The sequence below is a fragment of the Rhodococcus sp. ARC_M12 genome, assembly GCF_022810385.1.
Taxonomy (GTDB): domain Bacteria; phylum Actinomycetota; class Actinomycetes; order Mycobacteriales; family Mycobacteriaceae; genus Rhodococcoides; species Rhodococcoides navarretei.
This window is the reverse complement of sequence record NZ_JALGQI010000004.1, coordinates 114253-169124: the sequence shown is the minus strand read 5'-3', so window position 1 is coordinate 169124 and position 54872 is coordinate 114253. Positions and strand designations below refer to the sequence as shown.

60 protein-coding genes and 1 tRNA gene (2 of these 61 only partly in view) are annotated in these 54872 nt (G+C 64.8%); 25 read left to right on the top strand and 36 right to left on the bottom strand.

All coding sequences use genetic code 11. The features are described from left to right. The 10 genes from paaK to MTX35_RS07420 all read right to left on the bottom strand — a co-directional run. A protein-coding gene (gene paaK / locus MTX35_RS07465) for a phenylacetate--CoA ligase PaaK (RefSeq protein ID WP_243594358.1) crosses the window boundary here: on the bottom strand, positions 1-539 show its beginning. Its footprint begins 769 nt before the window's first position; only the first 539 of its 1308 coding nucleotides appear in the window; it begins with the start codon at positions 537-539; its stop codon lies off the left edge, out of view. A gap of 18 nt (positions 540-557) precedes the next feature. After that, positions 558-1652, bottom strand: a complete 1095-nt coding sequence (paaE, locus tag MTX35_RS07460; RefSeq protein ID WP_243594357.1) for a 1,2-phenylacetyl-CoA epoxidase subunit PaaE — start codon at positions 1650-1652, stop codon at positions 558-560. Further along, the gene (paaD, locus tag MTX35_RS07455; RefSeq protein ID WP_243594443.1) at positions 1652-2113 is read right to left on the bottom strand and encodes a 1,2-phenylacetyl-CoA epoxidase subunit PaaD; all 462 of its coding nucleotides are present in this window, start codon (positions 2111-2113) and stop codon (positions 1652-1654) included. The genes paaE and paaD overlap by 1 nt, the downstream gene beginning before the upstream one ends. Positions 2114-2154: 41 nt before the next feature. After that, positions 2155-3072, bottom strand: coding sequence for a 1,2-phenylacetyl-CoA epoxidase subunit PaaC (gene paaC / locus MTX35_RS07450; protein ID WP_243594356.1), 918 nt, complete (start codon positions 3070-3072; stop codon positions 2155-2157). Positions 3073-3100: 28 nt separating this feature from the next. Beyond that, positions 3101-3463: a 1,2-phenylacetyl-CoA epoxidase subunit PaaB gene (gene paaB / locus MTX35_RS07445; protein ID WP_032379886.1), complete on the bottom strand. Its 363-nt coding sequence runs from the start codon at positions 3461-3463 to the stop codon at positions 3101-3103. Next, on the bottom strand, positions 3460-4407 hold the full coding sequence (gene paaA / locus MTX35_RS07440; protein ID WP_243594355.1) for a 1,2-phenylacetyl-CoA epoxidase subunit PaaA: 948 nt from the start codon (positions 4405-4407) through the stop codon (positions 3460-3462). The genes paaB and paaA overlap by 4 nt, the downstream gene beginning before the upstream one ends. Positions 4408-4527: 120 nt before the next feature. Then, positions 4528-5298: an enoyl-CoA hydratase/isomerase family protein gene (locus tag MTX35_RS07435; RefSeq protein WP_243594354.1), complete on the bottom strand. Its 771-nt coding sequence runs from the start codon at positions 5296-5298 to the stop codon at positions 4528-4530. After that, positions 5295-6146 (bottom strand): 3-hydroxyacyl-CoA dehydrogenase family protein, encoded by an 852-nt coding sequence (locus MTX35_RS07430; protein ID WP_243594353.1) that lies wholly within the window; start codon positions 6144-6146, stop codon positions 5295-5297. Before MTX35_RS07430 ends, MTX35_RS07435 begins: the two co-directional genes overlap by 4 nt. Continuing rightward, positions 6143-6862, bottom strand: a complete 720-nt coding sequence (locus MTX35_RS07425) for an enoyl-CoA hydratase/isomerase family protein (protein WP_243594352.1) — start codon at positions 6860-6862, stop codon at positions 6143-6145. The genes MTX35_RS07430 and MTX35_RS07425 overlap by 4 nt, the downstream gene beginning before the upstream one ends. Further along, positions 6859-8058 (bottom strand): thiolase family protein, encoded by a 1200-nt coding sequence (locus tag MTX35_RS07420; RefSeq protein WP_243594351.1) that lies wholly within the window; start codon positions 8056-8058, stop codon positions 6859-6861. The genes MTX35_RS07425 and MTX35_RS07420 overlap by 4 nt, the downstream gene beginning before the upstream one ends. Before the next feature lie 110 nt (positions 8059-8168). On the opposite strand from MTX35_RS07420, the gene MTX35_RS07415 reads away from it, so the two are divergent. The 5 genes from MTX35_RS07415 to MTX35_RS07395 all read left to right on the top strand — a co-directional run bounded on the left by MTX35_RS07415 (position 8169) and on the right by MTX35_RS07395 (position 12824). Further along, complete coding sequence (locus MTX35_RS07415; protein ID WP_032380646.1) at positions 8169-8780, top strand: TetR/AcrR family transcriptional regulator; 612 nt, start codon at positions 8169-8171, stop codon at positions 8778-8780. 171 nt (positions 8781-8951) lie between these two features. Further along, positions 8952-10979, top strand: coding sequence for a phenylacetic acid degradation bifunctional protein PaaZ (gene paaZ / locus MTX35_RS07410; protein ID WP_243594350.1), 2028 nt, complete (start codon positions 8952-8954; stop codon positions 10977-10979). After that, positions 10976-11293: an EthD family reductase gene (locus tag MTX35_RS07405; protein ID WP_243594349.1), complete on the top strand. Its 318-nt coding sequence runs from the start codon at positions 10976-10978 to the stop codon at positions 11291-11293. Before paaZ ends, MTX35_RS07405 begins: the two co-directional genes overlap by 4 nt. A 23-nt stretch (positions 11294-11316) precedes the next feature. Then, positions 11317-11685 (top strand): hydroxyphenylacetyl-CoA thioesterase PaaI, encoded by a 369-nt coding sequence (paaI, locus tag MTX35_RS07400; RefSeq protein WP_243594442.1) that lies wholly within the window; start codon positions 11317-11319, stop codon positions 11683-11685. A 29-nt stretch (positions 11686-11714) separates the two neighbouring features. Continuing rightward, positions 11715-12824 (top strand): CdaR family transcriptional regulator, encoded by a 1110-nt coding sequence (locus tag MTX35_RS07395; RefSeq protein WP_243594348.1) that lies wholly within the window; start codon positions 11715-11717, stop codon positions 12822-12824. Here MTX35_RS07395 and MTX35_RS07390 read toward each other — a convergent pair. Beyond that, a complete protein-coding gene (locus tag MTX35_RS07390; protein WP_243594347.1) occupies positions 12808-14217 on the bottom strand; it encodes an FAD-binding oxidoreductase in 1410 nt (469 codons plus the stop codon). The two genes, MTX35_RS07395 and MTX35_RS07390, sit on opposite strands and share 17 nt — an antisense overlap. A 282-nt stretch (positions 14218-14499) precedes the next feature. On the opposite strand from MTX35_RS07390, the gene MTX35_RS07385 reads away from it, so the two are divergent. After that, complete coding sequence (locus tag MTX35_RS07385; RefSeq protein ID WP_243594346.1) at positions 14500-15801, top strand: MFS transporter; 1302 nt, start codon at positions 14500-14502, stop codon at positions 15799-15801. Between the two features lie 87 nt (positions 15802-15888). On the opposite strand, the gene MTX35_RS07380 is transcribed toward MTX35_RS07385, so the two are convergent. The 6 genes from MTX35_RS07380 to pdhA are packed head-to-tail and all read right to left on the bottom strand — an operon-like array spanning position 15889 to position 21379. Further along, positions 15889-16182, bottom strand: coding sequence for a helix-turn-helix domain-containing protein (locus MTX35_RS07380; RefSeq protein WP_094703684.1), 294 nt, complete (start codon positions 16180-16182; stop codon positions 15889-15891). Further along, entirely contained in the window at positions 16179-16583 is a 405-nt protein-coding gene (locus tag MTX35_RS07375) for a VOC family protein (RefSeq protein WP_032384163.1), read from the bottom strand. Before MTX35_RS07375 ends, MTX35_RS07380 begins: the two co-directional genes overlap by 4 nt. Positions 16584-16636: 53 nt before the next feature. Next, positions 16637-18004, bottom strand: a complete 1368-nt coding sequence (gene lpdA, locus MTX35_RS07370) for a dihydrolipoyl dehydrogenase (protein ID WP_243594345.1) — start codon at positions 18002-18004, stop codon at positions 16637-16639. Further along, positions 18001-19266, bottom strand: coding sequence for a dihydrolipoamide acetyltransferase family protein (locus tag MTX35_RS07365; RefSeq protein WP_243594344.1), 1266 nt, complete (start codon positions 19264-19266; stop codon positions 18001-18003). The genes lpdA and MTX35_RS07365 overlap by 4 nt, the downstream gene beginning before the upstream one ends. Further along, positions 19263-20267 carry an alpha-ketoacid dehydrogenase subunit beta gene (locus MTX35_RS07360; protein ID WP_243594343.1) on the bottom strand — a complete coding sequence of 335 codons (1005 nt, stop codon included), beginning with the start codon at positions 20265-20267 and terminating at the stop codon, positions 19263-19265. The genes MTX35_RS07365 and MTX35_RS07360 overlap by 4 nt, the downstream gene beginning before the upstream one ends. Further along, on the bottom strand, positions 20264-21379 hold the full coding sequence (gene pdhA / locus MTX35_RS07355; protein ID WP_243594342.1) for a pyruvate dehydrogenase (acetyl-transferring) E1 component subunit alpha: 1116 nt from the start codon (positions 21377-21379) through the stop codon (positions 20264-20266). Before pdhA ends, MTX35_RS07360 begins: the two co-directional genes overlap by 4 nt. Positions 21380-21537: 158 nt before the next feature. Between pdhA and MTX35_RS07350 the strand changes: the two genes are divergently transcribed. After that, the gene (locus MTX35_RS07350; protein WP_243594341.1) at positions 21538-22023 is read left to right on the top strand and encodes an Lrp/AsnC family transcriptional regulator; all 486 of its coding nucleotides are present in this window, start codon (positions 21538-21540) and stop codon (positions 22021-22023) included. A 28-nt stretch (positions 22024-22051) separates the two neighbouring features. Here the strand turns inward: MTX35_RS07350 and hppD are convergent, their stop codons facing one another. Next, positions 22052-23257: a 4-hydroxyphenylpyruvate dioxygenase gene (gene hppD / locus MTX35_RS07345; RefSeq protein ID WP_243594340.1), complete on the bottom strand. Its 1206-nt coding sequence runs from the start codon at positions 23255-23257 to the stop codon at positions 22052-22054. A gap of 180 nt (positions 23258-23437) precedes the next feature. Here hppD and MTX35_RS07340 point away from each other — a divergent pair, with 180 nt between their 5' ends. Further along, a complete protein-coding gene (locus MTX35_RS07340) occupies positions 23438-23950 on the top strand; it encodes an Lrp/AsnC family transcriptional regulator (RefSeq protein WP_243594339.1) in 513 nt (170 codons plus the stop codon). A gap of 32 nt (positions 23951-23982) precedes the next feature. On the opposite strand, the gene MTX35_RS07335 is transcribed toward MTX35_RS07340, so the two are convergent. Next, positions 23983-24666, bottom strand: a complete 684-nt coding sequence (locus tag MTX35_RS07335; RefSeq protein ID WP_243594338.1) for an ABC transporter ATP-binding protein — start codon at positions 24664-24666, stop codon at positions 23983-23985. Further along, positions 24663-25745 (bottom strand): ABC transporter permease, encoded by a 1083-nt coding sequence (locus tag MTX35_RS07330; RefSeq protein WP_243594337.1) that lies wholly within the window; start codon positions 25743-25745, stop codon positions 24663-24665. The genes MTX35_RS07335 and MTX35_RS07330 overlap by 4 nt, the downstream gene beginning before the upstream one ends. 182 nt (positions 25746-25927) lie before the next feature. Here MTX35_RS07330 and MTX35_RS07325 point away from each other — a divergent pair, with 182 nt between their 5' ends. From MTX35_RS07325 to MTX35_RS07310, 4 genes are read left to right on the top strand one after another with little or no spacing between them, the layout of a single operon-like run. Then, entirely contained in the window at positions 25928-27109 is a 1182-nt protein-coding gene (locus MTX35_RS07325; protein WP_243594336.1) for a sensor histidine kinase, read from the top strand. After that, positions 27106-27738, top strand: a complete 633-nt coding sequence (locus MTX35_RS07320; RefSeq protein WP_243594335.1) for a response regulator transcription factor — start codon at positions 27106-27108, stop codon at positions 27736-27738. The genes MTX35_RS07325 and MTX35_RS07320 overlap by 4 nt, the downstream gene beginning before the upstream one ends. Continuing rightward, positions 27725-28942: a sensor histidine kinase gene (locus MTX35_RS07315; RefSeq protein ID WP_243594334.1), complete on the top strand. Its 1218-nt coding sequence runs from the start codon at positions 27725-27727 to the stop codon at positions 28940-28942. The genes MTX35_RS07320 and MTX35_RS07315 overlap by 14 nt, the downstream gene beginning before the upstream one ends. Beyond that, positions 28939-29571: a response regulator transcription factor gene (locus tag MTX35_RS07310; RefSeq protein WP_243594333.1), complete on the top strand. Its 633-nt coding sequence runs from the start codon at positions 28939-28941 to the stop codon at positions 29569-29571. The genes MTX35_RS07315 and MTX35_RS07310 overlap by 4 nt, the downstream gene beginning before the upstream one ends. Before the next feature lie 30 nt (positions 29572-29601). Here MTX35_RS07310 and MTX35_RS07305 read toward each other — a convergent pair whose 3' ends face one another. The 5 genes from MTX35_RS07305 to MTX35_RS07285 all read right to left on the bottom strand — a co-directional run bounded on the left by MTX35_RS07305 (position 29602) and on the right by MTX35_RS07285 (position 35084). Further along, entirely contained in the window at positions 29602-31146 is a 1545-nt protein-coding gene (locus MTX35_RS07305; protein WP_243594441.1) for a multicopper oxidase family protein, read from the bottom strand. 174 nt (positions 31147-31320) lie between these two features. Next, positions 31321-32487, bottom strand: a complete 1167-nt coding sequence (fahA, locus tag MTX35_RS07300; protein ID WP_243594332.1) for a fumarylacetoacetase — start codon at positions 32485-32487, stop codon at positions 31321-31323. Positions 32488-32506: 19 nt separating this feature from the next. Further along, positions 32507-33295, bottom strand: coding sequence for a hypothetical protein (locus tag MTX35_RS07295; protein ID WP_243594331.1), 789 nt, complete (start codon positions 33293-33295; stop codon positions 32507-32509). After that, positions 33292-34485 (bottom strand): homogentisate 1,2-dioxygenase, encoded by a 1194-nt coding sequence (locus tag MTX35_RS07290; RefSeq protein WP_243594330.1) that lies wholly within the window; start codon positions 34483-34485, stop codon positions 33292-33294. The genes MTX35_RS07295 and MTX35_RS07290 overlap by 4 nt, the downstream gene beginning before the upstream one ends. 71 nt (positions 34486-34556) lie before the next feature. Beyond that, positions 34557-35084, bottom strand: a complete 528-nt coding sequence (locus tag MTX35_RS07285) for a MarR family winged helix-turn-helix transcriptional regulator (RefSeq protein ID WP_243594329.1) — start codon at positions 35082-35084, stop codon at positions 34557-34559. A 94-nt stretch (positions 35085-35178) separates the two neighbouring features. Between MTX35_RS07285 and MTX35_RS07280 the strand changes: the two genes are divergently transcribed. Then, the gene (locus MTX35_RS07280) at positions 35179-35388 is read left to right on the top strand and encodes a hypothetical protein (RefSeq protein ID WP_243594328.1); all 210 of its coding nucleotides are present in this window, start codon (positions 35179-35181) and stop codon (positions 35386-35388) included. On the opposite strand, the gene MTX35_RS07275 is transcribed toward MTX35_RS07280, so the two are convergent. Then, positions 35360-35761, bottom strand: a complete 402-nt coding sequence (locus tag MTX35_RS07275; RefSeq protein ID WP_243594327.1) for a GAF domain-containing protein — start codon at positions 35759-35761, stop codon at positions 35360-35362. The two genes, MTX35_RS07280 and MTX35_RS07275, sit on opposite strands and share 29 nt — an antisense overlap. Before the next feature lie 83 nt (positions 35762-35844). On the opposite strand from MTX35_RS07275, the gene MTX35_RS07270 reads away from it, so the two are divergent. From MTX35_RS07270 to MTX35_RS07255, 4 genes are all read left to right on the top strand, one after another. After that, complete coding sequence (locus MTX35_RS07270) at positions 35845-36726, top strand: dioxygenase (protein WP_243594326.1); 882 nt, start codon at positions 35845-35847, stop codon at positions 36724-36726. 272 nt (positions 36727-36998) lie between these two features. Next, positions 36999-38348: a lipase family protein gene (locus MTX35_RS07265; protein WP_243594440.1), complete on the top strand. Its 1350-nt coding sequence runs from the start codon at positions 36999-37001 to the stop codon at positions 38346-38348. Positions 38349-38402: 54 nt separating this feature from the next. Continuing rightward, positions 38403-39044, top strand: coding sequence for a TetR/AcrR family transcriptional regulator (locus MTX35_RS07260; protein ID WP_243594325.1), 642 nt, complete (start codon positions 38403-38405; stop codon positions 39042-39044). A gap of 36 nt (positions 39045-39080) precedes the next feature. Next, the gene (locus MTX35_RS07255; RefSeq protein WP_243594324.1) at positions 39081-40190 is read left to right on the top strand and encodes a CaiB/BaiF CoA-transferase family protein; all 1110 of its coding nucleotides are present in this window, start codon (positions 39081-39083) and stop codon (positions 40188-40190) included. A 101-nt stretch (positions 40191-40291) separates the two neighbouring features. Here MTX35_RS07255 and MTX35_RS07250 read toward each other — a convergent pair whose 3' ends face one another. Together MTX35_RS07250 and MTX35_RS07245 are read right to left on the bottom strand one after the other, a co-directional pair. Next, positions 40292-41026, bottom strand: a complete 735-nt coding sequence (locus MTX35_RS07250) for an SIMPL domain-containing protein (RefSeq protein ID WP_243594323.1) — start codon at positions 41024-41026, stop codon at positions 40292-40294. A gap of 38 nt (positions 41027-41064) precedes the next feature. Beyond that, positions 41065-41616 carry a YceI family protein gene (locus MTX35_RS07245; RefSeq protein ID WP_243594322.1) on the bottom strand — a complete coding sequence of 184 codons (552 nt, stop codon included), beginning with the start codon at positions 41614-41616 and terminating at the stop codon, positions 41065-41067. 65 nt (positions 41617-41681) lie between these two features. Between MTX35_RS07245 and MTX35_RS07240 the strand changes: the two genes are divergently transcribed. Beyond that, positions 41682-43331 carry a dihydroxyacetone kinase family protein gene (locus MTX35_RS07240; protein WP_243594321.1) on the top strand — a complete coding sequence of 550 codons (1650 nt, stop codon included), beginning with the start codon at positions 41682-41684 and terminating at the stop codon, positions 43329-43331. On the opposite strand, the gene MTX35_RS07235 is transcribed toward MTX35_RS07240, so the two are convergent. From MTX35_RS07235 to MTX35_RS07215, 5 genes are all read right to left on the bottom strand, one after another. After that, positions 43328-43813, bottom strand: coding sequence for a GAF domain-containing protein (locus MTX35_RS07235; protein WP_243594320.1), 486 nt, complete (start codon positions 43811-43813; stop codon positions 43328-43330). The genes MTX35_RS07240 and MTX35_RS07235 overlap by 4 nt on opposite strands. Continuing rightward, the gene (locus MTX35_RS07230) at positions 43789-44478 is read right to left on the bottom strand and encodes a DUF998 domain-containing protein (protein ID WP_243594319.1); all 690 of its coding nucleotides are present in this window, start codon (positions 44476-44478) and stop codon (positions 43789-43791) included. The genes MTX35_RS07235 and MTX35_RS07230 overlap by 25 nt, the downstream gene beginning before the upstream one ends. A 9-nt stretch (positions 44479-44487) precedes the next feature. Next, positions 44488-45516, bottom strand: a complete 1029-nt coding sequence (locus MTX35_RS07225) for a hypothetical protein (RefSeq protein WP_243594318.1) — start codon at positions 45514-45516, stop codon at positions 44488-44490. A gap of 63 nt (positions 45517-45579) precedes the next feature. After that, positions 45580-45996 carry a very short patch repair endonuclease gene (locus MTX35_RS07220; RefSeq protein WP_243594317.1) on the bottom strand — a complete coding sequence of 139 codons (417 nt, stop codon included), beginning with the start codon at positions 45994-45996 and terminating at the stop codon, positions 45580-45582. Further along, on the bottom strand, positions 45993-47141 hold the full coding sequence (locus tag MTX35_RS07215) for a DNA cytosine methyltransferase (protein ID WP_243594439.1): 1149 nt from the start codon (positions 47139-47141) through the stop codon (positions 45993-45995). Before MTX35_RS07215 ends, MTX35_RS07220 begins: the two co-directional genes overlap by 4 nt. Positions 47142-47396: 255 nt before the next feature. Here MTX35_RS07215 and MTX35_RS07210 point away from each other — a divergent pair, with 255 nt between their 5' ends. Further along, the gene (locus MTX35_RS07210; protein WP_243594316.1) at positions 47397-49190 is read left to right on the top strand and encodes an ABC transporter ATP-binding protein; all 1794 of its coding nucleotides are present in this window, start codon (positions 47397-47399) and stop codon (positions 49188-49190) included. Beyond that, positions 49183-51006 carry an ABC transporter ATP-binding protein gene (locus MTX35_RS07205; RefSeq protein ID WP_243594315.1) on the top strand — a complete coding sequence of 608 codons (1824 nt, stop codon included), beginning with the start codon at positions 49183-49185 and terminating at the stop codon, positions 51004-51006. The genes MTX35_RS07210 and MTX35_RS07205 overlap by 8 nt, the downstream gene beginning before the upstream one ends. On the opposite strand, the gene MTX35_RS07200 is transcribed toward MTX35_RS07205, so the two are convergent. Further along, positions 51003-51344, bottom strand: a complete 342-nt coding sequence (locus tag MTX35_RS07200; RefSeq protein ID WP_243594314.1) for a hypothetical protein — start codon at positions 51342-51344, stop codon at positions 51003-51005. The two genes, MTX35_RS07205 and MTX35_RS07200, sit on opposite strands and share 4 nt — an antisense overlap. A 188-nt stretch (positions 51345-51532) precedes the next feature. Here MTX35_RS07200 and MTX35_RS07195 point away from each other — a divergent pair, with 188 nt between their 5' ends. Next, positions 51533-52048, top strand: coding sequence for a putative glycolipid-binding domain-containing protein (locus tag MTX35_RS07195; RefSeq protein ID WP_243594438.1), 516 nt, complete (start codon positions 51533-51535; stop codon positions 52046-52048). On the opposite strand, the gene MTX35_RS07190 is transcribed toward MTX35_RS07195, so the two are convergent. Further along, positions 52021-52992 (bottom strand): prephenate dehydrogenase, encoded by a 972-nt coding sequence (locus MTX35_RS07190; RefSeq protein ID WP_279395751.1) that lies wholly within the window; start codon positions 52990-52992, stop codon positions 52021-52023. The two genes, MTX35_RS07195 and MTX35_RS07190, sit on opposite strands and share 28 nt — an antisense overlap. A 63-nt stretch (positions 52993-53055) precedes the next feature. Between MTX35_RS07190 and MTX35_RS07185 the strand changes: the two genes are divergently transcribed. The 4 genes from MTX35_RS07185 (at position 53056) to MTX35_RS07170 (ending at position 54528) form a co-directional block, all read left to right on the top strand. After that, positions 53056-53595 carry a tRNA adenosine deaminase-associated protein gene (locus MTX35_RS07185; protein ID WP_243594312.1) on the top strand — a complete coding sequence of 180 codons (540 nt, stop codon included), beginning with the start codon at positions 53056-53058 and terminating at the stop codon, positions 53593-53595. A gap of 3 nt (positions 53596-53598) precedes the next feature. Next, entirely contained in the window at positions 53599-54054 is a 456-nt protein-coding gene (locus MTX35_RS07180; RefSeq protein WP_243594311.1) for a nucleoside deaminase, read from the top strand. A gap of 95 nt (positions 54055-54149) precedes the next feature. Continuing rightward, positions 54150-54347, top strand: a complete 198-nt coding sequence (locus MTX35_RS07175) for a CsbD family protein (RefSeq protein WP_243594310.1) — start codon at positions 54150-54152, stop codon at positions 54345-54347. 91 nt (positions 54348-54438) lie between these two features. Then, positions 54439-54528: transfer RNA gene (locus MTX35_RS07170), tRNA-Ser, on the top strand. A 238-nt stretch (positions 54529-54766) separates the two neighbouring features. On the opposite strand, the gene MTX35_RS07165 is transcribed toward MTX35_RS07170, so the two are convergent. After that, positions 54767-54872, bottom strand: partial view of a hypothetical protein gene (locus MTX35_RS07165; protein WP_243594309.1) — the end only. 362 nt of this gene lie beyond the right edge of the window; the window shows 106 of its 468 coding nt (coding positions 363-468); its start codon lies off the right edge, out of view — the gene reads right to left on this strand; its stop codon occupies positions 54767-54769.

Here is a 54872-nt window from a genome sequence, read left to right as displayed (position 1 = left end):
AAGTCCTGGATCAGTTGGATCTGTCGATCGGTCATGCCACCGGACATCGGAATGACCGTGCAGCCCAGCCGTTCTGCGCCGTAGTGGGCACCGAGGCCGCCGGTGAAGAGCCCGTATCCGTAGGCCACGTGCACCTTGTCGGAGGGCTTGACGCCACCCGCGCGAAGGCTGCGGGCGATGAGATCGGCCCAGTTGTCGATGTCCTTGGCGGTGTAGCCGACGACGGTGGGTCGCCCGGTGGTGCCCGAGGACGCGTGAATGCGTGAGACCTGGTTCTGCGGCACGGCGAACATGCCGAACGGGTAGTTCGCCCGCAGGTCCTGCTTGGACGTGAAGGGGAACTTCGCCAGATCGCTCAGGTCCTTCAGATCGCTCGGATGTACACCGGCATCGTCGAACGCCTTCGTGTAGTGCGCCACGTTGTCGTAGGCGTGCTGCAGCGACCACCGCAGGCGCTCGAGCTGCAGCGTCGAGATCCGGTCGCGGCTGGCGTGCTCGATGTCGGGGCTGTCGGTCGGGGTGGACAAGACGCTGGTCATGATTGCTCTCTCGTGGTCTCAGGCGTCGAAGTCGACGGTGACGGTGTCGCTGACGGGGAAGGTTTGGCAGGTGAGCACGAAGCCGGCGTCGACCTCGTTGTCCTCGAGCGCGTAGTTGCGGCGCATGTCGACCTCGCCGAAGGTCACCTTCGCGCGGCACGTGCCGCACACGCCGCCCTTGCATGCGAACGGCAGATCCGAGCGCAGCTGCTCTGCCGAATCGAGGATCGACTCGTCCTGTGGCAGTGCGCCTTTCACCTCGCGGCCGTCGAGGATGATCGTGACCTCACTGCTGGGGCCGGTGATCCCCGGCTCGCGGTGCGTCTCCTGCGGCGGGGGTACGTCGTCGACGTAGAACAGCTCGGCGTGGACGCTGCTCTTGGCCACGCCCAGGTCTGCGAGGACCTGCTGGGCATCGGTGACCATCCCGAACGGGCCACACAACCAGAAGTGGTCGATGTCCGGTGTCGCGACGACGGTGTCGAGTATCTCCCGCAGTCGTTCGGCGTCGAGTCTTCCGCTGAACAGTTCGACCTCGCGCGGCTCCCTGGACAGGACGTGAATGACGTCGAACCGGCTACCGTACTGGTCCTTCAGGTCCGCGATCTCCTCGGCGAACATCACGGTCCGGGTCCGCCGATTGCCGTACAGCAGAACCACTTCGGCGTCCGGGTTGGCAAGAACGGAGGCAGCGATGGACAGCATCGGTGTGATGCCGGAACCGGCCGCGATCAGGACGTGCCTACCGGCCTGGGTGGGATCCGCATGAAAGGTGCCGGTCGGACCCTGGACGTCGATGCGGTCGCCGGCCTTGACCTCGTGGACCAGCCACGAGGAGAACAAACCGTCGCTCACCTCACGGACACCGACGCGGGGACGCGCGCCGGCCGGGGCGCAGATGGAGTAGGAGCGGCGATGTTCGACGCCGTCGACGGTGCGGCTGAGCATCAGGGATTGTCCCGGGCGGAAGTCGAATTCGTCCGTGAGGTGGTCGGGCACGTCGAACGTGACGGCTACGGCGTCGTCGCAGAGGGATTCGACGTCAGCAACCGTCAGGGTGTGAAAGGGCTTGTTGCGCAGGTTCTTCAGTTCCGGCTCGGCAGTGACGGTCATCAGATTTCCTTCACGTGGTCGAAGGGCTCGAGGCAGTCGTCGCACCGGTACTGGGCTTTGCACAGCGTTGCGCCGAATTCGGATGTGAGGCGGGTGTTCGCGGAACCGCACTGGGGGCAGTCGATTCGGCGCGGCTTCACGGTCAGGGTCAACGGAACCGGGCCGGAGGTGCGAGCGGGAGCCGGTCCTGGTGTGGAGTAACCGGTCTCGCGCAGCTTGCGCAGGCCCTCCTCGGAGATCCAATCGGTACTCCACGCGGGGGAGAGGCTGGTGACGATCTCGACATCCGCGTAACCGTGATCCTGGAGCTTGTGGGCGATGTCGTCGCGCATCGTCGCCATCGCGGGGCATCCGGAGTACGTCGGAGTGATCGTGACGAGCACACTGCCGTTCTCGCGTACCTCCACGTCACGCAAGACGCCGAGATCGTCGAGGGTGAGCAGTGGCATCTCGGGGTCCATGACGGTCGCGGCGATCTCGCGTGCGGTTTTCTCGAGTGTGGTCACCAGACTCCCTCCGGATGTGCCCTCGCCACGACCTGCATCTCGGCGATCAGCGGCCCGAACGCCTCGGTGTGGATTCCACCCCGACCGCCTCGGCCGCCGATGGTGCCGACGGACTTGCCCTCGGGTGCATCCAATTCTGCTGCATGCAGTACCTGCGCCAGAACGGAATCGAACTCCTCGCGAACGTCGCGTGGGTCGACGGCGACACCGACCTCAGCCAGCGCGATCTCCTCGTCCGTCGGGACGAACAGTTCGGAGACGTACGGCCAGATGCGCGTCACGGCCTCGCGGACGCGTCGCTTCGATTTGTCGGTTCCGCAACCGAGGGTGACGACCCATCGAGCCGCGTAGTCACGGTGGTAGGTCAGCTCTTTGACGCCCTTGTTCGCAACAGCGGCGAGAACGGGATCGCGGGATTCCTGCAGGCGAGCGAAGACAGCGAGCCGCCACGTCGAGAACACCAGCAGGCGCACCTGAGATTTGGCGAAGTCACCGTTGTCGAGCTCGGTGAGCCGAACGTTGCGGAAGTCGGCGTCGTCGCGGAAGAACGCGAGAGCATCCTCTGCGGGTGCGGGCGAGGTAGCCGAAATGACCGGCACCACCGTCGGATCGGCTTTCGCGGCGCGGGCCAGCAGCAGCCGGGCCTGCCCGAGCAGATCGAGGCCGACGTTGGCCAGCGCCACTTCTTCTTCGAGCTCCGGTGCGCGAGTGCTCCACTCGGCGAGGCGCTGCGAGCTGATCAGCGCATCGTCACCGAGCATGAGGCAGTATGCGGCAAGAGCTTTCAGGTCGACGTCGTCGGGAACGGTGGTATCGACGCCGGCGAGCGGATCGTCGAAGCTCGTCCCGAATGCCCACTGCCCGTGCGAGTCCTCGTCGACGAGGCCCTCGTAGGCGCTGTCGTGATCGGTCATGAGTGCTTGTCCTCTTGAAGTATGGGTCTCACATGTGGGGGACGTTGTCGGGGATCTCGTAGAAGGTCGGGTGGCGGTAGACCTTGTCGCCACTCGGCGCGAAGAACGGATCCTTCTCCGACGGCGACGACGCGACGATCGAATTGGACGGAACCACCCAGATGCTGACGCCTTCGTTGCGGCGGGTGTAGACGTCGCGAGCGTGACGAAGTGCCATGTGGTCGTCGGCAGCGTGGAGTGATCCGACGTGTACGTGGTTCAGGCCGCGCTTGCCGCGTAGGAACACCTCGTACAACGGCCAATCGGCCTTGACCGCTTCCCTTTTCGGCTCGACCGGAACACCCTCGGTGGGCACTGCTCCGTGGCCGCCCTCTGCGGTGAACTCGCTCATGATGCTGCGTTCCTTTCGGCAAATGCGGTCGCGGCCTCGCGGACCCAGGCTCCGCCGTCGTGGGCTGCTCGACGGTTCGCAATGCGCTCGACGTTGGAGGCTCCGTTGCCCTTGATCACCTGCATGAACTCGGACCAGTCGGGCTCGCCGAAATCGTGCGACTTGCGCTCGTCGTTCCACTTCAGGTCCGGGTCGGGGAACGTGACTCCGAGTGCCTTCGCCTGCGGGATCGACATGTCGACGAAGCGTTGGCGCAGTTCGTCGTTGGTGTGGCGCTTGATGCCCCACTTCATCGACTGCTCGGTGTTGGGGGACTCGTCGTCCGGCGGGCCGAACATCATCAGTGCCGGCCACCACCAGCGGTTGACGGATTCCTGAACCATGGCGCGCTGTTCGTCGGTGCCGCGCATCATCGTCGCGAGCAGTTCGTAGCCCTGGCGCTGGTGGAAGGATTCCTCCTTGCAGACGCGGATCATCGCGCGCGCATACGGTCCGAAGCTGCTGCGGCACAAAGGAACCTGATTGCAGATCGCTGCGCCGTCGACGAGCCAGCCGATGGTGCCCACGTCGGCGTACGTGAGGGTGGGGTAGTTGAAGATCGAGGAGTACTTCTGCTTGCCCTCGATGAGCTTGACCGTCAAGTCGGCGCGGTCTGCCCCGAGCGTCTCCGCGGCGGAGTACAGGTAGAGCCCGTGGCCGGCTTCGTCCTGCACCTTGGCCATCAGGATCGCTTTGCGGCGCAGCGACGGCGCGCGGGTGAGCCAGTTGCCCTCCGGCTGCATTCCGATGATCTCGGAGTGCGCATGCTGAGCGATCTGGCGGATGAGCGACTTGCGGTAGCCGTCGGGCATCCAGTCGCGAGGCTCGACGCGCTGCTCACGGGCGACGGTCTCGTCGAACCCGTCCTGCAGCGTCTCGGCGGACAGGGTGTTTGACGTGGTCATAAGTCCTACTTTCATTACCGAATGATCGGTTGGTAACCAGTATGCCTGGAAGTGACCCCGGGCACAAGAGCGGCTTCGCCGCACGTGCGCGGAAATTCGTAGCAGGGGTCGAGTTTCCGCTCACATGCCGACGAAGGAGGCTCTCGTCTTGTTCAGGAAGGCATCGACGGCGGACTTGTGGTCCTGCGTCTGTCCCAGAGCGGTCTGTGCCTGCGCCTCGCGGTCCAGTGCGTCGGACAGTCCGGATCGAGCGATCAGCGACTTGACCTGCTTGTAGGCCCGGGTCGGACCGGACGCGAGGGAGGTGGCCAGCGTGCGTGCTGTTTCGAGAACGTCCGCGTCGTCGACGACGCGATGCACCAGGCCCCAGTCGAGGGCCTGGGCGGCTGTGACCTTGTCGCCGAGCAGCATCAGACCCGCCGCCCGACTCGATCCCAGTGCCTCGACCAACGTGTAGCTCAATCCCGAGTCGCTGGCCAGTGCGATACCGGTGAATGCCGTCGCGAACGAGGACTTGGTACCGGCGACTCGGATGTCTCCGGCGAGTGCGATGCCCAGACCTGCGCCGACGCACGCGCCGGGGATGGCCACGACGATCGGCACCTCGAGGGCGGCGAGCCCTCGGATGACCGGGTTGTAGTGCTCACCGACGGTATCCATCGCTGTGGCCGGGTCGGCTTCGAGTGCGGAGACGTGCTCGCCGAGATCCTGGCCGACGCAGAAGTTCTTGCCCTCGGCGGTGATGAGCACGGCACGCACCTCGGGTGCAGCGGCGTTCTGGACGGCCTCAGCCAACGCGAGCTTCGTCGTCATATCGAGGGCGTTGTGTGCTGAGGGGCGCGCGAGGGTGATGGTCGCCAGGCCGTCGGCGACGTCGAACCGTACCGTCATGTGTTCGTCCAATCGTGAAAGCCGCGACCGGACTTACGTCCGATGTCGCCGCGAGCAACCATGTCTCGCAACAACTGCGGGGGAGTGAACCTGTCGCCGAGGGTCGACGCCAGGTGTTCCGCGATGGCGAGTCGGACGTCCAACCCGACGAGGTCGGTGGAACGCAACGGACCCATCGGGTGCTTGTAGCCGAGTTCCATGGCGCGATCGATGGATTCGGCGTCGGCGACGCCCTCCTCCAGCATACGGATGGCTTCGAGCCCGAGGCAGACGCCGAGCCGCGAGGTAGCGAAGCCGGGGGAGTCGTTGACGAGCACCTCGGTCTTGCCCAGGAGCGACACCCATTGGCGCACCCGCTCCACCACATCCGCAGATGTGGCCGGCGCACGCACGATCTCGACGAGAGTCGACGCCGGAACCGGGTTGAAGAAGTGCATCCCGATGAAGCGACTCGGATCACTGAGTGCTGCACCGAGTTCGGCGATGGAAATAGAGCTCGTGTTCGACGCGATGACCGTCCGAGCCCCGGCGATCTTGTCGATGAGAGCCAGCACCTCGACCTTGAGCGACGGGATCTCGGGCACCGCTTCGACAACCAGGTCGAGGTCGGCCGGGAGATCCGCTGGCCCGGCGACGGTGGAGACCCGAGCAAGAATTGCAGCGGGGTCCTCGCTGAGCTTGCCGCGCTCGTGGGCCCGGTCTAGTCCGGTCGAGACTCGGCCGAGGGCTGCTTGTTGGTCGGCTGCTTCGGCGATGACGACGGTGGAACCGAGGGCTGCGAATACCTGGGCAATACCTGCACCCATGCGGCCGCCACCGACGACGGCCACGTGCGTAGGAACTGTCATTTCTTCTCCAGAAATGCCGTCATGCGGCGTTGTTTGTCTTCGGTCTCGAACAGAACGGCCTGCGCGATGTCGTCGGCCCACGGGTGTGAACCGGGTGCATCGAGGATCTTCTTGGTCAGCTTCAGTGCCAGAGGTGCTTGCTTGGCAATGCGATCCGCCAGTGCGTGCGCTGCGGCCAACGGCTCGTCGACGACGTCCAGCACCAGGCCAGAGCGGAGTGCCACCTGTGCGTCGAGCGTCCGGCCACCGAGAAGTACCTGCTTCGCGACGGAGACTCCCACCAGCGTCGGTAACCGGTAGCTGGCCCCGGCGGCAGCCATGATGCCCAGGCCCGGTTCGGGATTGCCGAACACGGCAGTCGACGACGCGATCCGGATGTCGCAGGCGTAGGACAGCTCGGCTCCACCGCCGAGGGCGTAGCCGCGGACGGCAGCGATCGTCGGCAACGGGAGTGCGGCGATGCGGTCGAACAGGTTTCGGTTGATACCGCGCAACGCGTCGTCGCGGGTGCGGGCGCGCAGCTGATTGATGTCGGCACCGCCGGCGAAGTGCTCGCCCGCGCCGGTCAGGATGACGATTCTCGGATCCTGCTCCACGAGCCCGCACACCTCGTGCAACTCGCCGATCATCTCGGAATCAATTGCGTTGCGCTGCTTCTCGCGATACAGCGTGACGACAACGCGGTCCGTCAGCTCCTCGACGACGAGCGTGTTCACGGTGCCTCGATCAACATCGACACGCCTTGCCCGACGCCGACGCACAGGGTCGCGAGCCCGCGGGACGCCTTCTCGCGTTCCATGCGACCCAACAGCGTCAACAGGATTCGGGCACCCGACGAGCCGAGGGGGTGGCCGAGTGCGATCGCCCCGCCGTCGGCATTGACGATGTCCTCGTTCAGCTTCAACTGACGGATGACGCCGAGGGACTGCGCGGCGAAGGCCTCGTTGAGCTCGACGGCACCGAGGTCCTCGACCGTCCATCCTGCGCGAGTGAGCGCCTTCTGCGTGGAGGGCACCGGCCCGAGTCCCATGATGTGCGGTGCGATGCCTGCGCTCGCACTGGTGACGATGCGGCCGCGTACCTCGAGGCCGTATTTGTTCACGGCCTCCTCGGAGGCCACGACCAGCGCCGACGCACCGTCGGTGAATGGCGACGAGGTGCCGGCGGTGACGATGCCGTTCTTGCGGAACACGGTCTTCAGCGTGCCGAGCTTCTCGAGTGTGGTTCCGCGTCGCGGTGTCTCGTCCTCGGTGACCTCGCCGTTCTTGGTCGTGACGGGCACGATCTCGTCGGCGAAGCGTCCGGCATCCTGGGCGGCGACGGCACGCTGCTGACTGCGGAAGGCGAAGGCATCGGACTCCTCGCGGGTGATGCCCTCGGCGAGCGCGACCTCCTCGGCGGTTTCGCCCATCGACAGGGTGATCTTGGGATCGGTCCCCGCATCGTGTGAGGCGAAGGTCGGATTGGTGAAACGCCAGCCGAGGGAGGTATCGAAGATCTCTCCGGGTTTGGCCCATGCGGTTCCCGGCTTGGCCATGACCCAGGGCGCGCGGGTCATGGACTCGACGCCGCCGGCGACGATGATGTCGGCCTCGCCGCTACGAATGGTGCTCGCGGCGTTGGCCACTGCCGTCAGGCCGCTCGCGCACAGGCGGTTGACGGCATATCCCGGCACCGTGTGGGGGAGTCCTGCGAGCAGAACCGCCATTCTCGCCACGTCTCGATTGTCCTCGCCTGCCTGGTTCGCGGCACCGAGAATCACCTCGTCGATCCGGTCGACGGGCACACCGGCTCGCCGGACTGCCTCGGCGACGACCAGCCCGGCCAGATCGTCGGGACGCACCGATGCAAGGGCTCCGCCGTAGCGTCCGTGCGGAGTACGTGCGCCGGCCACGAGAAATACTTCGCCCACTGGGATCTCCTTCGTACGGTTGCGTCATTAATAACCGAACATTCGGTCGTTTGGCAAGGTTTGCTGCCCACGGTGCTGTGGAATCCGGCGTCGACTGAGAAGATGTGGCAATGACAACCGCACGCGCGCCGCGCAAGACCGGACAGCCAGGGCGGCCGGGATACGACCTGGACTCGCTGTTGGCAGTGGCGGTCAAGGTCTTCAACGACCGTGGATACGACGGCACCAGCATGGAGGTTCTGGCGAAGCGGCTCGGCATCACCAAGTCCTCGATCTATCACCACGTGTCCGGCAAGTCCGAGTTGCTCGAACTCGCGCTGTCGCGCGCGCTCAATGCACTGTTCGCCGTGACGACCGAGGATCGGGCGACGACCGGGCGATACATCGACCGCCTCGAATACCTGGTGCGACGCAGCGTGGACATCCTGTGCGCGGAACTGCCCTACGTGACGCTGCTGCTGCGAGTCCGCGGCAACACCGACGTCGAGCGCCGCGCCCTCGCCCGTCGCCGCGAATTCGACTCGTTCGTCACCGGGCTCGTGGTCGCCGCCGCCGAGGAGGGCGACCTTCGTCCAGGGGTGGATCCGGCACTCGCGTCCAAGCTCGTGTTCGGCACGGTCAACTCGCTCATCGAGTGGTATCGCCCGCGCACCGGCGGATCGGTCGAGGAATTGGCCGACGCCGTCGTGGCGCTGACCTTCGACGGGTTGCGCCGCACGTAAATAGGGCCATGCCCCGCCACCGGACCTGAGCGTTCGATATCGACGACCAGGCGCGGCTTTCCGTCGACCGGCTGCGATCGTGAACGCTCAGGTCCGCTCGCGGTCCTTGACATCTCGGCGTCCGACGGCGATGGTAATTACCGACCGAACGTACGGTGAGATGGAGGCGTTGTGAGCAGACTTCTGGAAAGCTATGCCCAGGGAGCGTGGTATTCCGCGACCGACGAGGGAGCGCCGCTGATGAGCGCCGTCGACGGCAGTGAGATCGCCCGGGTGTCGTCCAGCGGTCTCGACGTCGCAGGCATGGTGGACTACGCCCGCACCGTCGGCGGCCCAGCGCTCGCAGCACTGACGTTCCACGAGCGTGCAGCCCTGCTCAAGCAGTTGGGCCTGACGCTGATGGCCGGCAAGGAGGAGTTCTACCAACTCTCCCGACACACCGGAGCCACCACCCGCGATTCCGGAGTCGACATCGACGGCGGATTCGGAACCGTGCTGAGCTATGCGAGCAAGGCCCGACGCGAACTCCCCAACGAGACGGTCTATCTCGACGGTGCCATCGAGCAGCTCGGCAAGAAGGGCACCTTCCTCGGTCAGCACATCTACACCTCGCGGCGCGGTGTCGCCGTGCAGATCAATGCCTTCAACTTCCCCGTCTGGGGCTTCCTCGAGAAGCTGGCACCCGCGTTCATCGCCGGTGTGCCGTCGATCGTCAAGCCCGCCAGCCAAACTGCATACCTCACCGAGCTGGTGTTCCGCCGAATCATCGAGTCGGGATTGCTGCCCGAGGGTTCGGTGCAGTTGCTGTGTGGCAGCGCCCGCGGTGTCCTCGACCACCTCGGCGGCCAGGACTCGGTGGCGTTCACCGGATCCGCCGATACCGCTGCGACCCTGCGCTCACACCCCAACGTCGTCGGCGAGGGACTGCACTTCACGGCCGAGGCGGATTCTCTCAATGCGTCGATACTCGGTTCTGATGTGGCACAGAACGATCCGGAATTCGATCTGTTCGTCAAGGGTGTCTTCACCGAAATGACGTCGAAGGCCGGTCAGAAGTGCACGGCCATTCGCCGTGTGCTGGTGCCGCAAGCCTCGGTCGAGCCTGTCATCGAGGCGCTGAAGGCAAAGCTGGAGAAGGTCGTCGTCGGTGATCCGGCCGACGAGGGCGTCACCATGGGTGCACTCGCCAGCATCGACCAGCGCGACGAAGTCCTCAAATCCATTCGTGGACTTACCAAGTCGGCAACGGTCGTCTTCGGCGACCCGGACGCCGTGGATTCGCGACCCGGCGCGTTCATGGCACCGGTTCTGTTGAAGGCCGGCGACAAGGCCGCACCCGAACCGCACGAGATCGAGGCGTTCGGACCCGTCTCCACCGTCATCGGTTACGACAGCACCGCAGACCTGCTCGACCTCGTCGCGCGCGGAAAGGGCTCTCTGGTCGCGTCTCTCGTGACCAAGGACTCCGCGATCGCGCGCGAGATCGTGCTGGGCAGTGCGCCGTACCACGGACGCATCTTGGTCCTGAACTCCGAGGACGCCAAGGAATCGACCGGGCACGGGTCTCCGCTTCCGGTTCTGGTGCACGGCGGGCCGGGCCGAGCAGGCGGTGGTGAAGAACTCGGCGGCATCCGCGGTGTGCTGCACCACATGCAGCGCACCGCAATTCAGGGAACTCCGGACGTACTGACGGCCATCGGCAACAAATGGGTCACCGGCGCGAAGCAGACGACCGGCGACGTCCACCCGTTCCGCAAGAACCTGGGCGAGCTGAAACTGGGCGACACCATCGTCGGTGGCCCGCGACAGGTCACCCGCGCCGACATCGATCACTTCGCGGAATTCACCGGCGACACCTTCTATGCACACACCGATCCCGAGGCGGCAGCGGCCAATCCGTTGTTCGGCGGAATCGTCGCGCACGGATACCTGGTGGTCTCGCTTGCCGCCGGGCTGTTCGTCGACCCGGCACCGGGCCCTGTCCTCGCGAACTTCGGCGTCGACAGCCTGCGATTCCTGACGCCGGTCAAGGCCGAGGATTCGTTGACGGTCACGTTGACGGCCAAGCTCATCACTCCGCGTCAGAGTGCCGACTACGGCGAGGTGCGTTGGGACGCAGTGGTCGTCAACCAGGACGGCGATCCCGTCGCCACCTACGATGTTCTCACTCTCGTCGCGAAGCCCGAGGTCGCGTCATGAGCGTGCGAGTGGCCGTCTGTTACGGAATGCCCGAGGACCCGGCCGCATTCGACCGCCACTACGCCGACGTGCACGTGCCCCTCGCTCGCGCTGTACCTGGTCTGATCGACTTCACCTGGGGCACGCTCGACTCACTCGACGATTCACCACCGCCGTACTACGCGATCGCCAGTCTGTACTTCGCGGACGAGGCATCGCTGAAGGCAGGATTGGCCTCGCCCGAGATGACAGCGGCAGGCAAGGATCTGCGCAACTTCGCGACAGGCGGCGTCACGATGTTCACCCAGAACGAACGATCGGTGCTGCAGCCGTGACGAATTCGCCTATCGCCCGCGAGATGTTCGAGGTCGACGCCGCGTCCCGCAAGCTCGGTATCGAACTGATCGAGCTGTCACCCGGTCACGCGAGGATGTCGATGGTCGTCACCGAGGACATGGTCAACGGCTACGCCATCACCCACGGCGGCTACGTCTTTCTGCTGGCGGACACGACGTTCGCAATGGCTTGTAATTCGCACGACGATTCAGCCGTCGCGGCCCGCTGCGACATCCGCTATCTCCGTCCGACGAAGGCTGGGGACGTGCTGGTTGCGGACGCCGTCGAGCGTGCGCGGTTCGGCCGGAACGGTATCTACGACGTGTCGGTGACGTGCCGAGACGAGCTGATCGCCGAATTCCGAGGTGACAGTCGCACCGTGGCCAGGTAGTCGGATCTCCTCGGAAGTACGGTGAGTCGATGACCACTGCCGATCTGTCTGCCTTGGCCGACGCCACGGCGGCTGCTGTGGGCGGCGCGGTATCGGTGATGGACCCGGCCGGCTACGTCGTGGCCTACTCGTCGCTGCCCGGGCAACCGATCGACGACGTGCGGCGCGACGGTATTCTCGGCAAGCAGGTTCCGGCGGAGTACATGGCGCACCATACCGACGAGGACTTCCGGCGCAGCTGCACGGTGCGGGTCGTCGCCGTAGCCGGGGTGCTGCCTCGCCTGGCCGTGCCGGTAACCAGTGGCGGCGAGTATCTCGGTTCGATCTGGTGCATCGTCCCCACCGTGGCAGTGTCGCCGCCCGAGCCGGCCGTGGTGGCGGCATTGCAACGGGCGGCAGCGGAAGCAGTACCGTTGCTGAGTCAGCGACCACAGGCTGTGGGTGTCGAAAAGCCCAGGGCACGTAAACTACTGACCGATCCAACTGCCGTCACACCCGATGGGCAGCTGTACACGGTGCTGGCGACCCGGATGCAGTCGGACCGGCCGGAAGCCGCCGCGTCGCGACTGCGGGGGATGCTCGAGCTGACCTTCGGGCAGCAGCTCGACTCGGGTGCTGTCGTGATCGACGGCGCTGCGTTCCTCGTGACGCGGTCCGAAATCCCCTTCAGCATAGATGAATTCGAGCACGTTCGACGCAGGGCCGTATCGGCCCTCGGTATTCCGGTGACGTTCGCGGTCGGTGGACCGGACGAGCGCCCGATGACTGCTCGAGTGCATGCGCAGTGGGCGCTCGACGCCTGCGAAGACGGTTCTCCGACCATTCTGTTCGACGACGTTCGAGTCCACGCCACGCTGCGCAGGGCGGGTGCAGCTCTGTCCGAAGTGTCGTTGGCGTTGCCTGCCGTCGAACGGATGCTCTCCTGCGATGCTTCGGAAGGTACCGAGTACGCCGCGACGGTGCTGGCGTTGTTGGCGCACGAGTCCAACGTCGCCGCCGCAGCTGCATCGCTGTACCTGCACCCCAACACCTTCCGCTACCGACTCCGGCGTACCAAGGAATTGTTCGGTCTGGATCTCGACGACGCGGACACCCGATTGCTGGTGTGGATGTCGCTACGGCTCAGGGCCGCACGGTGAGGACCTTCCCTGGGTTGAGCAGGTAGTGCGGGTCGAGCAATTCCTTGATGCCGCGCTGCAGTTCCGCTGCGACCGGATCGAGTTCGGTCTCGAGAAGGTCCCGCTTGAGCAGTCCCACCCCGTGCTCGCCGGTGATGGTTCCACCGAGTGAGAGGGCGAATGCCGCAATCTCGTCGAACGCGCTGTGCGCCTTCGCCAACGATGAGGGGTCGAGGGGGTCGACGATGACCGTCGGATGGATGTTGCCGTCCCCTGCGTGGCCGACGACTCCGATGACGATGCCTAGCCGGTCTGCCACCCGACCCACCTCGTCGATCATCGTGGCCAGTTGTGAAATGGGAACGGACACATCGTCGACCAACGGTGAACCGAGACGCTCGAGTGCGGGGTAGGCCAGTCGTCGGGCCTGCACGAGTTGCTCCGATTCGACCTCGTCCTCGGCGACGGCCACGTCGATCGCGCCGGATTCGGTACACAGTGCGGCGATGGCCTCGAGCTCCTCGACAGCGCCTGCGCCGATGTCGGATTGGGCGATCAGCACGGCCGCGGCGTCGGTGCCGAAGTCCATCCGGGCGTAGGCGTCGATCGCGGCGATGGTGGTGCGGTCCAGTAGCTCGAACAGGCTCGGGGTGATACCGGCGGCACGAATCCTCGTCACTGCCTCTCCTGCAGCGACAGTGGACGGGAAGGTCGCAGCCATCGTGAGTGGTACGGCGCTGGGGAAATCGAGGCCGACGGTGGCCTCGGTGATGATGCCGAGCGTGCCCTCGGAGCCAACGAACAGTTCGGCCAGAGATAGCCCGGCCACGCCTTTGACGGTGCGGCGACCCACGAACGTCGCGCGGCCGTCGGCAAGTACGACGCGCAACCCACGAACGAACCGTGCTGTCACCCCGTACTTCACACAGCACAGGCCGCCGGCGTTGGTGGCGATGTTGCCGCCGATCGTCGAGGCCTCCCAGCTGGAAGGATCAGGGAGGTACGTCAGTCCCTGCTGCACGGCAGCATCTTTCAACTCTTTGTTGGTGACACCGGGTTGCACGACGGCGGTGCGGTTGACGACGTCCAACTCGACGATCTTGTTCATGCGCCGGGTATTGAGGGCGATGGCTCCGACGCTGGCGTTCGCGGCTCCGGCCAGGCCGGTCAATGCTCCCTGTGGCACAACAGGAATGCGGTGTGCCGAGGCGATCTCCATGATGGCTTGCACGTCCGATTCTGTCGTCGGCAGTACCGCCACCAGTGGCAGCGCGGATTCGCACAGAGCTGCGGCGTCGTGCCGGTAACTGGCGAGAATGTCGGGGTCGGTCACCATCGCGTCGGCACCGAGGGCGCGCATCAGTTCGTCGATGACCGGCGAGGGGTGAACGAGAGTCGACGTAGGAGCGGCCATGAGTTCGAGTATGACCGGCGTCACTGCCCGCGTCTGCGTCGTTTCGGACGAAGCGAGAGGCCCCGGTCGGTAGTTTCCGACGAAGTGCGTCCAGCGCCTTGTTATGTACGCGACCACCTTGACAAACTACGGTGGCGCCGGTCACAGTAATTACCGACCGAATGGACGGTGAGTTTTATCCGGTTCGTCGGTTACCGAAATTCGCCGCTGTTCATCCCCACGTTACTCCGAACTGTCGCTCGCTCCAACGAGCGCCGGAGCCCGAACGAAACGAGATCGTCGATGACAACACAGGTCGAGACGCCCACCGGGGTGTCGCGTGAGCATCGCCGCGCCGCGATGGCCAGCATGGTCGGAACCACCGTCGAGTGGTACGACTTCTTCATCTACGCGCAGGCCGCATCGCTCATTTTCGCTCAGCTGTTCTTCGCGCCCATGGGCTCGTCCGGACAGCTAGTCGCCTACGTGACCATCGGCATCAGCTTCGTCTTCCGTCCTCTTGGGGCCATCGTCGCCGGCTACTTCGGCGACAAGATCGGCCGCAAGAAGGTCCTCATCGCCACCCTCACCCTGATGGGTGCGGCCACCGTCGGAATGGGACTGCTGCCCACGTACGCGACCATCGGCATCTGGGCCCCGATCATCCTGGTCGTGCTGCGCATCCTGCAGGGTTTCTCCACCGGCGGCGAGTGGGGCGGCGCGGCACTGATGGCCGTCGAGCACGCACCGAAGGGCAAGCGCGGAATCTACGGCGCGGCAACCCAGATGGGTGTTCCGCTCGGCATGCTCATCGCGGTGGGAACGTTGGCACTGTGCACCGGTTTGCTCAGTGAGGAGCAGTTCGAGGCCTGGGGCTGGCGCATTCCGTTCCTCATCAGCTTCGTGCTCATTCTCGTCGGCTTCTACATCCGCCGCCGCGTCGAGGAGACTCCGGTGTTCAAGGAGCTCGCAGAACGCAAGGAGCGCAACCACACTCCGGTTCGTGCACTGTGGCGCACCAACAAGAAGCAGGTCATGCTGGCCGCGCTGTCGTTCATCGGCACCAACGGAAACGGCTACATCATCGTCGGCGGTTTCATCGTCGCGTACTCGACCAGGGAACACGGACTCGCTCGCGTGGACGTCCTGGTGGCCAGCCTGTTCGCGGCCATCGTGTGGGGAATCTTCACCCTCCTCGGCGCGTACCTGTCCGATCGCTACGCCCGCACCACGATCATGAACCTCGGAAACGCGGCAATGGTGTTGTGCGCCATCCCGTTCTTCCTGCTCGTCGACACCGGTGAGTTGCACTGGATCTACGTGGCCCTCGGTCTCTTCGCCGTCGGACTCGGACTGTCGTACGGACCGCAGCCGGCCCTGTACGCCGAGATGTTCCCGGCTGCAGTCCGATTCAGTGGTGCGTCCATCGGCTACGCCATCGGCACGGTGCTGGGCGGAGCATTCGTTCCCACGATTTCCGAGGCACTGTTCAAGGGAACCGGCACCTCGATGTCGATCTCGATCTACCTGATGATCCTGGCCGCAATCTCCTTCATTGCGACCTCGCGAATCAAGAACCGTAGGGACGAGGATCTGAACGTCTGACCCATCGATGACGACAGCCCCGCAACCAGCCGAGTTGCGGGGCTGTCGTCGTGTACGTGGCCGAGACGGTGTTCACTCCGCGTGAGCTCAACTGACCTGTGGTGCAGCCTCTTTGCCCCATTGCTCGAGTGCGACAATTGCTTCACGCAGGGCGAGACCTCTTTCGGTCAGCGCGTACGCGCGAGTGTTGTGCCGAAGGGGGAGACGGGTCAACACTCCTGCCGCTTCGAGTTCGCGCAGCCGGGTAGCGAGCATGTTCGTCGGTACTCCGAGGTCGCGCTGCAGATCGCCGTACCGTTGCGGTTCCTCGAGCAGTCGCTCGACAATGAGAAGTGCCCACCGGGCACCGACGATGTCGAGGGCGGCGGCGAGGTCGCTCATTCGGCCGTATCGGTGTCCGCCTTCATCCAGAACGGCGAGTAGTGGTAGCCGTCGAGGTCGTCGAACTGACGTTGGTACATGAAGGCGTAGTCATCGATGTCTCCGATGCGTCCGCCGGCAGCACCGGCCCGCTCGGTGAGCTCGTCGACTGCCTCTCGGCTACCGAGGTCGAACGAGACCGTGACCTTCGATGGGGTGTCGGGTCCGCCGATCAGCTCCTCGGTGCCGCCAACGCTGGCATACATCTCGCGGCTTCCGAGCATGACGTACTGCCCCGGTGTGATGGCAAAGCACGACACGTTGTGGTCGGACATCTCGGGGTTGAGCGTCCAGCCGAGGGCTGTGTAGAAGGCGGTTGCGCGCTCGACGTTCTCGACGGGACAGGTGATGAACAGGCTCATGCCCTGATACTTGCAAAATGCAAGTGCGGCGTCAAGGGCTGAGTTCCGCGACCTCAGCTGTGCGCATGCAACGGCCTACCCGACAGCGCCATCATTGCCTCACCGAGTGCCTCGCTTTGCGTGGGGTGCGCGTGCACGAAGCTGCCGACCTCGGACGGCAGTGCTTCCCATGCCACCGCGAGTTGCGCTTCGCCGATCAGCTCGCCCACGCGGTCACCGACGAGGTGGACGCCGACGACCGGGCCGTCGTCGCGTGCACGGATCACCTTGACTCCGCCTGCGGTGGCGAGGATTCGGCTCTTGCCGTTGCCGCCGAGGTCGTAGACCACCGACGTCACGGTGCCGTACTTCTGCTCGGCGGCCTTCTCGGTGAGACCGACCGACGCCACCTCGGGATGCGAATAGGTCACGCGCGGAACAAGATCGCCGTCGATGCGTGCCGGGGCCAGGCCGGCGATGTGCTCGGCAACGAACATGCCGTGCTGGAATCCGCGGTGAGCCAATTGATATCCCGCCACGATGTCACCGACGGCATAGACACCGTCGGTGGTGGTGAGCAGGTTGTCGTCCACAGTGACGAAGCCCCGTTCGGTGACGATGCCCTGATCGGCCAGACCGAGACCGTCGGTGCGGGGCCCGCGGCCGACGGACACCAGGACGAGATCGGCCGAGAGGGTGTCTCCGGACGACAATGACACAGAGACTGCGTCGGCGGACTCGGTGACGGTCTCGACCTTGGTACCGGTACGAATGTCGATGCCACGCTTACGTAATGCCTTGGTCAGCTGCTTCGACGACCATTCGTCTTCACCCGGCACGATACGATCGAGGGCCTCGACGACGGTGACCTTGGCTCCGAAAGAGGCCCAGATACTGGCGAATTCGATACCGATGACCCCGCCGCCGAGCACGACGACCGACTCCGGCACCCGATCCAACGACATCGCCCCGTCGCTGGTGAGCACCCGCGGCCCCAGTTCGATACCGGGAATGGTGCGTGAATACGATCCGGTCGCGAGAACCAGCGAGGCACCGGTGATGCGTCGACCCTCCACCTCGACGGTGCGAGGACCGACCACCTGACCACGGCCCGAGATGATCTCGATTCCCGGACGTTTCAACAAGCCCTTGAGTCCGGAGTACAAGCCGGCGACCACGCTGCGCTGATACTCCAGTGCCGCAGGCATATCCACACCCGTCAACGATGCCGTGACGCCGACATGCGCCGAACCGCGCACCGCGTCGGCGACCTCGGCGGTGTGCAGCAGCGCCTTGGTTGGGATGCATCCGCGATGCAGACAGGTGCCTCCGAGCTTGTCCTCCTCGATCAGCGCGACCGACAGGCCGAGTTGCTCAGCCCGCAGGGCGCAGGAGTACCCACCGGAGCCGCCACCGAGGATGAGAACGTCGACGTCACTCATCGGACGGATCCCAATGCAACGACGGGGTTCTCGACGAAATCGGCAACAGTGCGCAGGAACCCGCCCGCCACTCCGCCGTCGCACACGCGGTGATCGAAGGCCAACGACAGCTGCGCGACCTTGCGGACGGCCAATTGGCCGTCGACCACCCACGGGCGGTCGATGATGCGTCCGATGCCCAAGATCGCGGCCTCGGGATGGTTGATGATCGCGGCCGAGCCGTCGACCCCGAATACTCCGTAGTTGTTCAGCGTGAATGTTCCGCCGCTCAGTCGTGCTGCGGGCAAGGAACCGGTTCGCGCCAGCTCGGTCAGCTCGGCCAGCCGCTCGGCGAGTTCCTTCAGATCGGCCTTGTCGGCCTGCGGCACAACAGGAACCATCAATCCGCGATCGGTTTGCGCGGCAATACCGAGTCCGACGTTCTCGTAACGCAGGATCTCGCCCGCCGCAGTATCGACCGTGCTGTTGAGCTCGGGGAACTTGGACAGCGCGATCATCGTCAGCTTTGCCAGCACCGCCAGCAGCGTCACCTTCACGCCGTCGATGGAGGCGTCGAGGTCGCGTCGGGCTTGCAGCAGAGCCGTCGCGTCGACGTCGACCCAGACGGTCGCCTCGGGAATCTCCGAGCGACTGCGAGAGAGCTTGTCGGCGATGGTCTTACGAATCCCGGTGATGGGAATTCGCGTGACTCCCTCCGGCGAGGAAGCAACGTTCGAACCGGCCAAGGCGCGCTCGACGTCCGCGCGGGTGATCACGCCGTGGCCGCCGGCGGTATCGATGCTCGCCAGATCGAGCCCACCCTGCAACGCCATGCTCCGAACGATGGGGGAGAGCACCTTCGGTGCAGTGGTGCGGTTAAGTGCCTCAGGGGGCACTTTTTCACTCCACTGCGGCGCAGCCGCACTTCGCTTGCGGCGGCCGGTCGGACCGTGTCCGGTGCCGTAGCCGATCAGCACATTGCCCGAGCCTGCTTTCTCCTCTTCGCGGTAACGCTCATGGGCAGCGGACACATCGGCGACGGCACCGCCGGTGATGCTGATCAGCGGCGCACCCACGGCGAGTGAGGTTCCCTCGGCCGCATGCAGTTCGCCGACAACACCCTCGAACGGGCAGGGCACCTCGACGGAGGCTTTTGCTGTCTCTACTTCGACGACGACCTGATCGATAGTGACGGTGTCGCCGGGCTTGACCTTCCACTCCACGATCTCGGCCTCGGTCAATCCTTCACCGAGATCGGGGAGCAGGAATACCTGCATGCTCATACCGATACCACCTTGCTGAGATCCGGGGCGTCGTTCCACTGCAGTCGGTCCATGGCATCGAGCACACGATCCGCGGACGGCAGGTGGAAGTGCTCGAGTTTCGGTGCCGGGTAGGGAATGTCGAGTCCGGTCACCCGAAGTACCGGAGCGTGCAGGTGATGGAAGCAACGCTCGGACACCCGCGACGCAATCTCCGCTGCCACGCCGGAGAAGCCCTGCGCTTCCTGAATCACGATGCAGCGTCCGGTCTTGCGTACCGAGGCTGCGACGGTCTCGTCGTCGAACGGATTGAGCGATCGTAGGTCGATCACCTCGACGCTACGGCCGTCCTCGGCCGCGAACTCTGCTGCCTGCATGGCGACCGACACGGTGGGGCCGTATGCGAGAAGCGTGACGTCGGTACCGGCGCGGCGCACGACGGCGGTGCCGATCGGCTCGGTCTTGGTCAGCTCGATGTCGTCCTTGGAGAAGTACAGCCGCTTCGGTTCGAGGAAGATCACCGGATCGGGGTCGGCGATGGCGTCACGCATCAGTGAGTACGCGTCGGCGACGGTGGACGGGGAGACGACCTTCAGGCCGGGGGTGTGGGCGTAGTAGGCCTCGGACGAGTCGCAGTGATGCTCGACGCCGCCGATACCGCCTGCGAACGGAATCCGAATGACCATCGGCGCGGTGAGCGAGCCACGAGTTCTGTTGCGCAGCTTGGCAACATGGGAGACGATCTGCTCGAACGCCGGGTAAGCGAAGGCGTCGAACTGCATCTCGACCACGGGCTTGTAGCCCGACATCGCCATTCCGATCGCGAATCCCACGATGCCCGACTCGGCAAGCGGGGTGTCGAAGCAGCGGTCGTCGCCGAAGTCTCGGGTCAGGCCGTCGGTGACGCGAAAGACGCCGCCGAGCGTGCCGACGTCCTCGCCGAACACGACGACCTTCTCGTCTTCGGTCAACGCGTCGCGCAGGGCGGCGTTGAGGGCTCCGGCCATGGTCATCGTGGTCATGACAGTTCTCCTGCAGCGATCTCGGCGGCGACCTGATTGCGTTGTTCGGTCAGGCCGGGGGTGGGGGAGGAGTAGACGAACCGGAACAGATCCTCGGGGTCGACGTCCTGCTCGACGTTCATGCCCGCGCGAAGCGCCGCGGCATCGGCGTCGGCGGATACCGTCATCTGCTCGCGCAGCTCGTCGGTGAGCAGACCCTGGGCTTCGAGGTAGGAGTCGAGGCGAGAGAGCGGATCTCGGGCCAACCACCCTTCGACCTCGTCGGCCTTGCGGTAGCGAGTGGCGTCGTCGGCATTGGTGTGGGCATCCATGCGGTAGGTGTGCGCCTCGACCACAACAGGTCCCTTGCCTGCTCGGACGTACTGCACGGCCTCGTCCATCACTGCCATCATCGCGATCGGGTCGTTGCCGTCGACCTGCTCGCTACCGATGCCGTAGCCGACTCCCTTGTGCGACAACGAGGGAGCCGCACTCTGACGCGCGAGGGGAACGCTGATGGCGAAGCCGTTGTTCTGCACCAGGAAGATCACCGGGGCGCGGAACACCGCCGCGAAGTTGAGGGCCTCGTGGAAGTCGCCCTCACTGGTCGCTCCGTCTCCGCAGAACGCGAGGGCGATGGTGTCTCGTCCCTGCTTGGCCTCGGCGTACGCGAAACCGGTCGCGTGCAGCAATTGTGTTGCCAGAGGTGTGCATTGGGGAGCGACCTTGTAGGCGGTCGGGTCGTAACCGCAGTGCCAGTAGCCGGCGAGCATGCCGAGCAACTCCACCTGGTCGACGCCTCGCGCCGCGAGAGCCATCGAGTCACGATACGTCGGGAACATCCAGTCCTGCTCGCCCAGGCACAGGGCTGCGGCGATCTGGCAGGCCTCCTGGCCGCGCGAGGACGGGTAGACCGCAAGGCGACCCTGTTTGGTCAATGCCGTTGCCTGTTGGTCGAATCGGCGGCCGTGCACCATCGAGCGGTACATCTCGAGCAGACGCTCGTTCGACGGGTGTGCGTAGCGGGCGGCACTGTTCACGCCCGTCCCATCGGGTGCGAGGTACTGCACGGGACGGTCGGCAGGCATGAACTGTTGGTAGGACGTTGCCGGAACCTTCTCGACGGTCGTCATGTCGCACTCTCCTGAAATCGGCTTGTACGGCGATTCTGGCCGATTCGGTGAGGAAGAAGTCCTATAGCCGTAGGATTGCAGACATATTGCTGACATTCCAGGTGCGAACTGACTATCTGTCGGGTCGAGGCAAAGAACCACGAGGTAGGAGCGGACGAATGGACGACGTCTCGAGACGTGTGGAATTGGACGACACGGATCGTCGCATCCTCGCCGAGCTGACCTCGGACGGCCGGGTCTCGATGCGGGTGCTGGCCGATCGTCTCAATCTCTCTCGTGCACATACGTATACGCGCGTCGACCGTCTGAAGGATGCGGGTGTCATCGAGCGGTTCACCGTGCAGGTCGACCATGCAGCATCCGGACTCGGGACTTCGGCGTTCATCGCGCTGTCCATCCGTCAGGATTCGTGGCGGACCGTGTCCGAGGGGCTGAGGGCGATGGAATTCGTCGACCATTTCAGTTTGCTCGGAGGGGATTTCGACGTGTTGGTACTCATCAGGACTCCCGACAACGAGAGTCTGCGGCAGGTGGTGCTGGAAGGGCTGCAATCGCTCGACGGAGTCCGAGCCACCCGCACGTGGTTGATCTTCGACGAGGACCGAGGCGGTCTGGGACGAACGACGCCGCCCACCGAACGCTGACAGTGGGCGGCGTCGAACAGGTCACGAGTCAGAAGTTGCCGCGAGCGTCCTGCTCGCGCTCGATGGCCTCGAACAGTGCCTTGAAGTTACCGATGCCGAACCCGAGCGAGCCGTGGCGTTCGATGAGCTCGAAGAACACCGTCGGGCGATCCACCAGCGGCTTGGTGAAGATCTGCAGAAGGTAGCCGTCCTCGTCTCGGTCGACGAGAATTCCGCGCTTCTGCAACTCTTCGATCGGCACTCGCACGTTACCGATACGGGCGCGTAATGCGGGATCCTCGTAGTACGAATCGGGAGTGGCGAGGAATTCGACGCCGGCGGCGCGGAGGGCGTCGACCGAGGACAGGATGTCGTTGGTCGCGAGCGCCAGATGTTGTGCGCCCGGGCCGCGGTAGAACTCGAGGTACTCGTCGATCTGGGAGCGCTTCTTGGCGATGGCCGGTTCGTTCAGCGGGAACTTCACGCGGTGGTTGCCGTTGGAGACCACCTTGCTCATCAACGCCGAGTAATCGGTGGCGATATCGGCTCCGACGAACTCGGCCATGTTCGTGAAGCCCATGACGCGGTGGTAGAAGTCGACCCACTCGTCCATCTTGCCGAGCTCGACGTTGCCCACCACATGATCGAGAGCCTGGAAGATGCGCTTGGGAGCGCCTTCCGGTCGCTGCAACGTCGACGTCCGCGGTACGTAGCCGGGCAGATAAGTGCCGGTGTAACGCGAGCGATCGACCAAGGTGTGTCGGGTGTCGCCGTAGGTCGCGATGGTCGCGGTGCGGACCGTGCCGTGATCGTCGGACATGTCGGTCGGTTCGTGCAGTACTCGCGCGCCCTGGGCTCGCGCGTGCTCGATGCATCGGTCGACATCGGGAACGGCCAGCGAGATGTCGATGACGCCGTCGCCGTGGCGCGTGTGGTGTGCCACCAGATCACTGTCCGGGTCGACGGCTCCCTTGATGACGAAACGCACTGCAGCGGATTTGAGTACGTATGCGTGGTGGTCACGTTGGCCGGTCGTCGGACCTGAGTACGCAACGAGCTCCATGCCGAACGCGGACTGGAAGAAATGCGCGGTCTGCGTCGCGTTGCCGACCACCCATACGATGGCGTCCCAACCGCTGACGGGAAAGGGATCTCGCTTGTCGTCGTACTCCACGAGTCCGACGAGCTGTCGAAGCTGATCGGCGTCGAGATCGGCCAGTCTTTCGTCGTCGTTGAGGATGTTGTCGAGGCTCATGAGGGCTCCCTGTTGCCGATGCAGTGTCGTGTCGACCAGTTGTTCCGATGAGCAGAACATCTGACAGATGGGCCGTCAATCAATCCCAGTTCTGCTATCTGAGCTGTGCAGATCGAGCAGGTGAATCCAGAGATTGATATACGATCCGTCTAGAAAAGCATTCGAGTGACGAGGTGCGACATGGAATCCACACTGGACGAGTTGGACCGAGCCTTGCTCACTGCGCTGCAGGACAATTCGAGAATAGGTGTGCTCGAGCTGTCGCGGACGCTCGGCGTCGCACGGGCGACGGTGACGGCGAGGTTGCAGCGGCTGGAGGATAGTGGCGTCATCACCGGCTATCGACCGCGAATCGGTTTGGCTGCAGCGGGTTACGGAGTTCAGGCGTTTGTCACGTTGGAGATTGCACAAGGAGCGCTCGGCGATGTCGTGGCCACTCTGGAGCAGATTCCCGGCGTCTTGGAAGCCTTCGCGACCACAGGTTCGGGAGATGTGCTGTGCCGAGTCGCAGCTGCGTCGCACGACGACTTGCAGCGAACATTGATCGTGCTCAACCAGTCTCGCACGATCGCGCGGTCGACCAGCGTGGTTGTGCTCTCGGAACTGGTCGAGTTCCGAACGATGCCACTGCTGAACACAGCAGAACCCGATCGAACGCCGAAGGCCCCTGCCTACCGACCCACTCGTGAGTGAGCTTGGCGGGCAGGGTCCTTCGGTTCGCCACTTCAATAGGGCGGAGCGTCGGCGAGCAGCCGCCCATCCACGATTTCGACTACTTCGTCCATGTCGGACAGATGTGCGCGGTCATGGGTGACCACAACGGTCGCGGTGCCGTTGGTACGGGTCAAGGTGGCGATCAAATCGAGAATTGCAGCTCCGCGCTCGTGATCGAGTGCGCTTGTGGGTTCGTCGACCAGCAGTACTGCAGGGTTGCTCATCAAGGCTCGGGCGATATTGACCCGCTGTCGTTGCCCGCCGGAGAGTTGATGCGGCCTCTTGTGCGCGTGATTGCCGAGGCCGACAGCGTCGAGGAGCGTGAGTGCGGACATTTCGGCGTCCCGGGGTGAGTGACCACCGAGGTTGGCGATGACCTGTAACTGCTCGATGGCGGTCAGCGACGGCAACAGGTTCGGCTGTTGAAAGACGGTCCCGATCTTGTTGTGCCGCAATGTCGTCAACTCTGTGCGGGTCATGCCGGCTGTGGGTGTTCCGTCGATGACGACGTGTCCGCTGTCGGGGGTGATCAAGGTGGCCGCCACGGCGAGCAAGCTGGACTTACCGGAGCCGGACGGGCCGATGACGGCGGTCATCGTGCCCTTCTCCACGTGCAGATCGACGCAGTCCAACGCAGTCAGCCGGGCGTCGCCGTCGGGGTAGGTGAGAGTGATGTCGGTCAGATGCAGGCTCATCGTGCGCTCCCGAGTGCGGTGAGGGGGTCAACGGAGGTAATTCGAGTGATGGACAGAGCGGCGCCGACTGCGCCGAGGAGGACGATGATCAGCGCGGGTGGCACGACGGTGCCGGTGTCGAGGACGAACGGCACCGTGCCGCCGACGAGTGCGCCCACTCCGGCAGCCAACCCTGTTCCGACGACGGTGCCTGCGGTCAGCAGCACGATGGCTTGACCGAGGGCATCTCGGAGCAGGTATGCGGTAGATGCTCCGAGAGCCTTGAGAACTGCGACGTCCCCACTGCGTTGGATGGTCCACACGGTGAAGAACGCACCGATGACAAGTGCGGAAATAGCGAACAGGAATGCGCGCATCAGTTGCAGCGAACCGTTTTCCGAGCTGTAGGAGCCGACGGCGGACTTGGCATCCGCGGTGGGCACCGTGGCGGTGCCGATCCGTTCGTCGGCCGCAGCAAGGTCGACGTCGGTGTCGATACTCAATCCGACCACGGTCGCGCGCAGTGGGCCTGCGGGGGCTCCACCGGACAATGTCTGCCAGGCCCCCAGATCCATGAAGATCACCGGGGTGTGGCTGTAGGAGGCGTCGCCGTCGACAGCAGCGACCGTCAGGCGCTGCCCACCGAGGACGAAATCCTCACCGACCCCGACGTTCAGCTCGTCTGCGGCCGACGTCGACAGCACTGCGCTGCCGGTGCGGATTCGGTCCGATTGCGGCGCCAGGGTGGAGCCCGGCTGCACGCCGAAGGCAGAGATCGCGGCGCTGCGCGAGCCGGCCTCGGCTTTGGTAGTGCTGATGCCGAGTGGTTCCGCTCGCTGTACCCCATCCACTTGTGCCCACTGCTGCCACGTGGATTCGGTGACGGTGCTGTCGGTGAACGACACCGAGTTGCCCTCCGTCGGAGCCGAGAACGTCAGATGGTCAGCAGGCAATTCGGTGATCGCCGACGTGCTTTCTCTTCCCAATCCCGCGGTGAGTCCGGACAACAGACCGACCAACATGGTGATCAGGACGATGACGGTCCCCATCAGAACGAACCGCCCCTTGGCGAATCTGAGGTCTCTCCAGGCGACGAACACGTTTTCTGCCTCTCTTACAGACGTCCGAATCAGGTATCCGGCAACTGCGTTCAACTGTCGCCGCAGCGGGGCTACGCAGGCATCGACCGGGAGAGTGCATCTCGAGAGCCGGAAGGATCAGCGCCCGCTACACCTTTTGGCCGATGTCGGCCGGGTGCGAACCGCATAACCTGGACGTCGTTATGGATCCGTCGTCGCTCACCCCTGTCATGCGCATCCTGCGCGGGTGCCTGCATCTGATGCTGGCCGCACTGCTGACGTTGTCGGTCGTGCGAGCGGTCCAGGAGCGCGTACCGCACCTGACTGCGGTCGTCGTTCTCGCCGTGGTTCTGGGCATGGTGTACGCGGTGGGGGCAACCTGGCCGAGAGTGCGTCACTCCGGTGCCACTGCCGCGGGATGGCTACTGGCGGTCGGGATGATGTGGACGGCATTGCTCGTGGTGAGCCCCGAAGCCGTCTATCTCGCGTTCCCGTTGTTCTTTCTCCAGCTCCATCTACTGCCGACGACGTGGGGTCTGACGGCGGTTGTCTGGACCACCCTCACGGCGATCGCTGGATTCTGCTGGCATCGAGGAGGTTTCGCGGTCGGAGCGGTAGTGGGCCCGTCGCTCGGTGCCGCGGTCGCCATCGCCGTTGTTCTCGGCTACCAAGCGCTCTACCGCGAGAGCGAACAGCGGCGCGCGCTCATCGAGGAGCTGACTGCCGCTCGCGGAGAGCTGGCAGCGGCGGAGCGCGAAGCCGGGGTGCTCGCCGAACGTGAACGACTGGCCCGAGAAATCCATGACACCCTCGCGCAGGGGCTGTCGAGTATCCACTTGTTGCTTCGCGCGACGGAACGTCTGCTCCCCGAGCGTGCGGAGGAGGCGAACACGCATGTCGTACAGGCGCGTGAGACGGCGTCGAGCAACCTCGAGGAGGCACGGCGCTTCGTTCGTGCGCTGAGCCCGCCGGATCTGGAGAACGGTTCACTACCTTCGGCGTTGGAACGATTGTGCGCCAGCACCTCTGCGGCTACCGGACCAACGGTCGATTGGCAGTTGTCGGGTGTTCCGGTACCCCTCCGGACAGCACACGAGGTTGCGCTGCTGCGCATCGCTCAGTCTGCTCTGGCGAACGCCACGCAGCATGCCGATGCCACCCGGGTGGCGGTCACCCTGAGCTTCATGGACACCGAGGTGGCTCTCGATATCGTCGACGACGGTGTCGGCTTCGATCCCGACACCGTCAGCAGTGGGGATCGCGGTTTCGGGCTACCGGGAATGAGGTCACGTGCTCGCTCACTGCAGGGCACCCTCGTGGTGGAATCGAGACCGGGCCTGGGCACCGCCGTCGCCGTCACTGTGCCATTGGAGGTGCGAACATGATCCGTCTTCTGATGGCCGACGACCATCCGATCGTTCGCGCAGGGTTGCGCGCGGTACTCGAGACCGAGCCGGACTTCGTGATCATCGCCGAGGCGACGACTGCCGAGCAGGCGATCGAACTCTCCGCCGAACTCGAGATCGACGTGGTCCTCATGGACCTGCAGTTCGGTCCCGGTATGCACGGCGTCGACGCCATTGCCGCCATTGCCTCCTCTCCCGGCGCACCGCACGTACTGGTGCTGACGACCTACGACACCGACGCCGACATCCTGGCCGCCATCGAAGCGGGAGCCGTGGGCTACCTACTCAAAGACGCACCGCCCGATGACCTTTGCGCAGCGGTGCGCACTGCAGCAGCGGGAGGGTCGGCGCTCGCGCCTGCCGTTGCATCTCGACTGATGGACCGGATGCGGACACCCGGCAGCACACTGACGTTGCGTGAGATCGAAGTGCTGCAGTTGGTGGCAGACGGCCATTCGAACGTGCAGATCAGTCGACGGCTGTTCCTGAGCCAGGCCACCGTCAAATCCCATCTGGCCCACATCTACACGAAGTTGGGCGTGGATTCACGAACCTCTGCCGTGGCATCGGCGGCGTCCAAGGGGTTGATCCGGCATGGACAACATTGAATTGCGCTCGTCCTCGCGGACCGGAGGGGTGATCGAGATGTCCCCGCGCCGCACCCTCTTGCCATGGGTGCGCGGGGTGCCCGTGGCCTTGGTGCCGCTGCTGCTGCTGGCCAGCAATTTTCCAGGCGAGTACCGAGTTCCTCTCTGGTATTGGTCGATGGCGCTGGCGGCTGCGATCGTCTTTCTGTGGGGCGGCCGTTGGCCGCTGCCGGTCTCGCTTGTGCTGTCGGCGCTGGCGGTGCCGATGTTCCTCACCGACGCGTGGGGGCTGTCGGAGCTGGTTCCCTATCTCGGCGCGGCCGGTGTGGCCGAGGTAGCGATGCTTTCGACACGGTCCGCTCCGGTGGTCGTGGCCAGTGTGTCGTGGACGGCAGCGGTTCTGTGGGGAATTGCCGCCGGCGACTCCTCGACCTTCTGGCGTCCTGCCACTGCGGTCGAGACTCTCGCCGTTGTCGGTCTGCCGTTGTTGTTAGGGCTGTATTTGCGGGCCCAGCGCCGCTTGGCCGCCACGTACCGGGCGCGAGCCGCCGACGCCGACATGCGAAGACTGGAGGATTCGGCGCGGGCCCGCTTGGCCGAGCGCGCCGCGCTGGCCCGAGAGTTGCACGATCTGGTGGCCCATCACATGGCGTCGATCGTGTTGCGGATCGGTGTCGCGAAGCATGTCGTGGCGGAGGCGGACCCGCGCGTTCGAAGTGTGCTCGACGACGTCCACGACACTGCTTCGGGTGCTCTGGACGACATCCGCCGACTTCTCGTAGCGCTTCGGGATCCCTCGCCCGGAGAGGTTTCGTTGGTGGAGACAGATGCTGTTTCCACCGAGATCGCTGCCGCAATCGAGCGCACCCGCGCCACGGGAATCACCGTCGACGCCGAGGTGGATACCGACCTCGGCGAGCTGGACACGATCGGAAGGCTCACCCTGCTCCGGGTCGTTCAGGAGTCGTTGACCAATGTCATGAAGCACGCGGATCCTGCTCAACCCGTGACTGTCTCGGTCGTCCGCGAGCACGGCGGCGTGATCGCGTGCGTAATCAGCCGTCTCGACGACCCTGCCGGGGCCGTCGACCCTGCCGGGCACGGATTGACCGGAATGGCAGAGCGTGTCGCGCTCGCCGGGGGCACGCTCGAGGTCGGAGCCGAGGACGGCAGCTGGTCCGTCCGTGCCACGCTCACCATGTCCGACGGCGAGCGTGGACGATGATTCGCCTACTCATCGTCGACGATCAGCGCCTGGTCCGGGCAGGGCTGCGGATGCTCTGTGAGTCGACCGAGGATATCGATGTCGTCGGCGAAGGTGCCAACGGCGCGGAGGCAATTCGTCTGGCCGCCGAGATGTCACCGGATGTCATCCTCATGGATCTGAGGATGCCGGGCCTCGACGGAATCGAGGCCACCAGAGCGATCCTGGGTTCCGGCTCTGCACCGAAAGTGCTGGTGCTCACCACTTTCGACGACGACGATCATCTCTACCCGGCTCTTGCGGCCGGAGCAGCCGGATTTCTCGTCAAGGACACCGAACCGGCCGAACTGTTGGACGCCATCCGTCGCGTCACCGACGGCGAACTCCCGTTCTCCCCATTCCTGTTGCGAAGGCTGGTGAACCGGGCAGTCGAGGAGGGACGCGCCGTCGAGCGCACCGAGAACGTCGAGCTGAGCCCGCGGGAGATCGAGGTTCTCGAGCTTGTCAGTGAGGGCTTGGGAAACCAGGAGATCGCGGACTGTCTGCATCTGGGAGTCTCGACGGTCAAGACGCACGTGGCAAATCTGATGGCAAAGACCGAGTGCAACAACAGAGTTCGCCTGGCCGTGTGGGCGTATCGGCGCGGTTGACATCGGCAGAGCCCGATCTACAGGCAGCGCTCAATGACCGCCATGCTGCATGGGTGTGTCGCTCGGCATCTGCATCGGGGTTGCAGTCTGGTTCGGTCCGAGGACCAGAAATTGGCCCATCATTCCCTGATCCTCGTGCCTCATCAGGTGGCAGTGGAACATGTACGAAAACGTCGGGTCCGTGTACTCGGTGAACCGCAGTATCAACCGGATCGTGGTGCCGGGAGGAACGTAGACAGTGTCCTTCCACCCCGCCAGCGCAGGCAGAGGCTTCGCACCGTTGATGTCGAGGAGCTGAAACTGGACATCGTGCACGTGGAAGTTGTGCGGCCAGTTGTCCGCGCTGTGGATCGTCCACACCTCGGTGGTGTCGACGGCCGAGGTGAAATCGACGCGATTCATGTCCATCTGCTCGCCGTTGATCATGAACCACTGCAGTTCGAATCTACGCTCGGCGACTGCGGTGGCCGGTTCGAGGCGGGGGATGTCGGCGAGCACAGCCGGCAACGCCCGGGATCGCTCGGGGTTGCGGACCGGTCGGAGCTCGAGCACGTCGAAGGAATCGGTCAACCCGTAGTCGGATGCGATGTCGCGGTCGATTTCTGGCTGATCGTCGAACGAGAACGCGCGCAGCATCATCGGAGAACTACCGCCCGCCGCCACGACGATCTCGACTCGTTCTCCGGGGCTGAGTGTGATGCGGCTCAGCGGGAGCGGCTCGCTGAGCAGTCCACCGTCGCTGGCCACCATCGTGAAATCGCGGTCGTCGGCGAATCCGAGGTTGTACATTCGCCCTCCGGAACCGTTGAGGATTCGCAGTCGCACCAGTTCGGTGCTCACCTGCACGTGCGCGCCGGCGATTCCATTCGTGATGATCGTGTCGCCGAGCAGGCCTGCATCGGTCGGGTCGGACTCGTCGAGAGCACCGTCTGCAGTGAACCGGCGATCCTGGATGATCAGTGGGAAGTCGTCCACACCATAGGTTTTCGGCAGATCGAGAGAGTCGGTGTCCACGTCGTCGACCAGGAAGATTCCTGACAGTCCCCGGTAGGCATGTTTTTCGGTGGCACCATGTGGGTGGGGGTGGTACCACAGCGTTGCCGCCGGCTGGTTCACCGTCCACGTCGGCTCCCAGCGTCCACCCGGTGTGATGGTCTGGTGGGGTCCGCCGTCGTATCGCGCCGGGACGTGCATGCCGTGCCAGTGCACGGTGGTGTCCTCCGGCACGGAGTTGTCGATAGTGAACGCGATCGTTTCGCCGCGCCGGGCCCGAATGGTCGGCCCCAGGATCGACCCGTTGAAACCCCATGTCGGAGTCTGCACGCCCGGCAACATCTCGGTGCTGCCGGCCTGTGCGGTGAGCGTGAAGTGGCGGACACCGGCGGCATCGACGCTGGAGTCCGCCAGGGGCGGCACCGGTAGTGGCCGGCGACCGCCACTCGACGTCGTGGCCTCGACTCCGGAAGAGGCGGACCCCGGAGTCGACCGATTTGCAGCACATCCCGCCGACATCACAATCGGCGCAGACACCAAACCCGCCAACAAGGTTCGTCGACTCAACGTGTTTCGGACCATGACGTTCACTGCACTCCCGGGTTTCTTGCGATGTTCGATTACTGCGCGACACATGCAAGTTTCCGGGCTACGGGGATCACGGGCATCCACCCGAGGGTCACGGATTTCGAAAAAGAAATCCACCGCTGGGGCCTACCGCGACCTACTGGGTTGTGGTAGGCGTCTCGACTGCTGTCAGGCCGACACGATCCGGCCACGGACGTCCCCGAAGCCGATTCGCGATCCGTTCGGCCCCGGAGCGCTGGCGGCAATGACCACCTCGTCGCCGTCTTCGAGGAACGTTCGAGTGTCGGCACCGAGCGACACCGGTTCCGCTCCACCCCAGGTCAATTCGATGAACGCGCCGCGCTGGTTCTTCTCCGGCCCGGAGATGGTGCCCGAGGCGAACAGATCACCCGTTCGCGATGTCGCACCGTTGACGGTCTCGTGCGCCAGCATCTGAGCGGGGGACCAGTACATCGCACTGTAGGGCGGGTGGGAAACGACGTGGCCGTTCCACGCGACCGTCAGGTCGATATCCAAAGCCCACGAACGAGATTCGCGGAGGTACTCGAGCGGCTCGGGATCCTGCACCGGCGTCGAGGTTCGCGCCTGCTCCAGAGCGAGCAAGGGCACCACCCAGGGCGAGATGGACGTCGCGAAACTCTTACCGAGGTTCGGCCCCAGCGGCACGTACTCCCAGGCCTGAATGTCGCGAGCCGACCAGTCGTTGACGATGACGGCACCGAAAACTTGCTCGGAGAACTCATCCGGTGATATCGGACCATCCGCCGGAACGCCGACGACGAAGCCCATCTCCGCCTCGATGTCCAGTCGCCGACTAGGGCCGAAGGTGGGCGACGCCTCGTCGGGTGCCTTGCGTTGACCGCACGGCCGCCTGATGTCGGTGCCCGAGACGACAACCGTGCCGGCTCGGCCGTGATAAGCGACGGGCAGGTGCTTCCAATTCGGTAGCAGCGGTTCGGCATCGGGCCGGAAGAGTCGGCCGAGATTGGACGCGTGGTGCTCGGAGGCGTAGAAGTCCACGTAGTCGGCCACCTCGAACGGCAGATGCATCGTGACATCGGAAACCGAGACGATCGATTCCGCGGGGGTCTGGCCACTGACGATCATGTCGGTGACGGCCGTGCGTACCTCCACCCAGCTGGTGCGTCCGCGGGCCATGAACGCGTTCAGGCTCGCCGAGGAAAAATCTGTATCGTCCAGAGCTATGGATAGATCGATCACGTTGTCGCCGTAGCGGACCCCGACCCGAGCATCCGAACCGGGAGTACTGAAAATGCCGTACGGGAGGTTGTGGATTCCGAACTCGGAATCGGCGGGAATGTCGATGTGCGTCATGAACGGCGCGCTCCTTGGTTCACTGAGGTGGGACGAGTCCGAGGCGGACGAGATCGTCCAGGGGTTCGCGGATGCTGCAGGTGCCGAAGGAGGCGAACGCGCGCTGTCCCTCGATCCCGGCGACGAGCCCGGCGAGGACGTCGGCGTCCCGGATCGCCAGGATCTTCTCGAGCTCACCGACGCGTGCGCCGCTGTGGGCGGCCTGCGCCGCAAGGATCACGTTGAGGAAACCGTGCTGCTCGAACCCGTTGTGGGGATCGGTATTACGGGCGGCATGGTGCAGACCCGCGGTGGCTTTGAAGTGGACCTCGCGCTGTGCCGCCTCGTAGATGGACGCGGCGAGCTCCTGCTCGTTCGGATACTGGTCGGCCGTGACGCCGCCGGTCCTGAATTTGGCGCGATACCCGAACTCGTCGACGGCGTCGAAGATGTCGTCGCGTCGGGAGTCTCGGGGAATTTCCACATAGATGTCGATGTCCTGGGTGATGGTGCGCAAGGCGTCGATGTTCGTGCCTTCGGGGACGGCCACTTCGACGGCAACGACCGTCACGCCGGCTGTGCGGTCGGCTACCCGCAGGCCTGCCTCCACGCTGCCCGGACCGGCAGGTGCGGTCAACGCCACCTCCATCCGAGCACCCAGGTCCAGCTCGTTCACCCGATCCATCGGCACGACCAGCGGGCCGACAAGGTCTGTGAACGCGCCGGCCCGGTACTCGAGGTGTTGTGCCGCAGCAGCATCGAGCGGTGCGTTACCGGGTGGAAAGATGGCGGCGTCGTCGCACAGGCGATGGAAGAACTTCGGGATCATCGGTTCGGTCCCCGGCCGGCCCAGGTCCACGCGTATCCAGCGTCCTCGCACGCGAGAGCACCCTCGCCGAGTTCGAGCGGACGGAAGGTATCGACCATGACGGCCAGTTCGTCGAAGAACTCGGCACCGATACTGCGTTCGTACGCTCCCGGTTGCGGTCCGTGGGCGTGACCGCCCGGATGTACCGAGATCGATCCCTGGCCGATTCCGGAACCCTTGCGGGCCTCGTAGTCTCCGCCGACGTAGAACATGATCTCGTCGGAGTCGACGTTGGAGTGGTAGTACGGCACCGGGATTGCCAGTGGGTGGTAGTCGACCTTGCGTGGAACGAAATTACAGATCACGAAGTTGGCCCCCTCGAATGCCTGATGTGCCGGCGGTGGTTGATGCACACGGCCGGTGAGTGGTTCGTAGTCGGAGATGTTGAACGTGTACGGGTACAGGCAGCCGTCCCACCCCACCACGTCGAACGGATGGTTGGGGTAGACGAACCGGGTTCCGACAATGCCCGTCGAACCGCGATGTTTGACAAGCACTTCCGCGTCGCTGCCGTCGGTGAGTAGAGGCTCGGTGGGGCCGTGCAGATCGCGTTCACAGTAGGGAGCGTTCTCGAGCAACTGGCCGTACTTCGACAGGAAGCGTTTCGGCGGCGCGATGTGACTGTTGGCCTCGACGGCATAGGCGCGCAGGGTGCCGTCGGGAATCCAGCGGTGCGTCGTCGCGCGCGGAATGAGTACGTAGTCACCCTGCCGTGCCTGCAGCGCCCCGAATACCGTTTCCACGGTGGCAGAACCGGATTCGATGTAGACCATCTCGTCGCCGATCGAATTACGATACAGCGGTGAGGTTTTCGAGGCAACGACGTAGGACAGTCTGACGTCGGCATTGCCCAGGACGAGGCGTCGTCCGGTGACGACATCGGTGTCGGCAACGACGGACTCCGGAAACAGATCGTGCAATTTCAGATGTCGGGGCTTGAGCGGATGATTGGGAGTGGTCGATTGATCGGGGAGGTCCCAGACCGTGGCGTCGACGATGGCCGACGGTATGTGGCGGTGGTACAGCAGGGACGAGTCCGAGGAGAAGCCCTCTTCGCCCATCAGCTCCTCGTAGTAGAGGTTGCCGTCCGGCGTTCGGTGCTGGGTGTGCCGCTTCGGCGGTATCGATCCGAGCTGCCGGTAGTACGCCACGTCATCGCTCCTGTGCTCTGTTCAGGCTTGTAATAAATACATTAACTACTTTGACGTGATCTACGCAACCATCAGTTGCGTCCCCGGACCTCGAACTGGCTGCGGTGAGTGATGAGTTTGGTCAACAGCATCACCAGGATCCGCTGTTCGGGTTCGGTGAGCGCACTGGCCCACGCGTTTTCCCGTTCGTTCTGTTCGGCGAACGCCTCGACCATCTCGTCGTGCCCCTGCGCGGTGAGGGCAAGGCGCACCGAACGCCCGTCCTTCTCGTCGGGCGTACTGGCGAGCAGGCCGCCGGTGATGAGTGTCTTGGACAGGTTCGACACGGCCGCGCGGCTCATACCGGTCAGTTCGGCGGCTCGTCGGGGTTCGATCGGGCCCGCCAGCCACGTGACGAACATCAGTCGGAACGACGACCACGACCAGCCTCGGGGGCGATGAACCGTCGCTTCCAAGTCGTAGGTGACGATGTTCGACGCCCGGTTGAGCGTCAGCAGAACCTCGGTGGCCAATTGGTGCTCGAACCCGTAGTCCCGGGCCAGCGTGGTGTTGGCGGTGTCGATGAACGACCAGAAATCGGGCTCGGGTGCGTCGGTCACGGATTCACTGTAACCACGAACTCATCTGATCAACACCTTTATTACTTCGGTACGCGCGATTCGTGTCTCTTCCAGAAGGGTTCATGATGGACCCATGAGCTCGAAGAACCTGTTCGGTGGCCCACGGACCCTGCTGATCGTGGCAGCGGTGGTCGTCGTGATCGCACTCGTCGCTGCCGCCGCGACGCTGATCGTGCGTGCCGTGCTCGGACCACCTGAGGGCGAGAACAAGTTCGAGATTCAGGGCTACGCCGTCGTGCAGATCGATCCCCAGGTCAGCGACCTCGCGCTCGCCACGCGCTAGCCGACTCCGCGGCGACCTGAGGGTCGTGTGTCTGCTGAAAGTTTCGCCCGCCGCGCGCGAATGTCCGAAGCGTGGCGGCGGGTACCTCGTGCTCGGGAATCGGCTCGCTCGTCCACTCGCAGTTCCGTACGAAGATCATGTTCGACGCCACCGCGTCGGCGCTGCGATCTTCCCGCAGTGGGCCGGAAATCTGGCCGAGAAAGAACTCGCCGCTCTCGGTACGCGTCCAGACGAAAGATCCGTCCGGGACCTGCTCGAAGCGCTCGACGCGTCGTAGCGATCGTTCGTCGTCGGCCGACATGCCGCAGAGTCCGTAGGTGAGGGCGCGTTCGACACCGTTCGGCATGGGAGCGCGATAGACGGCGTCCGGCATGCATCCGAGCATAGCGATGCTGGCTGGAATGCCCCATCAGTGCTAACTTGAAGTTTCAACCTGAGCACTTCGAAGGACCCGCCATGACATCTGTGATCAACCCGCCGGTCGCGGGCGCAGCGTTCGACGCATTTCTCGCCGATACCGCACCCGCGAGTCGGTCCCAGCAGACGTGGACCCCGAACGACGGTCCGATGCCTGCCCTCTACATCAGCCACGGTGCACCCCCGGTTTTCGACGACGCACTCTGGATGAACGAACTCTTCACCTGGTCGCAGTCGATGCCCAAGCCGAAGGCGATTCTCATCGTCAGCGCGCACTGGGAAGAGGCCCCGCTGAGCCTGTCCGCATCGGCGGCCGCAACTCCGCTGGTCTACGACTTCGGCGGATTCGCGCAGCGCTACTTCTCGATGGAATATCGAACGCCCGACGCTCAGGCGCTGGCTGCGCGGGTGGCCGCTGCCATTCCCGCGTCGGAGAACCTGCACCGCCACACCTCGCGCGGGCTCGATCACGGTGCCTGGGTGCCGCTGAAGGTGATGTACCCGTACGCCGATGTTCCCGTTCTGCAGTTGTCCCTGCCGACGCATGCTCCCGACCGGCTGATGGCGATAGGCGTTGCGCTGAAGGAACTTCGAGCCGAGGGAGTGTTGGTCATCGGTTCGGGTTTCATGACGCACGGACTGCCGTTCCTGTCGCGGGAGAACTTCGTGACCAACACAGTGCCGACATGGTCCGAGGATTTCGATCTCTGGGCCGCGGACGCATTGTCGCGCGGTGACGTCGACACATTGGCGGACTTCCGCAACGCCGCGCCGGGAATGCCCTATGCCCACCCCACCGTCGAACATTTCACTCCGCTGTTCGTCACCCTCGGTGCTGCCGAAAATCCCGAGGCTCCGGTTACCACGGCGATCACCGGCTTCCAGTTCGGCTTGGCGAAGCGGTCGTTCTCGGTCGTGTGACGGTTGGACGCAGCCGGTCGCAGTTGGAACAGATTCACTTCTGAATTCTTTTCGAGCCGGGGATTGTTATCCACGCCACTTCGCTCTACAGTTCTCAGCACCATCTCGGACATCGGTGTCCAAGATGGCCGGATGCGCTACGAACTGTCGCCGGGCGCGCCTCCTGTGGACCCCGTTGTCCGGCGCGAAGGAGTACAGCCGTGTCTTCTGCCCGATCTTGGACGCTGCGGGTAGCGATCAGCCTGGTGACCGCGGCCGCAGCCGTTGCCGCGATGACCACCCCCGCTGCCGCTGCACCCGAGGCGAGCGATTCGCCCGAGGTGACGGTTCAGCCGCCTCTGGCACCGTTCACGTGGCCGAAGATTCCGGAGTTCGACACCGACTTCTACCTTCCGCCCGCCGACGTGGTGGCCGCGGCCGCGCCAGGCCAGATCATCGCTGCACGGCCCGTCGAGCTGGCCACCCTCAACGTCATCCCCACTCAAGTCGACGCCTGGCAGTTGTCGTTCCGGTCCAATAACGGACGCGACGAGCCGATAGCTGCGGTGACCACGGTCATCAAGCCCCGCGGCGTGCCCGCGGCACCGCGGCCGCTGATCTCCATCCAGCTGGCCGAGGATTCACTCGCTGCGTACTGCGCGCCCTCGTATGCGATGCGTGCGGGCGCGATTCCCTGGCCGGTGACCGGCGCGGTGACGTCGGGTGCTCAATTCCTCGAAGTGCAAGCCGCATTGGCGCAGGGCTGGGCGGTATCGGTGCCCGATCATCAAGGTCCGAACAACTCGTTCGCCGCAGGGCCGGTCGCCGGTCGGATCACACTCGACGGCATCCGAGCGGCCGAGAACTTCGCGCCGATGCAGTTGGCCGGTCAGGCCACCAAGGTGGGGATGAGCGGCTACTCCGGCGGCGCGATAGCGACCGGACATGCCGCCGAACTGGCCGAACGGTACGCCCCCGAGCTCGAGATCGTCGGAGTCACCGAGGGCGGCACCCCGGCCGAACTCGGGGCACTGGTCGACAACGCGAACAACACCCTCGGCTCGGGCATCGTCGCCGCCGGCATCATCGGTGCCAGTCGCGAGGATCCCGAGTTGGCCGGCTTCATCGACGAACACATCGACCCGTTCGGCAGGGCGTTGTTCGCGGCCAAGGACAATCTCTGTGTCGGCTACTCGTCAGCGCTGCTGCCGTTCGTCAATCTCAAAGGCTTCCTGCACACCGACGGGGACCCGATTCAACAACCAGTGGTGAAGAAGGCCCTGTCTGCGATGCAGCTCGGTGGCACCACTCCGAACATGCCGCTCTACGTCTACCATTCCAACCCGGATTGGCTGGTGCCGATCGGACCGGTCAATACGATGGTCGACTCGTACTGCAGCCGTCCCGGTGCCGATGTCACGTACACCCGCGATCACTTCAGCGAGCACATCACCCTCGAGCTGATCGCCTTTCCGAGCGCGGTCTTGTGGATGCGCGACCGATTCGCCGGTGTTCCGGTGGAACCGGGTTGCCGAACCAACGATGTCGGCTCGATGGCGCTCGACACGCGTGCACACCCGCTCTTCGTCGATGCTGTAGGCGAGATAATCGCAGGACTGTTCGGTAAGCCGATCGGGTCGTGATGGAACCGATCGTCGACGGGGCTGCGAACGGTCCGTCGCCTGTAGACTCCCTCGGTGACTGTCGCCGATGATCAGGGCCGCATCTACGCCGGACAATCCTCCTCTGCTCGGAAAGCCGATCGTCGTGCACGGTTCTTGCAGGCCGGAATCGAGGTCATCGGGGTACGCGGCTACGCAGCCACCTCGGTGTCGGATATCTGCGTTGCTGCCGGTCTGGCACGCAGCCAGTTCTACAGTGCGTTCGCCAACCGTGAGGCGCTGCTCGTGGACGTCTACGACCTGATCCAAGACGATGCGCTGGCCGCCGTCGTGGCTGCCCTCGACGATCAGGTCGACCGAGATCGTCGCGCCCTGGTCGTTGCCGCCATGACAGCCCTGGTGGGATCGATCGGAAACGATCCACGCCGAGCGCGGATTTCCTATCTGGAGATGTTGGGTGTCAGCGATGCCGTCGAACAGCACCGGGCGCGTCGCCGTGCACAGTGGGTGGAGTTCTTCGAGAACACCCTGCGTTCGGAAGTCGGTCCCGATTTTGTTCCCCCGGGTGGATACCGTTCGGCTGCAACGGCATTCCTCGGAGCGCTTACCGAGATCGTCTCCGACTGGTCCCGTACCGCTCCTCCTCGCCCACCCATCGAGCAGATCGTGGAGACGATGGTTGCCGTCCTGGGAGCGTTCGTTCCGGACCTGACCTGACCTGATCCGCAGCCTGTCGCGCAATACAGTGGACCGATGACGAATGCCACCGGTCCACTCGCAGGGCTCGTCGTCGCGGATTTCTCGCGCGTACTCGCAGGGCCGTACGCGACGATGATGCTCGGCGACATGGGTGCCGAGGTCATCAAGATCGAGCGACCCGGAATCGGTGACGACACTCGATCGTGGGGTCCGCCGTACGACTCCGCAGGTACAGCAACGTATTTCAACTCCGTCAACCGCAACAAGACCTCTCGTGTCATCGACCTGCAGTCCGAGGCCGGCTGCGCCGAGGCACGTGAGATCGTCGCTGGTTCGGACATCCTGATCGAGAACTTCCGAGCCGGTGCGATGGACCGGCTGGGGCTGGGTTACTCGACGCTCTCGCACACGAACCCCGGTCTGATCTACTGCTCGATCACCGGATTCGGCACCGGTGGAGGTGCAGCGCTGCCGGGATACGACCTGGTGGTCCAGGCGGTCGGCGGGTTGATGAGCGTCACCGGTTCCGATGCCTCGTCTCCCACGAAAGTGGGTGTGGCGATGGTCGACATCGTCACCGGACTGCATGCGCTCAGCGGAATCCTTGCCGCACTGCATCATCGAACGAACACCGGTGCGGGCCAGCAGGTACACACCTCGCTGATGGCGTCGGTGCTGTCCGCGTTGAGCAACCAGTCGTCGGCCTATCTCGGAGCAGGCGTCGTGCCCGTCCCGATGGGGAACAAGCATCCCTCGCTCGTGCCGTACGAGGTGTTCGAGACCGCCGATCGCCCGCTGGCGCTGGCGGTGGGAAACGATCGGCAATTCTCGGAGCTGACGGACGTACTGAAAATCCCGGAATTGGCTACGGACGAACGCTTCTCGTCCAACTCTGCTCGCGTCGAACATCGAGACCTGCTGGTCGACATCCTGAACTCGGCGCTGCAGACGCGTACCGCCGACGAATGGTATCGAGAACTGATGGCCCGCAACGTTCCCGCGGGCCCGGTCAATTCCATCGAGGAGGCGTTCGCGTTCGCGGAATCGCTGGGGCTCGAACCGCGGGTCCAGGTTCCGGGAGCCGCGTCCGACGGCGTCCGCAATCCGGTGGACTTCTCGGCGACGCCGGTGAACTATCGCTTGCCGCCACCGCAAGCCGGATAGTCGACCTGCAACTTTCGCTCCACTCCGGGGCGTGAGTCGGCGAATCCCCGTCTGCAACCACTTCAGTGGAGCAACCGTTGCAGCGGCAGCAACTCACTCCGCTAGTTCAACGCCCACTTCACCTGGACGGACACACTGACGGTCTGCTGCCCCGGTTCGATGGGCACCGCCATGTCGAACGAACTGGCGGCGGAATCGCCGAACGTCCTCGGTTGCTCCTGGCCGGTGATCGACTCCGTGATCGACAGAACGTCACCGAGTTCGCCGCCTGAAAGCGTGGCGTACTGCTCGGCGCGATCGCGGGCATCGGCGAAGGCCCTGGACCGCGCATCGGTGATCAGCTCGGAATCGTCGTCGATCTCGAACGAGACCCCGGAGATCCGGGTCGCGTTTCCGCCGGCCGAGGTGGCGTCGCCCAGGACTGTGGATGCCGTCGACAAGTCACGCACCGTGACCTGCAGGGTGTTGGTGGCCTGATATCCGGAAATGTCCGAGGTGCCGCCCGGCAGCGCGCCGGAGTACTGCGGATCGATCGACACCTGTTGAGTCCGGATGTCCTCGCGCGCGACGCCGGCTGCGATCACCGCGTCCGTCACCTCGGCGACCGCAGTATTGGCTTGTTCGATGGCGGCGGTGACGTCCTCGGCCGTGGCCTGAACGCCGATCTGGGTGGTCAACGTATCCGGCGCTCCCTGGACTTCTCCCACTCCGTTGACGTTCACTCCGGGAGGTCCGTCCGGGGACGTGGTCGCTGGACTGCTGCAACCCGCTGTCAGGGCTGCGGCCAGCGCCAGGGCCGAGACGCACGATCCGGTCATCCAACGATTTCGACTCACCGCCGTAGTGTCCACCATTGCAGGTGAATTGAAAAGGCTCAGGGCTTGCGATACTCGGCGTCGAACGTCACGATCACCTCGTCCACCACTTTCATGGCTCCGAACATCTGCGAATACGGCGTGATCTTGTAATCAGATTGCCGCACAGTGGTTTCGGACTCGATGTGCCATCGATCGCCGAGGTCGGTGGCGGTCACATCCACCGCGATCTCCCTCGAGACACCGTGTATTTCGGCCGTACCGACCAGTCGAAACCCGGAGTCGGCAGAAGTAACTTCCGACGACTGGAATCGAATGGTTGGATATCGATCGGCATCGAAGGTCTTGAGCGCGTTGGCTTTTGCCACGATCTTCTCCGGCCCGATCAACGGTGTCAGTCCGCCCTCGCCGTGGATCACCTCGAGTGAGCCGACCTCGGCTGTCAGGGACACCGCGGCAGGTGCGTCCCCGGACCACTCGACTGTCGCAGTCCAGGATGTCACCGCAATCGTGAGACGATGGCCCATCTTGGATGCCTTTCCGGTGACATCCGTCCGAACGGCCAGCTGCCCGCCGGCCGATGCGTCGAGCGTCCAGGTCTCGGTAGTCATGCCCCGACTGTATCCGTCCCGCAGAACCGACGAAGGGACGCGGCGCAGGTGGTTAGGGTGGAGTCATGTTCTCCAATTCCCCTCGAACATTTGTCGCCGACGCCCTCCGCGGTTTCGTCGCCGCCACCGACGACGTCACCTGGCATGCCGACCCCGGATTTCTGACCCGGCGCTACCGCATCTCCGACGGTCAGGTCGCCCTGCTGTCCGGTGGCGGGTCCGGCCACGAGCCATTGCACGCCGGATTCATCGGTCGCGGCATGCTGACCGGCGCATGCCCGGGCTTGGTGTTCACCTCACCCAACGCCCTCCAGGTGCACGAGGCGTCCAAGGCCGTGGACGCCGGCGGCGGGGTAGTGCACATCGTCAAGAACTACACCGGCGATGTGATGAACTTCAGGATCGCCCGAGAGTTGTTGCAGGAGGACGGCATCGTCGCTGACGTCGTTCTCGTCGACGACGACGTGGCCAGCGAGAGTGAGGACGGACCCGGTCGACGCGGCACCGCAGCGACCATCGTTGTCGAGAAGGTGTGCGGCGCAGCGGCAGAACGCGGAGACAGCCTGCAGGCGATAGTCGCGCTTGGGCGTCGAACAGCGGAGAACGCACGCAGCATGGCGGTCGCGCTCGACCCGCCGACGCTACCGGGTGCCGACGGACCTTCGTTCGATTTGCCCAAGGAAGAAATCGAACTGGGCATCGGGATACACGGAGAGCGCGGAACCGATCGCGTGCCCGGTCTGCCTGCTCAGGAGATCGTCGCGAAACTGACCGATCCCATCGTGAACTCGCTCGGATTGAACTCGGGCGAATCGGTGATCGCGATCGTCAACGGGCTCGGGGCAACGCACCCGTTGGAGCTGCACCTGTTGTTCGGTGAACTCTCGGAGTACCTGCACGGCAAAGGGATCGAGATATCCCGCTCGCTCGTCGGCAGTTTCGTCACCGCATTGAACATGGGCGGTGCCTCGATCACCCTCGTGCGTGCCGACGACGAGATGCTCGAACTCTGGGACGCGCCCACCGACGCACCCGGCTGGCCCAACGCTCACAGTCGTGGCGCGAAACCGGTGGCCGAACGCGGCGGATTCGGACCCACCTTCGAGCCCTCCGACACCGGGGCGGTATCGGCGTTCGTGTCGACGTGGATCGGGACGTGGGTTCAGCGGGTGCTGGACGAAGAACCGGCCCTGACCGACTTGGACCGCAAGGCAGGCGACGGTGACTTCGGCACCAACATGGTGGCCGCCCTCGAACAACTCGATCTGGACGCCGTCAAGGAAAACTACTCGGCAGCAACGGTATTCGAGGCAGTGAGCGAGGCCTACCTGGGGCACGCGGGCGGGACGTCGGGCGCGCTGTTCGGCATCTGGTTCCGCCAGTTCTATCGGACGATGCTGGAATCCGAGCCCGATCTCGCGGCTGTCGGAAAGGCCGCCAGGGCGGGCCTCGACAGCATCACCGAACTCGGTGGCGCACGGGTGGGCGACAAGACGATGGTCGACGCCATCGCCCCTGCCGTCGATGCGCTCGAGAAGGACGGCGGCACCCTGCAGAATGCAGCCGACGCCGCGAAGACCGGAGCCGAATCGACGAAGGACATCACCGCCAACCGCGGCCGCGCCAGCTATGTCGGTGAGGCCGCGCGAGGCGTCGTGGATCCGGGTGCGCTGGTCTTGGCCTGGTTCTTCGAGGCCGCAGCAGGTGCCCTCTAGCCGAGCGAGTTGACGAACACCGCGGCGACCGCTTCGAGGCCGGCCTGATCGTCGGCGTCGAAGCGGTCCGGCACGGGGCTGTCCAGATCGAACACACCGATCAGGGTCTCGCCCTGGTACAGCGGTACGACCACCTCGGAGCGAGTGTCGGCGTCGCACGCGATGTGGCCGGGGAAGGCGTGGACATCGGCCACTCGCTGTGTTTCGCGGGTGGCCGCCGCCGCGCCACAGACGCCCTTGTCCAGGGCGATGCGCACGCAGGCAGGCTGCCCCTGAAACGGCCCGACCACCAGTTCGGTGCCGTCGAACAGGTAGAAGCCGACCCAATTGACCTCGGGCAGAGCGTGATACACCAGCGCAGAAAGATTGGCTGCGTTGGCGATCAGGTTCGATTCCTCGTATACGAGGCCACGGGCCTGCTCGGTGAGCTGCTCGTACTGCTCTACCTTGGAACCGGTCAGTTCGGTCGTGGTGAAAGACATGCGCCGAGTCTAAGCGCACACCCCAGCACCACCAGATACGCCGACATGCCGCCCACCTGAACCCGTTGCGCGATGCCGAGGCCGTAGTCGCCGGGCAGATTGTCGGCGATCAGCAGCCACGCGGTGGCCAGCGTCGTGACAGCCAGTACCGCGACACCGAGCGTCCGAAGCAGGGGATAGACCCCATAACGGAACGCGGCGAGCGTGAACGCGACCATGACCGTGAAGATCGCGAACACTGCGACGGTGCTGGTGAGTGCGTGCAGATGATGAAGCTGCGGAAACAATCCGCTCGGCTCGATCGGGCAACTCGGATCGTCGGCCGCCACACACTCGAGGGGGAGTTTCGCGTCGGCGATGGTCGCGATACCGAAGATGCCCGACGCCACCCAGCCGGTGACGAAAAGCCGTCGACGCGGGGTTGCCAGGAAGCCGAGAACCGCGGCGAGAATCATCAGCGAGCCGGTGACGACGTCTGCAGTGGAGAAGAGTTCGCGGTACGGCTGATCGCGGGCGTCGAGTTCGCTGAGGAACGACGTGGCTGGGTCTAGACCGGTGTCGAGGAAGAACTCGGCCACCCACGCGGAATACAGCAGTCCGGCGAGAATCAAGCAGATCGCCGCTGCGACGCGGCGGATGTCCACGCCTTCAGTTCTCGAACGCACCGACCAAGGTTAGCCAGTGAGCACATCGGCAGCTGCCACCGCCAGTGCGACCGCGGAGTCGCAGCTATCGGTCGAGACGGACAGTGCGGGAACCGTGCGGGCGTACCGCGCGGCGGAGTTTTCCGTCTCGGGCATACAGAGTACAGGGTTGCCCAGCACTACGTCCGCGAAGCACGCCGAGTCCGAGCCGCGTGTGCTCACGGTGTAGCCGCCCTGCTGGACGGGTTCACTCTCGGTCGAACGAAGAGCGCTGTCGACGTAGGTGAGTTCGACGTCGAGCATGGCCAGTGTGTCCTCGAACTTTGTCGAGGACACCATGAAGTGGCAGTGGTACGGATCCGAGGTGGGGTTCCATCGGTCCACCGTCCAGGTTGCGGGTAAGTGTTCGAGGACGCTGCACGGATCTTTCGTGGCCAGCGGAAGGTTGTACTTGGAATCGACGCGTAGGGGTGGGTCGGCCAGCAGGCCGAGGGCTGTCTCGGCGAGGGGTTTCGCCGCGGTGCACGCGTCGTCGTCAGCGCGAGACACGTCGATCATGGCGAAGCTGCGGCCCGACTCGGTGGGCCCTGAGGTGGGCGTGTCGAACTCGTCGCGGATAGGAAAGCTGATGCGACACAGTCCTTCCGAAATTTCGTCGAGATATACCTGCTCGCCGCCGATCGTGATCTGTTCGAGGTCGGCGTCGTCCTGCATCGGCCGAATTCCGTCCAGGTCGATCGTGACGGAGTCGGTGACGCTCGATCGCTCGGTGGCCAGGTCGGCGATGCACGTGCTCAACTCGCCATCGGGCCGCAGCTGCACCACTGTGCCCAGGGCGGCGAGATCGTCTTCGGCGAGAAAGCCGCAAGGGTCGAGGCTGCGTACGAATTCTGCCGAATCCGTGAGGTACCGGTCCGCCTCGGACATCTCGAACCCGTACCGGTTCTGCGGCGGAGAACCGCCCGCCGAGGACGCGTTACCCAGCAGGACCACCGCGCATCCACTCGTCGATACGGACACCGCCAGCGCTACAGCCGCGAGCAACCAATTTCTACGCACCGTTTTCCCCCGAACTCGAATCAACCGATCATGGGGTTGGACGCGCGGGGACGGGAAAAGGTTTCAGTCTCCGTGGAGTTCGTTCTCGACGCGATCGGCGGCGATAGCGGGGTCCTCGTGTTCCCAGATGCGCACCACGCGCCAGCCCTCCGCGAGCAGCTTCTCGTCGGTATCACGATCGCGTGCGACGTTGGCCGCCAATTTGTCGGCCCACCACTGCGCGTTGTTGCGGGGTTTGGTGGCGTGCACCGGGCAGCTGTGCCAGAAGCAGCCGTCGACGTAGACCGCGACTTTGCGTTTGGGAAAGACCAGATCTGCCCGACGCCGCATGCCCTTCAGCGGCGCGCGATCGACGAAGTAGCGCAGGCCTCGTCGGTGCAGCGCTTGCCGCAGCGCCACCTCGGGTTTGGTGTCGCGACGTTTCTGCTTGCTCAACCGCGCACTGGTTCTGGCGTCGGTGGCGGGCCGGTCTGCGCTCACACCGGAACCCGATCGGCGTACCCGCCCATGCGCTCGAGGTGGGCGTCGAGGTCGTCGAGAAATCCTGGGGCGAAACGCAGGCTGCCGGCTCGGGCGCGCTTGAGAAAACCGGCCGTTGCCCGTGCCGACAGCAGTTTCGAGTCGTCCAGAAAGCCGATCAGATCCTCGTAGGGCTCGTGCACCGGCATGGTCGACACGGCGACCCGGTAGCTGGTGCGATCACGGCCCCACGCCGCTGTCGGCCAGGCCTGCCCGGGAAGAAGAGCCGGATTGTTCGAGGCGTCGTACGGCTTGGGATCGTCCAATGCGCTCGCCGCCCATGACGCCATCCGCACACTGACGGCGTTGCCGACGAGCTTCCACCGATGCCCACTGCGGACGCCCGGCTGCTGGACGGCGGGCAGAGTCCACTCCGGATCGAAGCCCTGCAGACGCTCGGCCCCGATGATGCCGGGAGTGACGATCTCCCCCGAAGGCAGCCGAACGGCCGGGGGACTGGCGATGCCCAGCGAGGATCCGCCCTTGAGGGTCGGGACCGCATTGACGGCCCAGCCCAGGCCGCGAATGCCCTCGGTCCAGTAGAAGCCGCACGGCTGGGTGCTCGGGTCGCCGTCGGGCAGCGGGCCGGCATCCTGCGCGAACAGCACCTCGCGCGGATCGTCGGTGCGCGAGGCCAGCATCACCACCCGCTGCCGACGCTGCGGCAAACCGAACGCACGGGCGTCGACTACGCGGTAGGCCCACATGTAGCCGAGGTCCTCGAGCGCGTCGGTGATGTGTCGCATGGCGGCCCCGCGGCCGAGCTGCAGCATGAACGGCACGTTCTCCATCAGCAGCCACCGCGGACCGCGTCGGCGCGAGACCAGCCGAAACACCTCGTCCACCAGCCCGGAACGGGCACCGGTGATGCCTGCCGTGCGGCCGGCCTGGGAGAGGTCCTGGCACGGGAAGCCCGCGGCGACGAGTTCGGTGTCGGCGGGCAGGCTTCGGAGAGTGGTGACGTCGGTGTGCAGGGGTATCTCGGGCATCCGCGCTCGTAGGACGGCTCCGGCACCGGGATCGATCTCGCACAGCAACTGCGTCGTCCACCCTGCGTCGGCCAACCCCAGCTCGAGCCCGCCGATCCCCGCGAACAACCCGACCATAGACCGTGCGCTCACGTGTGCCCTTCTCTCGCCCGACGGCCCTACGGTACTCGAGAGTCGGTGCGCTGAGTGTCCACTATTTGTGCCCAGAAGCGGGATGCCGTGGGCGGGCACAAATTGTGGACATCGACGGTAGTCGCGCTTGACCTCGACCGTGCTCGAGGTTTCACACTGGAATGCGAGGGCCGAAAAATCGGTTGGAAACTGAGCCTGTGCAATGAAATCATGCGAGCACAGCAATAAGGAGAAGAACCTGTGTCTACGGGTGTGCTCGATCCCGAAACCCGAACCCTCGATCAGTCGTACCCGGACACCGCGAAGCCGCCCAGCTCACTGCGTCGTTTCGCGCCGTTTCTGCTGCCGTACAAGTGGTTCTACATCGGCTCCATAGTGGTCTCGTTGATCGCGACCATGACCGGTCTGGTGATTCCGCTGGTGATGCAACGCGTCATCGACGGCCCCATCACCGACCGCAACTTCTCTGCCGTCTGGTGGCCCGCGGCGTTCGTCCTGCTACTCGGCACCATCGACGCAGTCGGCATCTGGGTTCGCCGCTATCTGGTCTCCCGCCCGTCGAGCCAATTCGAGATATCGGCGCGCGCAACGGTATTCGACAAGCTGCAGCGACTGTCGGTCTCGGCTCACGAGAGCTGGGAATCGGGTCAGCTGCTCTCGCGTGCCATTGCAGATCTCGGTTCGCTGCGGCGGTTCATGGCCTTCATCGGCCCGTTCATCATCATCAACTCGGTGACGCTCGTGGTGGGTATCGGCGTATTGCTGGTGCAGTCCTGGCAATTGGGGCTGATCATGCTCGTGACGTCGATACCGCTGCTGATCGCCTGCACAAAGTTCGAGACGCTGTATCGCGTCGTGGCCCGTGAGGCTCAGGATCAGGCGGGCGACGTCACGACGACGGTCGAGGAATCCATCCAGGGTATCCGCGTCCTCAAGGCCTTCGGGCGAAGTGCGCACCTGGGCAAGCAGTTTCTGCGGCAGGCTCGTACTCTGCGCGGGACCGAGCTGAAGAAGGTGCGCTACCTCGCGATCATCTGGGCCGTCATCGTCGGGCTGCAACCGATCACCATCGGCGCGATTCTGGCCGTGGGGACGTACTCGATCGTGCAGGGCACGATGACGGTCGGCACGTTGGTCGCGGCGATCGCCATCGTCGCCTTCCTGCTGTGGCCGATCGAATCGTTCGGCTACCTGCTGGCCGAGCTGAACAATGCACGCACGGCAGCAGATCGCTACTGGGAAATCATGGACACTCCCGAGACCGTGACCGATCCGGTCGACCCCGTCGAATTGCCCGAAAGAATCCGTGGCCGAGTGCAATTCGATCGCGTCGGATTCACCTTTCCCGACGCGTCCTCGCCGCTTCTCACCGGCGTCAGCTTCGTTGTCGAGCCGGGGGAGACCGTCGCACTCGTCGGCAATACCGGCAGTGGAAAGACGGCGCTGACAAACCTCGTACCCCGTCTGTTCGACGCCACCGAGGGATCCATCACCATCGACGGCATCGACGTGGCCTCGATGCGGTTGGCCGATCTCCGCTCGATCGTCACGGTGGCGTTCGAGGATCCGGTGTTGTTCTCGGCCAGTGCGCGCGAGAACATTGCGCTCGGTTCGCCCGGCGCATCCGATGCCGAGATCGCCGAGGCCTTGGAGATCGCGCACGCAACGGATTTCGTCGAGCAGCTGCCCTGGGGTCTGGCCACTCGTATCGGTGAGCAGGGCATGAGTCTGTCCGGCGGGCAGCGGCAGCGGCTTGCGCTGGCGCGGGCGGTGCTGGGCAAGCCTCGGGTATTGGTGCTCGACGACCCGCTGTCCGCGCTCGACGTGGACACCGAGGCAAAGGTGCAGAAGGAATTGCGGCGCGTGTTGGCGCACTCGACGACAGTGCTGGTGGCACACCGGCCGTCGACCGCTGCGTTGGCCGACCGCGTGCTCTATCTCGAGAACGGAACAATCGTGGAGCAGGGAACACACGAGGGACTGCTGGCGTCGTCGCCGCGGTACCGCGAGGTGATGGGGTCGGTCCATGGCTGAGCAGACCGCAGTTGCGGATTGGCGTGGCGTCGGCGGCGAGGAGACCGAGGTCGACGCCACCGGAAACCTGGTGCTGGCCGGACGTTCTCGTCGGTTGCTCGCCTCGCTGGTGCGCCCGTACAAGAAGCAGGCCCTGCTGTCTTTCCTGATCATTCTGGTCGACAACATCACGTACGTTGCCGGTCCGTTGTTCATCGCGTACGCGCTGGACAACGGCGTCGGCGCTGCGGGACAGGGTGATTGGGGTCCCATGCTGTGGGCTGTCGGCGGTTACACCGGCTTCGGTCTGCTCGGGATGTTGACCACCTACGCATTTCTCACCGTCTCCGGCCGACTGAGCCAGAACATCCTGTACGACCTGCGCGGACGGGTGTTCGACCATGCCCAGAAGCTGAGTCTGTCCTTCCACGAGAATTACACCTCGGGACGGCTGATCTCGCGACTGACCAGCGATGTTGAATCTCTGCAGACACTGCTCGAGAGCGCGCTCAACGATGCTCTGACGGCCATCCTGTCGATGGTGTCGATCGCGATCATCCTGGTGTACCTCGACGTGCCGATGGCGATGATCGTGCTGGCCGGATTCGTTCCGCTGGTGCTCGTCACGCGATGGTCGCAGCGGCGACAACGCCAGGGATACCGTCGAACACGGGTGGCGATCGCACGCGTCGTGGTGCACTTCGTCGAGTCCATGGGCGGCATCCGCGCGGTGCAGGTGTTCCGGCGTGAGGGCCGCAACGATGCCATTCTGAACACCGAGGATTCGGAGTATCGGGACGCCACCACCGCAGCGCTGCGCGGTATGGCGAGCTACACCGGCATCGTGCGGTGGATCGGCAACGTCACGCTCGCGATCATCCTGGTGTTCGGTAGCTGGCGAGTGATCAACGGCCACATGGATATCGGCGTACTCGCGGCCTACGTGCTGTATCTACGCCGGTTCTACGGGCCACTCGACGAGCTGGCGATGGTGTTCAACGCCTACCAGTCGGCCGCGGCTGCGCTGGAGAAGATCTCCGGGGTACTCGAGGAAGAACCGTCGGTGATTGCCCCGAAGAACCCGGTATCGATCGGAACGGCGAAGGGCGACATCACGTTCGACGACGTCCACTTCTCCTACGGTTCGGAACGCGTCGTGCTGCCGGAATTCTCGCTGCACGTACCCGCAGGACAGGTGGTCGCGATGGTCGGAGCCACCGGAGCAGGCAAGTCGACACTGGCAAAGCTGTTGGCGCGCTTCTACGATCCGACGGCCGGAGCCGTCCGCCTCGACGGCGTCGACATGCGGGAGATCGGTGACGAGGACCTGCGTCGCAACGTCGTGATGGTGACGCAGGAGTCGTTCCTGTTCTCCGGATCGGTCGCAGACAACATCCGACTCGGACGTCCCACGGCGACCGATGCGGAGGTGCAGGCCGCTGCGGACGCCGTCGGGCTGGCGGAGTTCATCGCCTCGCTGCCGGAGGGAATCGACACCGACGTACGCAAGCGCGGTGGCCGATTGTCCTCGGGCCAAAGGCAATTGGTGGCCTTCGCGCGGGTGTTCCTCGCGGCACCGTCGGTGATCGTGCTGGACGAGGCGACCTCGAGTCTGGACATCCCGAGCGAGCGGCTGGTGCAGCGCGCGCTCGAGACCATCCTGCAGGGCCGGACGGCGCTGATCATCGCGCACCGACTCTCGACGGTGGCGATTGCGGATCGGGTACTGGTCATGGCCGACGGCGACATCGTCGAGGACGGAACGCCCGAGGACCTCATCGCGGGCGAGGGACGCTTCGCGCATCTACACGAGGCGTGGGAAGACTCGCTCGTCTAAGTCCACGGGGTGATCGGCGGCTTGACCCACATGATCTTCTCGTCCACGTGCTGGGGCGTCGCACCGTCGTGGCCCGGGTGTTCGGCCGCCCATGCGGACTTACGGTCGAGCAACTCGGCCACGATGGTCCACGTCTCCATCGTGCTCGGTGGGTGCAGGTCGGCAGCGCGGGCCAGCTTTCGGCGAACGGTGTCGGTGAGGTCGAGGAGCTCGGCACCGGTGATGCCGCGATCCCACACGTAGCGCGCCAGGGCCGTCGCCTTGTCCTGTCGACTCTTCGCGGCCTGCTCGGAGTGCGCGAAATCGAACTGCCCGCCGCCGGTGTTCTCTGTCGTCACGGGCACAACCTTAATGAACTGCGAGAAAAGGCACGTCCGCTTGATCTTCTGGGGGCCTCGTCGCCTACCGTAGGTGGGTGATCACTCAAGCATCGGGTGCAGAGCATGTATCCATCCCCGCGACCGACTCCACAGACGCGAAAACCTGGCCGTCGATCCTGACGTGGCGAGCGCACGACGTTCCCCGCATGGAGTCCGTGCGGGTCCAGCTCGCGGGCAACCGCATCAAGGCTGCCGGACGCATCATCGGTGCCGCGTGCAGCGATCACCCCGCCTTCAGCGCGTCATACGACCTGGTGACCGACGAATACGGCGTCACCAAGCGGCTCTCGGTCCGCACCTCGCTCGCGTCCGGCGACCGGCAGGCCTCCGTCAGCCGCGACGACGAGGGCTACTGGATGGTCGAGAACAGCGCCAGCCACCAGCGCTCGACCTACAGCGGCGCGCTCGACGTCGACATGGTGCTCAGCCCCTTCTTCAACACACTGCCGATCCGCCGATTCGGTCTGCACACCCAGGTCCAGGACCTCGAGGTGCCGACGGTGTACGTGAACCTGCTCGACCTCAGCATCCAAGAGGCCACGCTGACCTACAGCAGCGGTTCCGAGGGCATCCACGTCATCTCACCGGTGTCGACGTCGTCGGTCACGGTCGATGCCGACGGCTTCGTTCTCGACTACCCGGGGCTGGCCGAGCGGATCTGACGTACGACGCCACCGCGTCGACCCGCGTCCTGCAGTTCTTCCCGCCACTCCGGCTCGCCCGGGGTGATGTCGGTGATCTCGAAGCGCTGATGCTGCTCGTACTGCAGGCGCGCTGCGTTCCCGGCGTCGACCAGGGTTTTCGTCGAGCCTTCGTTCAGTTCTTCCCGCGCGGCAGTGAGCGCGGCCAGTGCCTCGTCCAGCGCGGTGCGCAGAGCGGCGGCGTTGCCCTCGGTCATCGCCCGGACGAGATTCGGCGACGACGACGCCACCCGCGTCCCGTCCCTGAAGGAGCCCGCAGCCAGGCCCAGGGCCAGCGGTCCGCCCGCCGCTCCCACCATTGCCAGGGCCTCGGCCAGCAGATGCGGAAGGTGCGAGATTCTGGCGACGGCTCGATCGTGCTCGACGCTCTCGGCCGGAACCACCACCGAACCGCAGTCGAGGGCGAGCTGGGCCACCCGGACCCATACGTCGGCATCGACCCCGGGATCCGTGGCAACCACCCACACCGCGTCGACGAACAGTGTCGGATCGGTGGCCGACCACCCCGACTGATTGGTGCCCGCCATCGGATGCCCACCGACGTAGCGGGCCTGTAGTCCGCGAGCGGCCACCGCGGCGGCGACCTCGGCCTTCACACTGACGACGTCGGTGATCGGGGCAGCAGGCGCATGCTCGGCGATGGCAGCCAGAACCGAGTCCACGGCGGGCATCGGGACGGCGACGACGATCAACGCGTCGTGCGCTGCGGCCCTGCTCAGCGCGGCTGTCAGGTCGGTGCCCACGTCGTAGCCGTCGGCCCCAGCACCGGCGATCGCGTCGGCCGATCGGTTCCAGCCCCACACCGGCCGCCCGGCATCGTGCGCGGCGCGCAGGATCGACCCGCCGATCAGTCCGAGACCGAGAACGCACACCGAGGAAGAAGTCACCCGATCAGATTGGCACAGGTGGGTGCCGTCGATGGGAGGTGGACTTCGAATACCGGCCCCTACCGGACTACCGTTGCGCGCATGGCCGCACAGCGCGCGAACAACAACCGCGCATCCGCACCGGAATACGACGACCTCGAGGGATTCGGCGTTGCAGTTGTCCGAGAGGACGGCAAGTGGACCGTGACGCCGCTGTCCGACGATGCACTGACCAGCCTGTCGGCGGCAGAGACCGAACTGCGTGAACTGCGCAGCTCGGGAGCAGTGTTCGGACTGCTCGACGTGGACGAGGAATTCTTCGTCATCCTGCGTCCCGCACCGAACGGCACCCGCCTCCTGCTGTCCGACGCGGTCGCCGCCGTGGACTACGAAATTGCCGCGGACGTTCTCGACGCGTTGAACATCGAGATCCCGGACGTCGACCCCGACGAACTCGACGACATCGAACCCTACGAAGAGGGCGACCTTGCCTTGCTGGCCGACCTCGGACTCCCCGAGGCCGTGCTCGGCATCATCGTCGCCGAGACCGACGACTACCCGGACGAGCAGCTGCAGTCCATCGCCGAACGGCTGGGCTTCGAAAGCGAGTTCGCCGCAGCGGTGAACAAGCTGCGGCGGTAACCGATGCCGGTGTCCGACGCGGACATGATCCGCGCAGCGCTGTCGGCCGCGGCCGAGGCATCGGACGCCGACGTCCCCGTCGGAGCCGTCGTGTTCGACGCCTCGGGACGTGAGATCGCCCGGGCCTGCAATGCGCGAGAGGCGTCGGGCGACCCCACCGGGCACGCGGAAGTGATAGCGCTGCGTCGAGCAGCGGCTGTCCACGGTGACGGCTGGCGACTCGAAGGCTGCACGCTGGCCGTCACGTTGGAACCCTGCACGATGTGCGCCGGGGCGTTGGTTCTCGCTCGCGTCGGCGCAGTGGTGTTCGGAGCGTGGGAACCCAAGACCGGAGCCGTCGGCTCGCTGTGGGACGTCGTACGAGACCGTCGACTCACCCACAGGCCGCAGGTTCGCGGCGGGGTGTTGGAAGCCGAATGCGCCGAAGTCCTGACGCAATTCTTCGCCCGCCAGAGATAACGATCTCGTCACATGCTGGCCGCGGACCGCGAATGTGTGGACTGTAGAAGGCGGGAGCGCAACGACGTGCTTCTACTTCTGTGAAGGAGAAAAGTATGGGCATCGGCGACAAGATCTCGAACAAGTCCGAAGACCTCGGCGGCAAGGCGAAAGAAGCCGCAGGTTCGGCCACCGGAGACAAGGACCTCGAAGCAGAGGGCAAGGGCGATCAGACCTCGGCTGCATTCAAGGACGGTGCCGAGAAGGTCAAGGACGCAGCCTCGAACATCAAGGACAAGCTCACCGGCAACTAGATTTATGCGGGAGTGGAGCCTGCGAAACGACCCATTGGTCCGCTGAGCAGGCGATTTAGCCTCAGGCCGTCATTCCGGTACAGTCTTCTGCGGTGGCGTGTCCGAGCGGCCTAAGGAGCACGCCTCGAAAGCGTGTGAGGGTTCACCCCCTCCGAGGGTTCAAATCCCTCCGCCACCGCCAAGAACTCCCCACCCGATTCGTCGGGTGGGGAGTTTTTTGTGCGCGTGGGGTGGGGGCTGCGCCGGGCCAGGTTTCTTCGCAAACGCGCGCGCATTCGTCAGACGCGAGCAAGTTCGCTGCCGATTTCGCGCGCACCTGGCAAATGCGCGCGCGTTTGCGGGATCACCGGGGCGGGACCACCGGGCGGGATCACCGGGCGAGATTGCCGGACCGGGACGGGTCGCCGTTACTCAGACGCTCAGCATTGCCCCGCACCGGCGGCGTCGAGTCCACGCAGAATTTCGTTCTGATCGCCGGGCGGTACGTCGTTCCAGCTGGGCGCGGTGGTCATTTCGGTGCGCAGA

What these genes read in the sequence shown, in the direction of transcription:
- paaE (WP_243594357.1), bottom strand. Translation starts at nt 1,652, where the DNA reads ATGACCGTCACTGCCGAGCCGGAACTGAAGAACCTGCGCAACAAGCCC.
- paaD (WP_243594443.1), bottom strand. Translation starts at nt 2,113, where the DNA reads ATGGACCCCGAGATGCCACTGCTCACCCTCGACGATCTCGGCGTCTTG.
- paaC (WP_243594356.1), bottom strand. Translation starts at nt 3,072, where the DNA reads ATGACCGATCACGACAGCGCCTACGAGGGCCTCGTCGACGAGGACTCG.
- paaB (WP_032379886.1), bottom strand. Translation starts at nt 3,463, where the DNA reads ATGAGCGAGTTCACCGCAGAGGGCGGCCACGGAGCAGTGCCCACCGAG.
- paaA (WP_243594355.1), bottom strand. Translation starts at nt 4,407, where the DNA reads ATGACCACGTCAAACACCCTGTCCGCCGAGACGCTGCAGGACGGGTTC.
- MTX35_RS07435 (WP_243594354.1), bottom strand. Translation starts at nt 5,298, where the DNA reads ATGACGGTACGGTTCGACGTCGCCGACGGCCTGGCGACCATCACCCTC.
- MTX35_RS07430 (WP_243594353.1), bottom strand. Translation starts at nt 6,146, where the DNA reads ATGACAGTTCCTACGCACGTGGCCGTCGTCGGTGGCGGCCGCATGGGT.
- MTX35_RS07415 (WP_032380646.1), top strand. Translation starts at nt 8,169, where the DNA reads ATGACAACCGCACGCGCGCCGCGCAAGACCGGACAGCCAGGGCGGCCG.
- MTX35_RS07405 (WP_243594349.1), top strand. Translation starts at nt 10,976, where the DNA reads ATGAGCGTGCGAGTGGCCGTCTGTTACGGAATGCCCGAGGACCCGGCC.
- paaI (WP_243594442.1), top strand. Translation starts at nt 11,317, where the DNA reads ATGTTCGAGGTCGACGCCGCGTCCCGCAAGCTCGGTATCGAACTGATC.
- MTX35_RS07395 (WP_243594348.1), top strand. Translation starts at nt 11,715, where the DNA reads ATGACCACTGCCGATCTGTCTGCCTTGGCCGACGCCACGGCGGCTGCT.
- MTX35_RS07390 (WP_243594347.1), bottom strand. Translation starts at nt 14,217, where the DNA reads ATGGCCGCTCCTACGTCGACTCTCGTTCACCCCTCGCCGGTCATCGAC.
- MTX35_RS07385 (WP_243594346.1), top strand. Translation starts at nt 14,500, where the DNA reads ATGACAACACAGGTCGAGACGCCCACCGGGGTGTCGCGTGAGCATCGC.
- MTX35_RS07380 (WP_094703684.1), bottom strand. Translation starts at nt 16,182, where the DNA reads ATGAGCGACCTCGCCGCCGCCCTCGACATCGTCGGTGCCCGGTGGGCA.
- MTX35_RS07375 (WP_032384163.1), bottom strand. Translation starts at nt 16,583, where the DNA reads ATGAGCCTGTTCATCACCTGTCCCGTCGAGAACGTCGAGCGCGCAACC.
- lpdA (WP_243594345.1), bottom strand. Translation starts at nt 18,004, where the DNA reads ATGAGTGACGTCGACGTTCTCATCCTCGGTGGCGGCTCCGGTGGGTAC.
- MTX35_RS07365 (WP_243594344.1), bottom strand. Translation starts at nt 19,266, where the DNA reads ATGAGCATGCAGGTATTCCTGCTCCCCGATCTCGGTGAAGGATTGACC.
- MTX35_RS07360 (WP_243594343.1), bottom strand. Translation starts at nt 20,267, where the DNA reads ATGACCACGATGACCATGGCCGGAGCCCTCAACGCCGCCCTGCGCGAC.
- pdhA (WP_243594342.1), bottom strand. Translation starts at nt 21,379, where the DNA reads ATGACGACCGTCGAGAAGGTTCCGGCAACGTCCTACCAACAGTTCATG.
- MTX35_RS07350 (WP_243594341.1), top strand. Translation starts at nt 21,538, where the DNA reads ATGGACGACGTCTCGAGACGTGTGGAATTGGACGACACGGATCGTCGC.
- hppD (WP_243594340.1), bottom strand. Translation starts at nt 23,257, where the DNA reads ATGAGCCTCGACAACATCCTCAACGACGACGAAAGACTGGCCGATCTC.
- MTX35_RS07340 (WP_243594339.1), top strand. Translation starts at nt 23,438, where the DNA reads ATGGAATCCACACTGGACGAGTTGGACCGAGCCTTGCTCACTGCGCTG.
- MTX35_RS07335 (WP_243594338.1), bottom strand. Translation starts at nt 24,666, where the DNA reads ATGAGCCTGCATCTGACCGACATCACTCTCACCTACCCCGACGGCGAC.
- MTX35_RS07325 (WP_243594336.1), top strand. Translation starts at nt 25,928, where the DNA reads ATGGATCCGTCGTCGCTCACCCCTGTCATGCGCATCCTGCGCGGGTGC.
- MTX35_RS07320 (WP_243594335.1), top strand. Translation starts at nt 27,106, where the DNA reads ATGATCCGTCTTCTGATGGCCGACGACCATCCGATCGTTCGCGCAGGG.
- MTX35_RS07315 (WP_243594334.1), top strand. Translation starts at nt 27,725, where the DNA reads ATGGACAACATTGAATTGCGCTCGTCCTCGCGGACCGGAGGGGTGATC.
- MTX35_RS07310 (WP_243594333.1), top strand. Translation starts at nt 28,939, where the DNA reads ATGATTCGCCTACTCATCGTCGACGATCAGCGCCTGGTCCGGGCAGGG.
- MTX35_RS07305 (WP_243594441.1), bottom strand. Translation starts at nt 31,146, where the DNA reads ATGGTCCGAAACACGTTGAGTCGACGAACCTTGTTGGCGGGTTTGGTG.
- fahA (WP_243594332.1), bottom strand. Translation starts at nt 32,487, where the DNA reads ATGACGCACATCGACATTCCCGCCGATTCCGAGTTCGGAATCCACAAC.
- MTX35_RS07295 (WP_243594331.1), bottom strand. Translation starts at nt 33,295, where the DNA reads ATGATCCCGAAGTTCTTCCATCGCCTGTGCGACGACGCCGCCATCTTT.
- MTX35_RS07280 (WP_243594328.1), top strand. Translation starts at nt 35,179, where the DNA reads ATGAGCTCGAAGAACCTGTTCGGTGGCCCACGGACCCTGCTGATCGTG.
- MTX35_RS07275 (WP_243594327.1), bottom strand. Translation starts at nt 35,761, where the DNA reads ATGCCGGACGCCGTCTATCGCGCTCCCATGCCGAACGGTGTCGAACGC.
- MTX35_RS07270 (WP_243594326.1), top strand. Translation starts at nt 35,845, where the DNA reads ATGACATCTGTGATCAACCCGCCGGTCGCGGGCGCAGCGTTCGACGCA.
- MTX35_RS07265 (WP_243594440.1), top strand. Translation starts at nt 36,999, where the DNA reads ATGACCACCCCCGCTGCCGCTGCACCCGAGGCGAGCGATTCGCCCGAG.
- MTX35_RS07255 (WP_243594324.1), top strand. Translation starts at nt 39,081, where the DNA reads ATGACGAATGCCACCGGTCCACTCGCAGGGCTCGTCGTCGCGGATTTC.
- MTX35_RS07245 (WP_243594322.1), bottom strand. Translation starts at nt 41,616, where the DNA reads ATGACTACCGAGACCTGGACGCTCGACGCATCGGCCGGCGGGCAGCTG.
- MTX35_RS07240 (WP_243594321.1), top strand. Translation starts at nt 41,682, where the DNA reads ATGTTCTCCAATTCCCCTCGAACATTTGTCGCCGACGCCCTCCGCGGT.
- MTX35_RS07235 (WP_243594320.1), bottom strand. Translation starts at nt 43,813, where the DNA reads ATGTCTTTCACCACGACCGAACTGACCGGTTCCAAGGTAGAGCAGTAC.
- MTX35_RS07215 (WP_243594439.1), bottom strand. Translation starts at nt 47,141, where the DNA reads ATGGTCGGGTTGTTCGCGGGGATCGGCGGGCTCGAGCTGGGGTTGGCC.
- MTX35_RS07205 (WP_243594315.1), top strand. Translation starts at nt 49,183, where the DNA reads ATGGCTGAGCAGACCGCAGTTGCGGATTGGCGTGGCGTCGGCGGCGAG.
- MTX35_RS07195 (WP_243594438.1), top strand. Translation starts at nt 51,533, where the DNA reads ATGGAGTCCGTGCGGGTCCAGCTCGCGGGCAACCGCATCAAGGCTGCC.
- MTX35_RS07185 (WP_243594312.1), top strand. Translation starts at nt 53,056, where the DNA reads ATGGCCGCACAGCGCGCGAACAACAACCGCGCATCCGCACCGGAATAC.
- MTX35_RS07180 (WP_243594311.1), top strand. Translation starts at nt 53,599, where the DNA reads ATGCCGGTGTCCGACGCGGACATGATCCGCGCAGCGCTGTCGGCCGCG.
- MTX35_RS07175 (WP_243594310.1), top strand. Translation starts at nt 54,150, where the DNA reads ATGGGCATCGGCGACAAGATCTCGAACAAGTCCGAAGACCTCGGCGGC.